Annotated in this window: 52 protein-coding genes (2 of these 52 cut by a window edge); 27 read left to right on the forward strand and 25 right to left on the reverse strand. The window is 65.5% G+C overall.

Annotated features, from left to right (window positions below):
* A protein-coding gene (gene recO, locus L0M17_RS10100) for a DNA repair protein RecO (RefSeq protein WP_241053832.1) crosses the window boundary here: on the forward strand, positions 1-226 show its end. Its footprint begins 572 nt before the window's first position; only the last 226 of its 798 coding nucleotides appear in the window; its start codon lies beyond the left edge, outside the window; its stop codon occupies positions 224-226.
* A 2-nt stretch (positions 227-228) separates the two neighbouring features.
* Positions 229-1,026: an isoprenyl transferase gene (locus tag L0M17_RS10105; RefSeq protein ID WP_241053833.1), complete on the forward strand. Its 798-nt coding sequence runs from the start codon at positions 229-231 to the stop codon at positions 1,024-1,026.
* A gap of 54 nt (positions 1,027-1,080) precedes the next feature.
* On the opposite strand, the gene L0M17_RS10110 is transcribed toward L0M17_RS10105, so the two are convergent.
* Entirely contained in the window at positions 1,081-1,986 is a 906-nt protein-coding gene (locus L0M17_RS10110) for an alpha/beta fold hydrolase (RefSeq protein WP_241053834.1), read from the reverse strand.
* A gap of 74 nt (positions 1,987-2,060) precedes the next feature.
* Between L0M17_RS10110 and L0M17_RS10115 the strand changes: the two genes are divergently transcribed.
* A complete protein-coding gene (locus L0M17_RS10115) occupies positions 2,061-3,152 on the forward strand; it encodes a quinone-dependent dihydroorotate dehydrogenase (RefSeq protein ID WP_241053835.1) in 1,092 nt (363 codons plus the stop codon).
* Here L0M17_RS10115 and L0M17_RS10120 read toward each other — a convergent pair.
* Positions 3,127-3,714: a DUF3043 domain-containing protein gene (locus L0M17_RS10120; protein WP_241053837.1), complete on the reverse strand. Its 588-nt coding sequence runs from the start codon at positions 3,712-3,714 to the stop codon at positions 3,127-3,129. The two genes, L0M17_RS10115 and L0M17_RS10120, sit on opposite strands and share 26 nt — an antisense overlap.
* Before the next feature lie 95 nt (positions 3,715-3,809).
* Between L0M17_RS10120 and L0M17_RS10125 the strand changes: the two genes are divergently transcribed.
* The 6 genes from L0M17_RS10125 (at position 3,810) to L0M17_RS10150 (ending at position 9,781) form a co-directional block, all read left to right on the forward strand.
* On the forward strand, positions 3,810-5,213 hold the full coding sequence (locus tag L0M17_RS10125; RefSeq protein ID WP_241053838.1) for a dipeptidase: 1,404 nt from the start codon (positions 3,810-3,812) through the stop codon (positions 5,211-5,213).
* 57 nt (positions 5,214-5,270) lie between these two features.
* On the forward strand, positions 5,271-5,636 hold the full coding sequence (locus tag L0M17_RS10130) for a HesB/IscA family protein (protein WP_043120530.1): 366 nt from the start codon (positions 5,271-5,273) through the stop codon (positions 5,634-5,636).
* Between the two features lie 214 nt (positions 5,637-5,850).
* Positions 5,851-6,708 (forward strand): aa3-type cytochrome oxidase subunit II, encoded by an 858-nt coding sequence (ctaC, locus tag L0M17_RS10135; protein ID WP_241053839.1) that lies wholly within the window; start codon positions 5,851-5,853, stop codon positions 6,706-6,708.
* Between the two features lie 10 nt (positions 6,709-6,718).
* On the forward strand, positions 6,719-8,437 hold the full coding sequence (ctaD, locus tag L0M17_RS10140; protein WP_241053840.1) for an aa3-type cytochrome oxidase subunit I: 1,719 nt from the start codon (positions 6,719-6,721) through the stop codon (positions 8,435-8,437).
* Positions 8,437-8,838 (forward strand): cytochrome c oxidase subunit 4, encoded by a 402-nt coding sequence (locus L0M17_RS10145; protein WP_241053841.1) that lies wholly within the window; start codon positions 8,437-8,439, stop codon positions 8,836-8,838. Before ctaD ends, L0M17_RS10145 begins: the two co-directional genes overlap by 1 nt.
* A gap of 208 nt (positions 8,839-9,046) precedes the next feature.
* Positions 9,047-9,781, forward strand: a complete 735-nt coding sequence (locus L0M17_RS10150; RefSeq protein WP_255732708.1) for a GntR family transcriptional regulator — start codon at positions 9,047-9,049, stop codon at positions 9,779-9,781.
* Between the two features lie 177 nt (positions 9,782-9,958).
* Here L0M17_RS10150 and qcrB read toward each other — a convergent pair whose 3' ends face one another.
* The 4 genes from qcrB to ctaE form a co-directional block, all read right to left on the reverse strand.
* A complete protein-coding gene (gene qcrB / locus L0M17_RS10155) occupies positions 9,959-11,632 on the reverse strand; it encodes a cytochrome bc1 complex cytochrome b subunit (RefSeq protein ID WP_241053843.1) in 1,674 nt (557 codons plus the stop codon).
* Positions 11,629-12,684, reverse strand: coding sequence for a cytochrome bc1 complex Rieske iron-sulfur subunit (qcrA, locus tag L0M17_RS10160; RefSeq protein WP_241053844.1), 1,056 nt, complete (start codon positions 12,682-12,684; stop codon positions 11,629-11,631). The genes qcrB and qcrA overlap by 4 nt, the downstream gene beginning before the upstream one ends.
* Positions 12,685-12,777: 93 nt before the next feature.
* Complete coding sequence (gene qcrC / locus L0M17_RS10165) at positions 12,778-13,563, reverse strand: cytochrome bc1 complex diheme cytochrome c subunit (protein ID WP_241053845.1); 786 nt, start codon at positions 13,561-13,563, stop codon at positions 12,778-12,780.
* Positions 13,564-13,641: 78 nt separating this feature from the next.
* Positions 13,642-14,307, reverse strand: a complete 666-nt coding sequence (gene ctaE, locus L0M17_RS10170; RefSeq protein ID WP_241053847.1) for an aa3-type cytochrome oxidase subunit III — start codon at positions 14,305-14,307, stop codon at positions 13,642-13,644.
* Between the two features lie 146 nt (positions 14,308-14,453).
* Between ctaE and trpD the strand changes: the two genes are divergently transcribed.
* Positions 14,454-15,512, forward strand: coding sequence for an anthranilate phosphoribosyltransferase (gene trpD / locus L0M17_RS10175; protein WP_241053848.1), 1,059 nt, complete (start codon positions 14,454-14,456; stop codon positions 15,510-15,512).
* 14 nt (positions 15,513-15,526) lie between these two features.
* Here trpD and L0M17_RS10180 read toward each other — a convergent pair whose 3' ends face one another.
* Together L0M17_RS10180 and L0M17_RS10185 are read right to left on the reverse strand one after the other, a co-directional pair.
* Positions 15,527-15,805 (reverse strand): Lrp/AsnC family transcriptional regulator, encoded by a 279-nt coding sequence (locus L0M17_RS10180; protein ID WP_241053849.1) that lies wholly within the window; start codon positions 15,803-15,805, stop codon positions 15,527-15,529.
* A gap of 52 nt (positions 15,806-15,857) precedes the next feature.
* On the reverse strand, positions 15,858-16,256 hold the full coding sequence (locus tag L0M17_RS10185) for a DUF3054 domain-containing protein (protein WP_241053850.1): 399 nt from the start codon (positions 16,254-16,256) through the stop codon (positions 15,858-15,860).
* A gap of 133 nt (positions 16,257-16,389) precedes the next feature.
* Here L0M17_RS10185 and L0M17_RS10190 point away from each other — a divergent pair, with 133 nt between their 5' ends.
* From L0M17_RS10190 to L0M17_RS10205, 4 genes are all read left to right on the forward strand, one after another.
* Positions 16,390-16,866 (forward strand): VOC family protein, encoded by a 477-nt coding sequence (locus L0M17_RS10190; protein WP_241053851.1) that lies wholly within the window; start codon positions 16,390-16,392, stop codon positions 16,864-16,866.
* Positions 16,867-16,983: 117 nt separating this feature from the next.
* A complete protein-coding gene (locus tag L0M17_RS10195) occupies positions 16,984-17,349 on the forward strand; it encodes a YciI family protein (protein ID WP_241053852.1) in 366 nt (121 codons plus the stop codon).
* Positions 17,346-18,563 (forward strand): RNA polymerase sigma factor, encoded by a 1,218-nt coding sequence (locus L0M17_RS10200; RefSeq protein ID WP_443729161.1) that lies wholly within the window; start codon positions 17,346-17,348, stop codon positions 18,561-18,563. Before L0M17_RS10195 ends, L0M17_RS10200 begins: the two co-directional genes overlap by 4 nt.
* A gap of 307 nt (positions 18,564-18,870) precedes the next feature.
* Positions 18,871-19,743: a sigma-70 family RNA polymerase sigma factor gene (locus L0M17_RS10205; RefSeq protein WP_241053854.1), complete on the forward strand. Its 873-nt coding sequence runs from the start codon at positions 18,871-18,873 to the stop codon at positions 19,741-19,743.
* 144 nt (positions 19,744-19,887) lie between these two features.
* On the opposite strand, the gene L0M17_RS10210 is transcribed toward L0M17_RS10205, so the two are convergent.
* A complete protein-coding gene (locus tag L0M17_RS10210) occupies positions 19,888-20,973 on the reverse strand; it encodes an NADH:flavin oxidoreductase/NADH oxidase (RefSeq protein ID WP_241053855.1) in 1,086 nt (361 codons plus the stop codon).
* 652 nt (positions 20,974-21,625) lie between these two features.
* On the opposite strand from L0M17_RS10210, the gene L0M17_RS10215 reads away from it, so the two are divergent.
* A complete protein-coding gene (locus tag L0M17_RS10215) occupies positions 21,626-23,752 on the forward strand; it encodes a bifunctional polysaccharide deacetylase/glycosyltransferase family 2 protein (RefSeq protein ID WP_241053856.1) in 2,127 nt (708 codons plus the stop codon).
* Between the two features lie 73 nt (positions 23,753-23,825).
* Here L0M17_RS10215 and L0M17_RS10220 read toward each other — a convergent pair whose 3' ends face one another.
* The 4 genes from L0M17_RS10220 to L0M17_RS10235 form a co-directional block, all read right to left on the reverse strand.
* The gene (locus L0M17_RS10220; RefSeq protein WP_241053857.1) at positions 23,826-25,112 is read right to left on the reverse strand and encodes an ABC transporter permease; all 1,287 of its coding nucleotides are present in this window, start codon (positions 25,110-25,112) and stop codon (positions 23,826-23,828) included.
* Positions 25,109-25,807: an ABC transporter ATP-binding protein gene (locus L0M17_RS10225; RefSeq protein WP_241053858.1), complete on the reverse strand. Its 699-nt coding sequence runs from the start codon at positions 25,805-25,807 to the stop codon at positions 25,109-25,111. Before L0M17_RS10225 ends, L0M17_RS10220 begins: the two co-directional genes overlap by 4 nt.
* A gap of 75 nt (positions 25,808-25,882) precedes the next feature.
* Positions 25,883-26,482: a TetR/AcrR family transcriptional regulator gene (locus tag L0M17_RS10230; RefSeq protein ID WP_241053859.1), complete on the reverse strand. Its 600-nt coding sequence runs from the start codon at positions 26,480-26,482 to the stop codon at positions 25,883-25,885.
* A gap of 195 nt (positions 26,483-26,677) precedes the next feature.
* Entirely contained in the window at positions 26,678-28,249 is a 1,572-nt protein-coding gene (locus tag L0M17_RS10235; protein ID WP_241053861.1) for a PKD domain-containing protein, read from the reverse strand.
* Between the two features lie 1,052 nt (positions 28,250-29,301).
* Between L0M17_RS10235 and L0M17_RS10240 the strand changes: the two genes are divergently transcribed.
* Positions 29,302-30,033: an alkaline phosphatase family protein gene (locus L0M17_RS10240; protein WP_241053862.1), complete on the forward strand. Its 732-nt coding sequence runs from the start codon at positions 29,302-29,304 to the stop codon at positions 30,031-30,033.
* A gap of 407 nt (positions 30,034-30,440) precedes the next feature.
* Here L0M17_RS10240 and L0M17_RS10245 read toward each other — a convergent pair whose 3' ends face one another.
* The 4 genes from L0M17_RS10245 to L0M17_RS10260 all read right to left on the reverse strand — a co-directional run bounded on the left by L0M17_RS10245 (position 30,441) and on the right by L0M17_RS10260 (position 34,087).
* Entirely contained in the window at positions 30,441-30,830 is a 390-nt protein-coding gene (locus L0M17_RS10245) for a hypothetical protein (protein ID WP_241053863.1), read from the reverse strand.
* Positions 30,831-31,135: 305 nt separating this feature from the next.
* Positions 31,136-32,656 carry a site-specific integrase gene (locus tag L0M17_RS10250; RefSeq protein ID WP_241053864.1) on the reverse strand — a complete coding sequence of 507 codons (1,521 nt, stop codon included), beginning with the start codon at positions 32,654-32,656 and terminating at the stop codon, positions 31,136-31,138.
* On the reverse strand, positions 32,646-32,984 hold the full coding sequence (locus L0M17_RS10255; RefSeq protein WP_241053865.1) for a helix-turn-helix domain-containing protein: 339 nt from the start codon (positions 32,982-32,984) through the stop codon (positions 32,646-32,648). The genes L0M17_RS10250 and L0M17_RS10255 overlap by 11 nt, the downstream gene beginning before the upstream one ends.
* Positions 32,981-34,087: a tyrosine-type recombinase/integrase gene (locus L0M17_RS10260; RefSeq protein ID WP_308196852.1), complete on the reverse strand. Its 1,107-nt coding sequence runs from the start codon at positions 34,085-34,087 to the stop codon at positions 32,981-32,983. The genes L0M17_RS10255 and L0M17_RS10260 overlap by 4 nt, the downstream gene beginning before the upstream one ends.
* Positions 34,088-34,598: 511 nt before the next feature.
* On the opposite strand from L0M17_RS10260, the gene L0M17_RS10265 reads away from it, so the two are divergent.
* Positions 34,599-35,375 carry a site-specific integrase gene (locus tag L0M17_RS10265; protein WP_241053868.1) on the forward strand — a complete coding sequence of 259 codons (777 nt, stop codon included), beginning with the start codon at positions 34,599-34,601 and terminating at the stop codon, positions 35,373-35,375.
* A gap of 693 nt (positions 35,376-36,068) precedes the next feature.
* Entirely contained in the window at positions 36,069-36,941 is an 873-nt protein-coding gene (locus L0M17_RS10270) for an alpha/beta hydrolase (protein WP_241053869.1), read from the forward strand.
* Between the two features lie 100 nt (positions 36,942-37,041).
* Here L0M17_RS10270 and L0M17_RS10275 read toward each other — a convergent pair whose 3' ends face one another.
* Complete coding sequence (locus L0M17_RS10275; protein WP_241053870.1) at positions 37,042-38,991, reverse strand: PKD domain-containing protein; 1,950 nt, start codon at positions 38,989-38,991, stop codon at positions 37,042-37,044.
* 315 nt (positions 38,992-39,306) lie between these two features.
* Positions 39,307-40,041: a glycoside hydrolase family 16 protein gene (locus tag L0M17_RS10280; protein ID WP_241053871.1), complete on the reverse strand. Its 735-nt coding sequence runs from the start codon at positions 40,039-40,041 to the stop codon at positions 39,307-39,309.
* Positions 40,042-40,615: 574 nt separating this feature from the next.
* Here L0M17_RS10280 and L0M17_RS10285 point away from each other — a divergent pair.
* Positions 40,616-40,894 carry a hypothetical protein gene (locus L0M17_RS10285; RefSeq protein ID WP_241053872.1) on the forward strand — a complete coding sequence of 93 codons (279 nt, stop codon included), beginning with the start codon at positions 40,616-40,618 and terminating at the stop codon, positions 40,892-40,894.
* Between the two features lie 170 nt (positions 40,895-41,064).
* Here the strand turns inward: L0M17_RS10285 and L0M17_RS10290 are convergent, their stop codons facing one another.
* On the reverse strand, positions 41,065-43,458 hold the full coding sequence (locus L0M17_RS10290) for an ATP-binding cassette domain-containing protein (RefSeq protein WP_241056399.1): 2,394 nt from the start codon (positions 43,456-43,458) through the stop codon (positions 41,065-41,067).
* 205 nt (positions 43,459-43,663) lie between these two features.
* Between L0M17_RS10290 and L0M17_RS10295 the strand changes: the two genes are divergently transcribed.
* Positions 43,664-44,767: a Gfo/Idh/MocA family protein gene (locus L0M17_RS10295; RefSeq protein ID WP_241053873.1), complete on the forward strand. Its 1,104-nt coding sequence runs from the start codon at positions 43,664-43,666 to the stop codon at positions 44,765-44,767.
* Positions 44,768-44,811: 44 nt separating this feature from the next.
* Here L0M17_RS10295 and L0M17_RS10300 read toward each other — a convergent pair whose 3' ends face one another.
* Positions 44,812-46,131: an arylsulfotransferase family protein gene (locus L0M17_RS10300; protein ID WP_241053874.1), complete on the reverse strand. Its 1,320-nt coding sequence runs from the start codon at positions 46,129-46,131 to the stop codon at positions 44,812-44,814.
* 22 nt (positions 46,132-46,153) lie between these two features.
* Between L0M17_RS10300 and L0M17_RS22290 the strand changes: the two genes are divergently transcribed.
* The 3 genes from L0M17_RS22290 (at position 46,154) to L0M17_RS10310 (ending at position 47,987) form a co-directional block, all read left to right on the forward strand.
* Positions 46,154-46,279: a hypothetical protein gene (locus L0M17_RS22290; protein WP_255731847.1), complete on the forward strand. Its 126-nt coding sequence runs from the start codon at positions 46,154-46,156 to the stop codon at positions 46,277-46,279.
* Between the two features lie 168 nt (positions 46,280-46,447).
* Positions 46,448-47,329: a LysR substrate-binding domain-containing protein gene (locus L0M17_RS10305; RefSeq protein ID WP_241053875.1), complete on the forward strand. Its 882-nt coding sequence runs from the start codon at positions 46,448-46,450 to the stop codon at positions 47,327-47,329.
* A gap of 10 nt (positions 47,330-47,339) precedes the next feature.
* Complete coding sequence (locus tag L0M17_RS10310; RefSeq protein WP_241053876.1) at positions 47,340-47,987, forward strand: peptide deformylase; 648 nt, start codon at positions 47,340-47,342, stop codon at positions 47,985-47,987.
* Positions 47,988-47,997: 10 nt separating this feature from the next.
* Here L0M17_RS10310 and L0M17_RS10315 read toward each other — a convergent pair whose 3' ends face one another.
* Complete coding sequence (locus L0M17_RS10315; protein ID WP_241053877.1) at positions 47,998-50,052, reverse strand: S9 family peptidase; 2,055 nt, start codon at positions 50,050-50,052, stop codon at positions 47,998-48,000.
* Positions 50,053-50,095: 43 nt separating this feature from the next.
* On the opposite strand from L0M17_RS10315, the gene L0M17_RS10320 reads away from it, so the two are divergent.
* The 4 genes from L0M17_RS10320 to L0M17_RS10335 all read left to right on the forward strand — a co-directional run bounded on the left by L0M17_RS10320 (position 50,096) and on the right by L0M17_RS10335 (position 53,192).
* Complete coding sequence (locus L0M17_RS10320) at positions 50,096-50,944, forward strand: putative RNA methyltransferase (protein WP_241053879.1); 849 nt, start codon at positions 50,096-50,098, stop codon at positions 50,942-50,944.
* Between the two features lie 123 nt (positions 50,945-51,067).
* The gene (locus L0M17_RS10325) at positions 51,068-51,532 is read left to right on the forward strand and encodes an NfeD family protein (protein ID WP_241053880.1); all 465 of its coding nucleotides are present in this window, start codon (positions 51,068-51,070) and stop codon (positions 51,530-51,532) included.
* A gap of 43 nt (positions 51,533-51,575) precedes the next feature.
* Complete coding sequence (locus tag L0M17_RS10330; RefSeq protein WP_241053881.1) at positions 51,576-52,694, forward strand: SPFH domain-containing protein; 1,119 nt, start codon at positions 51,576-51,578, stop codon at positions 52,692-52,694.
* Between the two features lie 156 nt (positions 52,695-52,850).
* On the forward strand, positions 52,851-53,192 hold the full coding sequence (locus tag L0M17_RS10335; RefSeq protein ID WP_241053882.1) for an RNA polymerase-binding protein RbpA: 342 nt from the start codon (positions 52,851-52,853) through the stop codon (positions 53,190-53,192).
* 112 nt (positions 53,193-53,304) lie between these two features.
* Here L0M17_RS10335 and L0M17_RS10340 read toward each other — a convergent pair whose 3' ends face one another.
* The 3 genes from L0M17_RS10340 to L0M17_RS10350 all read right to left on the reverse strand — a co-directional run.
* Positions 53,305-54,039, reverse strand: coding sequence for a polyprenol monophosphomannose synthase (locus L0M17_RS10340; protein ID WP_241053883.1), 735 nt, complete (start codon positions 54,037-54,039; stop codon positions 53,305-53,307).
* Positions 54,040-54,431: 392 nt separating this feature from the next.
* A complete protein-coding gene (locus L0M17_RS10345) occupies positions 54,432-56,108 on the reverse strand; it encodes an amidohydrolase (protein WP_241053884.1) in 1,677 nt (558 codons plus the stop codon).
* 51 nt (positions 56,109-56,159) lie between these two features.
* Positions 56,160-57,671: the 3' portion of a DEAD/DEAH box helicase gene (locus tag L0M17_RS10350; RefSeq protein ID WP_241053886.1), read on the reverse strand. It continues 1,422 nt past the right edge of the window; 1,512 of the gene's 2,934 nt are visible here — the last part of the coding sequence; the start codon falls outside the window, past its right edge — the gene reads right to left on this strand; its stop codon occupies positions 56,160-56,162.

Raw genomic sequence — 57,671 nt, forward strand, 5'->3', positions numbered from 1 at the left:
GTCGCCGTCCCCGGCGCCTGAGACGGTACGGCTGCTCACCGCCCTCCTGTCGGGCGACTGGACGGTAGCGGATGTCTCCGCCCCAAGCTCCCGACGGGAGGCCTCGGGACTCGTCGCCGCCTACGTTCAGTGGCACCTCGAACGCGCCGTCCGCTCGCTCAAGCTCGTCGAGCGGGATGCCGAGCCGATTTCGTCCCCGACCCGACAGGAGACCAGCAGCACGTGAGAATGACCCGCCGCGAGTCGCACCCCACGGTAGCCCCTTATCCGCACCCGTCGGGGGCCCAAGCCCCGGCCATTCCCCAAGAGTTCGTCCCCCGCCACGTCGCGATCGTCATGGACGGGAACGGCCGCTGGGCGAACCAACGCGGACTGCCGCGCATCGAGGGCCACAAGGCGGGGGAGCCTGCGCTCCTGGACGTCGTGGCCGGCGCGATCGAGATCGGCATCGAATACGTTTCGGTGTATGCCTTCTCCACCGAGAACTGGCGGCGCTCACCGGAGGAGGTCAAGTTCCTCATGGGCTTCAACCGGGAGGTACTGCACCGGCAGCGCGACACGATGAATTCCTGGGGCGTGCGCGTGCGGTGGGCCGGCCGCCGGCCGAAGCTCTGGGGGTCGGTCATCCGCGAGCTCCAGGAGGCCGAGGAACTCACTCGCAACAACACCAAGTGCCACCTGACCATGTGCGTCAATTACGGGGGCCGAGCGGAGATCGCCGACGCCGCCGCAGCTATTGCGCGCGACGTCGCGGCAGGCACGCTCAACGCTCGCTCGGTCACGGAGAAGACCGTCCAGAGGTACCTCGACGAACCGGATCTGCCTGATGTCGACCTCTTCCTTCGCAGCTCAGGCGAGCAGCGGCTGAGCAATTTCATGCTGTGGCAGTCCGCGTATGCAGAGATGGTCTTCATGGACACCCTGTGGCCGGACGTCGACCGCCGCACGCTGTGGGAGGCCGTCGAGATCTACGCACGGCGGGACCGGCGGTATGGCGGAGCGGTTGACAGAGCTCCTGGCGCCTGAGCGTCAGTCCGGCCCCGCATCGACCACGCCGTCGAACCAGGCGCCCAGCCGCCCCTAGGCGTAGCGGCGGACAGCCGGAGCGGAAAGAAGCACGTCGTGGAGTCCACCCTCCACGAGCACTTCGTCAAGCCTGCGGCACACGGCGTTTGCGGCCCGCCTCATGGGGCCAACCGAGAGGACCGCGTCTCTAGAGCGCATGTGCTCGCGCCACACAAGCCCGGTGTCGCTCCGGGTGGAGGCGAGGAGAACAGCGGGAACCGATACGGCTGGACCGCCGAGCAGTTCTCGCTGGGCCGAGAGGATTCCATGGAGCCAGCCGGCCCGCACCGGGAAGGCAGTCCGCGGGCGCAGGTCCTCGCGCAGGTCCCATTCGCCGCCCGCCTCCCTGGCTATCGCCCGCCAGAAGTAGCCGCGCGAGGGGAGCGGTATGACTTGGTCGGGGCGCGCCGTCACACGCCCCGCCAAAGCAAATTCCAGCATCCTTCCCGCCACCCGGCCGCCGTGGGCCACGAGCCACGGACTGCTCAGGACGAGGGCAGCCAACCGCTCAGGACGGCGTTGGGCCTCGAGCGCTACCGCAAGGCCGCCTGTGGAATGGCCCATGAGAACCACCGGACCGGGCCCATCGGCCTCGAGCGCTTCGAGCGCTGCACCGATGCTCTCGAGGTAGTACTCGGCAGAGGGGAGATAGCCGGGGTTGCCGCCCGGCCTCAGGCTGCGTCCATGTTCAGGAAGGTCAAGGGCATAGAACCGCCAGCCACGCGACGTGACGAAGTCCGCGAGCTCGGTGTTGAAGTAGTAATCGCTCCAGCCATGGACGTACAGAAGCGCCGTGGTTCGGATGGCGGTTTGGGCGCTCCTGTCGACGAAGCGGACAAGCGTGCCCGCCGTCTTGGTGCCAGCGAACAGCTCACGCTGCTCGAAGCCGCTTCCCAGGAAGTCGGCGCTCCAGCCCTCCATCTCTCCTCCTCGATACATCTGAAGAATAGGCCACCGTTTTGTCGGGTGGAGCGCGGCTAGGGGAGACTAGGGGCATGCGCTTCTACCCCCTCTTCTTCCGTGCCGCATTCTCCTGGATGGATGCGGAGCGCGCCCACCGGATCGGGTTCGAAGCCATCCGCGCAATCCACAGGGTGGGGGCCGGACGAGTCATCGAGCGGTTCGCTCGTCCCGCAGAATCGCTGCGGACTCACGCGTTCGGGATCGACTTCCCTTCCCCGTTCGGACTGGCCGCGGGCTTCGACAAGGAGGGAAAGGGCATCCTAGGCCTCGCCGAGCTCGGCTTCGGGCACATCGAGGTAGGGACGATTACGGGACAGGCCCAGCCGGGCAACCCGAAGCCACGCCTCTTCCGTCTCATCCCGGACCGCGCGGTCGTGAACCGCATGGGCTTCAACAACGACGGCGCTGCAGCGGTTGCGCCGCGCATCGCCGCCGCTCGCCGCGCTCTAGAGCAGCGGTACGGGGCCCAGCGCCCGATCATCGGGATCAATATCGGCAAGACCAAGATCGTTCCCCTCGAGGAGGCGGTGGAGGACTACCGCAAAAGTGCGCGCGTCCTCGCGCCACACGCCGACTACCTCGTTGTCAACGTGAGCTCGCCGAACACTCCGGGCCTACGCCTGCTACAGAGTGTCGACACGCTGCGCCCTCTTCTCGAGGCGGTGCGTGAGGAATCCTTGGCCTCGGCGCATCACCGGGTCCCGCTTCTCGTCAAGATCGCCCCCGACCTTGCCGACGGCGACATCGACGACGTTGCTCAGCTCGCGCTCGATCTCGGGCTGGACGGGATCATCGCGACCAACACGACCATCGGCAGAGAGGGCCTCGTCAGCGATCAGGCTGCCGTCCAGGCCTGTGGCGAAGGGGGTCTTTCGGGGGCGCCCCTCAAGGCGCGCTCTCTCGAGGTGCTTCGCCGACTCTCCGCCGTCGTCGGAAATCAGCTGACCCTCGTGTCCGTCGGGGGCGTCGAGACCGCCTCCGACGTAAAGGAAAGGCTCGCCGCAGGGGCGAGCCTTGTCCAGGGCTACACTGCCTTCCTCTACGAAGGACCGTTCTGGGCCGCCTCGGTGAACCGTGAGCTCGCCAAGGCGGGAGCCGTCACGAGGGGTACTGCCCGCGCGTGACCTGAGGCTTCGGCAGCCGGAGCGGCCGGAACTGCAGGGCTCGCATAGAGCCGTACCACACGGTGCCGCGCTCGACTTCGCCGAACTTCACCGTGAGCCGCTTCTTGAGCTGACGGGAGAGCCAGAACGTGTCGAGGATGACGAGGATGAACACGATCCAGAACGCAGCCAGAATGTAGACCTGCGCAGCGCTGGCCTGCGGTACGACAAACGAGATCACAACGAATGCGAGCGCACCGAACATGAGGTACTCGCCGATATTGAACCGCGCGTCGACGATGTCGCGCGCAAAGCGCTTCTGCGGGCCTCGGTCTTTGAGGGGGAGATGGCGTTCGTCGCCGGTCTGGAGGGCGTGTCGCACGCGCATGCGCTCGTCGGCCGCAGCCTGACGCTCAGCCACGCGCGACGCCTTCCGGTCCGCGGGCACTAGGGGACGACGGCGCGCGGCCTCCTGGTCCTTGCGCCGCGGGGTCGGCGCACCCTTGCCGACGAGCGGGGCAGTCGGCATCTCCTCAGGCTGCCCGGCGCTGTCCGCGGCGGGCTCGTTCTTTCGTCCAAACACCTCTCAAGGATAGCCGCCGAGAGGGGTTCGAGCGGCGCGGGGAACCGACGTGGCCGACCGTTGATGCCCGTACCCCCGGCTTGTACTGTGAAGCCATGATTTCAGATTCCCCAGTCCTCGCGCCCGACGTCATCACGGAGCTCCGCGACGCAGTGGAACGCCGCTTCGACGCCACCCTCTCCGAGCTCATGGAACTCGCGTCCATCCCCGGTATTGCGTGGGAGGCCTTCGAGCCCGCAGAGCTCGAGCGGAGCGCTCGGGCCGTCGCCGATCTGGCAGCCGCAGCCGGGCTAGACGGGGTGGAAATCCTTCGGGCCGTACGGCCGAACGGAAAGCCCGGGGGACCGGCCGTCGTCGCCCATCGGGCCGCCGCGCCCGGGAAGCCGACGATCCTGCTCTACGCCCATCACGATGTCCAGCCCCCGGGCGACCTCTCGCTCTGGGACTCCGAGCCCTTCACCCCTGAGATTCGCGAGGGGAGGCTTTTCGGGCGAGGTGCTGCGGACGACAAGGCCGGCGTCATGGTCCATCTCGCGGCCTGGCGCGCCGTCTCGGAAGTCCTCAGCGACGCCGCCGGTGTAGGCGTCACGCTCTTCGTCGAAGGAGAGGAAGAAGCCGGGTCGCCGAGCTTCCGCAATTTCTTGGAGACCTATCGGGAGCGTCTCGCCGCCGACGTCATCGTCGTCGCCGACTCAAGCAACTGGTCCGTAGGGACACCCGCTCTTACGACGAGTCTGCGAGGGCTCGTGGATGGGGTGTTCGAAGTTCGCGTGCTGAGCCATGCCGTCCACTCGGGCGTGTTCGGCGGCCCTGTCCTCGACGCCCCGACCCTCCTCGCGCGCCTCATCGCGACGCTCCATGACGAGGAAGGCAACGTCGCCGTCCCCGGCCTCGTCGTCGCCCCTGACCCGGAGGTCGAGTACCCAGAAGAGCAGTACCGCATTGACGCCGGGGTGCTCGACCATGTTCGGCTGGCAGGGAGCGGGAGCATTGCCGCACGGCTCTGGAGCCGTCCCGCACTCTCCATCATCGGCATCGATGCGCCGGCCGTGGCAGTCTCCTCCAACACGATCCAGGCCACCGCTCGTGCGAAGTTCAGTCTGAGGATTGCGCCCGGGCAGGATCCCGACTCAGCAATGGACGCTATGCGTCGTCATCTGGAGGCACACGTTCCGTTCGGTGCGGAGCTCGAATTCACGGCGGGGGAGCGGGGCAACGCCTACCTTGCGGACACGGACTCGCCCGCAGCGCGGATCGCTCTCGAGGCGCTGCGCAGCGCGTGGGGCGTGGATCCTGTCGAAATGGGAATGGGAGGCTCCATTCCCTTTGTTGCAGATCTAAAGGAGGTGTTCCCTGCGGCCGAGGTCCTCATCACGGGGGTCGAGGATCCTGACAGCAGGGCGCACAGCGCCAACGAGTCGCTGCACGTCGAGGAGTTCAAACGCTGCATCGTCGCAGAGGCGCTGGTTCTGGCGGCACTCGGCGCAGGAAAGGGTTAGCGCCCGCAGCGGAGCCCGCCGTAGCATGGAAGCAAGGCCACAGAGGGAAGGTATGGAATGAGCACTGCAACCAACGAGACCACCGAGGCCATCGGTTCGCATGAAGTGACCCTGACTGAGGTCGCAGCGGGCAAGGTCCGCAGCCTGCTCGAGCAGGAAGGGCGCACGGACCTCCGTCTGCGCGTTGCCGTCCAGCCCGGCGGATGCTCCGGCCTCATCTACCAGCTCTACTTCGACGAGCGCCTCCTCGACGGTGACGCTGTCCGTGACTTCGACGGCGTCGAGGTGGTCGTCGACAAGATGAGCGTGCCCTATCTCGCGGGTGCGACCATCGACTTCGAGGACACCATCTCCAAGCAGGGATTCACCATCGACAACCCCAACGCGCAGGGTTCGTGCGCGTGCGGCGATTCGTTCCACTGACCTATTGCCGCCTGCATTTCGGCCGTGTCTTCCGACAGCTCTTCTCGAGCGTCGAAGGCACGGCCGACGTGCATGTGCAGGATGTGGGCGATTCCTTTGCGATAGCTGTAAGCTCTACACCGAGTAGTAAAACTATGCCGCCGGGGAGCGAGTTTCTGCGGGTATTACCGCGGACGGGAAAGCCCGGCCGAAGCATCAAGAGGAAGGGCCGTCTGTGAGGTCGCAGAACCGAACCAGCAGCCAGCGCACTCGGAATATCACGGTAGCTTCCGTTGCCGTTGCAGGAGCGCTCGCACTGTCTGGATGTACAAGTCAGGTACAGAACGGCTGGTTGCCGGGATCGCGGGACACGACAAGCAACACGGGCATGGTCACGGACCTCTGGGTCAACTCGTGGATCGCTGCCCTCACGGTCGGAGCTATCACTTGGGGCCTGATCCTCTGGTGCATCATCGCCTACCGGCGCCGGAAGGGCACCGTCGGCTTCCCCCGGCAGACGAGCTACAACCTGCCCCTCGAAATCTTCTACACGGCGATCCCCCTCTTCCTCGTGGTCGTGTTCTTCTACTTCACCGACCGTGACCAGCGCGCGATCGACAATCCGAACGCGAACCCGGACGTCACGGTCAACGTCGTGGGCAAGCAGTGGTCCTGGGACTTCAACTACAAGCAGGGCGGCATCGTCAAGGACAACGTCTACGAGGCGGGCACCCAGACCCACCTCAACGGGACGCCGGTTGACCTCAACACCCTGCCGACGCTCTACCTGCCGGTCGGCAAGACCGTCACGCTCGACCTCACCTCGCGTGACGTCATCCACTCGTTCTGGGTTCCCGCGTTCCTCCAGAAGCGCGACGTGGTCCCGGGCCACCCGAACACCATGTACTTCACCCCGGAGAAGGTGGGCACGTACGAGGGCAAGTGTGCCGAGCTCTGCGGCGAGTATCATTCCGAGATGCTGTTCCAGGTGAAGGTCGTCTCGGAGGCCGACTTCCAAGCTCACCTCTCCGGTCTGCCGAAGGGTCTGCTCGACACGACGTACGACCGCAACCCGGATCTGAATCAGAAGTAAGGGAATCATCGTGGCTACCTACACACAGACGCCCTCGGCCGGGGCACTCAATGCGCCGGTCGTGCCGCGGTCCAAGGGACGCATCATCGTCAACTGGATCACGTCGACCGACCACAAGACCATCGGGTACATGTACCTGATCGCCTCGTTCATCTTCTTCTGCCTCGGCGGTGTCATGGCGCTGCTGATCCGCGCAGAGCTCTTCGAGCCCGGTATGCAGATCCTGCAGACGAAGGAACAGTACAACCAGCTGTTCACGATGCACGGCACGGTCATGCTGCTCATGTTCGCGACGCCGCTCTTCGCTGGCTTCGCGAACGTCATCATGCCGCTTCAGATCGGTGCCCCCGACGTTGCATTCCCGCGCCTCAACGCGCTCGCCTTCTGGTTCTTCCTCTTCGGCTCCTCGATCGCCGTGGCAGGCTTCATCACGCCTCAGGGTGCTGCCTCATTCGGCTGGTTCGCCTACGCGCCGCTTTCGAATACAACCTTCACCCCGGGCATCGGCGGCGATCTATGGGTCTTCGGTCTAGCCCTCTCGGGCTTCGGCACGATTCTCGGAGCTGTCAACTTCATCACGACGATCATCTGTATGCGTGCCCCGGGCATGACCATGTGGCGCATGCCGATCTTCACGTGGAACACGCTCATCACCGCGATCCTCGTGCTCATGGCGTTCCCGCCGCTCGCTGCCGCCCTCTTCGGCCTCGGTGCCGACCGTCGCTTCGGTGCCCACATCTTCGACCCGGAAAACGGCGGTGCGATCCTCTGGCAGCACCTGTTCTGGTTCTTCGGACACCCTGAGGTGTACATCATCGCGCTGCCGTTCTTCGGCATCGTCTCGGAGATCTTCCCGGTCTTCAGCCGGAAGCCGATCTTCGGCTACAAGGGCCTCGTGTTCGCAACGATCTCGATCGCTGCCCTCTCCGTAACGGTGTGGGCCCACCACATGTACGTCACTGGCGCGGTGCTGCTGCCGTTCTTCTCCTTTATGACGATGCTCATCGCGGTACCGACCGGCGTGAAGTTCTTCAACTGGATCGGAACGATGTGGCGCGGGTCGATCACGTTCGAGACGCCAATGCTGTGGAGCCTTGGCTTCCTCATCACGTTCCTCTTCGGCGGCCTCACCGGCATCATCCTGGCCTCACCGCCGCTCGACTTCCACGTCTCCGACACGTACTTCGTGGTCGCTCACTTCCACTACGTCGTCTTCGGAACCGTCGTGTTCGCCATGTTTGCAGGCTTCTACTTCTGGTGGCCGAAGTGGACTGGCAAGATGCTCAACGAGCGTCTGGGCAAGATCCACTTCTGGCTCCTGCTCATCGGGTTCCACGGTACGTTCCTGATCCAGCACTGGCTGGGCGTCATGGGCATGCCTCGCCGGTACGCCGACTACCTGCCTCAGGACGGCTTCACCTGGATGAACCAGTTCTCCACGATCTCCTCGTTCGTCCTCGGTGCGTCGCTCATCCCGTTCTTCTGGAACGTCTACATCACGGCCCGCAGCGGGAAGCGCGTGACTGTCGACGATCCGTGGGGCTTCGGCGCCTCCCTCGAGTGGGCCACCTCGTGCCCGCCGCCCCGCCACAACTTCACCTCGCTCCCGCGCATCCGCTCGGAGCGTCCGGCGCTTGACCTCCACCACCCGGAGCTGTCGATGGCCGGTTCGATCCAGCACTCCCAGACGGCCGCGGCCGTGACCGCCGACCGGAAGGAAACGCACTAGTGAAGGTTGAATCCTGGCTCTTCGGAACTGGAATTTTCTTCTTCTTTCCAGTAGCCATCGTCTACGGGTGGCTGACCCACTGGTCCGAGTGGGTAGGCATCATGGGCATCTTCCTCTTGGGCGGACTGGCCGGCATGATCGGCTCATACCTCGGCGTGACCTCTCGCCGTGTCGGTGCTCGTCCTGAGGACCGCGAGGACGCAGAGGTGCACGAGGGTGCTGGCGAGCAGGGGCACTTCAGCCCCTGGAGCTGGTGGCCGATCGTGCTCGGAGCCTCGGCGGCGACCGCGCTTCTCGGTGTTGCTATCGGCTGGTGGATCACTCTCGTCGGCGCCGGCATCGGCATCGTCGCCCTCGTCGGCTGGGTGTTCGAGTACAGCCGCGGGGACCACGCCCACTGAGCACGCTTTGAGCCTCTGAGGGCCCCCTCTGAGGACTTGGTCGAAGGGCCCGGCATCCGGATCAGGATGCCGGGCCCTTCGCCGTCTGCGGGCGCTTTTCGAAGCCCAGGAGCGTGTAGCCTTCTTGGTGGTGCCAGGTCATCAGGAGGAACGGGTGGAAGACGCCGACAGCATCGCCGGAAGGCTCGACAGGTCCTCGAAGACGGCTATGTATGTCCAGCTCCGGGAGCTTCTGCGTGAGCACATACAGACGAAGCTGACTCCCGGTGCGCCGCTTCCCTCAGAGCGCGAGCTCGCGCACCGCTTCGGCCTAGCCCGGATGACGGTACGCCAAGCGATTGACGCCCTCGTCGCTGAGGGCGTCCTCGATCGGATCGTCGGTCTGGGCACCTTCGTCAGCCGCCCCAAACTCGACCTACAGATGAAGCTGACCTCGTACAGCGAAGAAATGCAGCGCCGCGGAATGGTGCCCGACGCGAAGGTTCTGAGCTTCGAAGAGATCGGAGCCTCGGCCCACTTGGCTAGAGAACTCCAAGTCGACGAAGGAACGGCTGTGGTTCGCTTCCGGCGTCTCCTGCTGGCAGACCAAGAGCCCATGAGCGTCGATGAAAACTACATTCTCGCCCATCGGGTGCCGGGCTTCACCGAGGGCCCACCTCCAACGTCCTTGTATCAGGTTCTCAGCGAACGCTACGGCCTTGTCATGGAGTGGGGGGAGGACATGATCGAGGCCACGGCGGCGTCCCCCTCGATCGCGCGACTGCTCAAGGTTGACATGGGCGCACCCCTACTCAAGATCCAACGGCACGCGTACGTCGCGAAGGCCATGGTCGACTACTCCGTCTCGTACTACCGCGCAGACCGCTACAAGCTCTGGGTGCCCCTCCAGCGGCCTGGCGTACGGACACCGCGTTCCTACTCCACCCAGCGCTTCACAGGCTGAGAGCGCCTCAGCAGCAGCCTCTCAGCAGCGTTCCAGTCGACTCGTGTGCGGCTCCCGCCCGGCGGCGTAAGCCAAGCGGTCTGCCCGGACAAGGTGACTGCGTCACAAGCGGAAGGACCCCGCAGCGATTGCTGCGGGGTCCTTCCGTGGTTGGCTGGTTTGCCCTAGGGCCTTTGCTCAGTGGCCAGAGCCCGTAGGAGCCGATTCGATGGCCTCGTGATGGCCGTGCGCGTGCGCTGCCTCAAGCTCGGCCGGCGAGACCGGCGCTACGCGGTCCTCGAAGAACCACTTCGAGAGCTTGGCACGGCGACGCTCGCTCCGATCCACTACGCCCTTCGCGTTCGGCTGGGCCGGAAGCGGAAGTGGCGCCTCGTACGCGACCAGCTTGTAGCGCTTGTACTCGTCGAGCGGAGCGTGTACCTCGATGAACTCGCCGTGGGGGAGACGGACGATTCGTCCAGTCTCGCGGCCATGGAGAGCAATCTCGCGATCCTTCCGCTGGAGACCCAGAGCGATCCGCTTGGTCACCGCGAACGCGATGATCGGGCCAACGAAGAACAGTGTACGGAGCCAGTACGTCACGTCGTTCAGCGACACATGGAAGTGCGTCGCGATGAGGTCGGAGCTCGCGGCCGCCCACATGACGCAGTAGAACGTGAAGCCAGCCATACCGATCGCGGTACGAGTCGGAGCGTTGCGCGGACGGTCGAGAACGTGGTGCTCGCGGTCGTCCTTGGTGATCCAGCGCTCAATCCAGGGGTACGTGAACAGCACCGTGAAGACGATGAGTGCAGGGACAAGGGCTGGCAGCAAGATGTTCAGCGACAGCGTCTGGTTGAAGATCACGAACTCGAAGTGCTGGCGGTAGCCGCCGATATCACCGATCACGCCCGGCATGAGTCGTAGAGCCCCGTCAACCCAGCCGATATACCAGTCCGGCTGGGTGCCAGCCGATACGGGGGAGGGGTCATACGGGCCGTAGTTCCAGATCGGGTTGATCGTGAAGGCTGCAGCCATGGCCGCGAGCACCCCGAAGACGATGAAGAAGAAGCCACCGGCTTTCGCCGCGTAGACAGGACCCAAAGGGTAGCCCACAACGTTGCGATCGTTCCGGCCGGGGCCGGGGTACTGAGTGTGCTTCTGCAGGACCACAAACATGAGGTGGAGGGCCACGAGACCCAGGATCATCGCTGGGATGAGCAGGATGTGGAGCACATACAGGCGTCCGACGATCGCAGTGCCCGGGAACTCCCCGCCGAAGAGGAACATCGAGATCCAGGTGCCGATGACCGGAATTGCCATGACAACGCCGTCGATGATGCGGAGGCCGTTGCCCGAGAGCAGATCATCCGGGAGCGAGTAGCCGGTGAAGCCAGCCGCCATGCCGAGGATGAGCAGCACGCCACCGATGACCCAGTTCATCTCACGCGGCTTGCGGAACGCCCCGGTGAAGAACACGCGGAGCATGTGCACCGACATCGCAGCGACGAACAGGAGCGCAGCCCAGTGGTGAAGCTGGCGCATGAATAGGCCGCCGCGGATCTCGAACGAGATGTGCAGAGACGACTCGTATGCGACAGACATGTCCATGCCGCGGAGCGGGACGTACGCACCCTGGTAGGTGGTTTCCGCCATGGACGGGTTGAAGAAGAAGGTCAGGAACGTACCTGACATCAGCAGGATGACGAAGCTGTAGAGCGCAACCTCGCCGAACATGAACGACCAGTGATCGGGGAAGACCTTCCGGCCGAACTCGCGCGTAACGGTTGAAAGGCCGGTGCGCTGATCGACGAATTCGGCGATTCGGCCAACCTTCGTCGGTGCTTGGTAAGAGGAAGGGGTGCTGCTCACGAGTACTCACGCTCCCAGTAGCTCGGTCCAACGGGTTCGTGGAAGTCCGAAGTGGCCACGAGATACCCGTCAGAATCAACTTCGATCGGCAGCTGCGGGAGCGGACGGCTCGCCGGGCCGAAGATCACCTGGCACTCGTGCGTGAGGTCGAAGGTCGACTGGTGGCACGGGCAGAGGAGGTGGTGGGTCTGCTGCTCGTACAGCGCCACGGGGCAGCCGACGTGCGTGCAGATCTTGGAATACGCAACGATGCCGTTGTAGTTCCAGCTCTCCCGACCGGGCGAGACATGGAGGTCTTCGGGGTTGAGGCGCATAAGCAGGACGACGGCCTTGGCCTTCTCGTTGTTCTTGTTCTCCTTCAGGTCATTCAGGCCTTCGGGAATCACATGGAACGCGGAGCCGATGGTGACGTCAGCAGCCTTGATTGGCGTGCCATCCGGGTCGCGGGTCAGGCGGACCTTCTTGCCCGTCTGCGCGTTGGGGGCCCACATGGTGTGACGGAGCATGTCCGTCGCGTTGGGGCCGAGATCGCCGAAGACGGCGAGGGCGGGCAGGGGAGCCAGCGCCAGAGCACCGATGATGGTGTTCCGGATGAGGGGGCGGCGCTTGATGCCCGTCTCCTCGATGATGTCGTCAACGATCTTGACTGCGGCCTGGCGGTCCTCCTCGCTGCGCAGCTCATGGCGCGCTTCCGAGACCTCGTGATCGGGCATGAGCGACTTCGCCCAATGCACGATGCCCGTACCAATCCCCAGCATCGCGAAAGCGGTGCTGAAACCCAGCAGAATGTTCTGCGTGCGAATCGTGTCAACGGTCGATGTTGGACCGAGATCGATGGCGAAGTACGAGACAAGGAACACCACTGTGCCGATCACCGAGATGATGAACAGTACGGTGACCTGGCGCTCTGCGCGCTTCGCGGCCTTGGGGTCGGTGTCGGACAGACGCAGGCGGTGCGGCGGGATCCCCGGATCCTCGAACACACCCCCGGCCTGACCAGCCGTAGCTACGGTGCCCCCATGCTGTGGGGCTCCGTCACTAGGGTTGCCCATATTTCCCCTCATCCTTCCTGTGCCCCGGGGCCCCGGGGACGATGTTCAGTTCAATCAGCCGCGTCGGCGGCCGAACGTGTTAGCGGTCCCTGATCAGGAGGTCCGGGACGTGAGCCAGATGGTGAAGGCGATGATGACGCCCAGACCAGCGACCCACATGAAGAGACCCTCCGAAACTGGGCCAAGGCCGCCGAGATCGGCGCCGCCGGGCGAACCCTGCCGCTCGATGGTCTGCAGGTACGTGATGATGTCGCGCTTGCCCTCAGGCGAGATGTTCGCGTCGCTGAACACCGGCATGTTCTGGGGGCCGGTCTCCATGGCCTCATAGATGTGCTGGGCCGTCACGCCGGCAAGCGGCGGAGCGAACTTTCCGCGCGTCAGGGCGCCACCGGCAGCGGCAGCGTTGTGGCACATCGCGCAGTTGACGCGGAAGAGCTCGCCACCATGGGTGGCGTCTCCCTGGCCGTCGAGCATGGCGGGATCCGGAAGCGACGGACCGGCACCGAGCGACGCGACGTAGGCAGCGAGCTGACGCGTCTGAGTGTCATTGAACTGAACGGGCTTCTGCTCCGCCTGAGGGCCGTTCGCCTCCATCGGCATACGGCCCGTGCCAACCTGGAAGTCGACGGCGGCAGCACCGACGCCGACCAGAGACGGGGCCGCGGGAGATCCCTGGGCCCCCATCCCATGGCACGTCGCACAGTTGGCCACGAAGAGCTTCTGGCCCGCGGTCACGTCGGCGGCCGAGAATCCAGTATCCGCTTTGGCCTGATTGGCGGAGCTCGCCACCGAGTAGAGGGCACCGGTCAGCAGGAGCCCCATGACCAGCAGTGCCACGACTGCTAGCGGATGCCGCCGCTTCTGCGAGAGTGACTTCACGTAATCGTTCCTATCCGTCTGTACCGCGGCCCCGAGGGCGCGCTGTCAAAGTTGTGCTGCCAGCCGAAGCGGCGTGTGCTACTTGAGGACGTAGATGACCAGGAAGAGCCCGATCCACACGACGTCGACGAAGTGCCAGTAGTACGAGACGACGATGGCCGACGTGGCTTCATAGTGCCCGAAGCGCTTCGCAGCAAACGCCCGCCCAATGATGAACAGGAAGGCGATGAGGCCGCCGATGACGTGAAGGCCGTGGAAGCCCGTCGTGATGTAGAAGGCCGAGCCGTAGGCGTTCGACGAGAGCGTGATGTGCTCGGAGACGAGCGTCGTGTATTCAGTGGCCTGGCCTGCGACGAAGAATGCACCCATGAGGAACGTCAGCACGAACCACTCGACCATGCCCCACTTGGCGAACTGGAACAGTCCCCCCGTGCGCCGCGGCTGGAGGCGCTCGGCGGCGAACACACCCATCTGGCACGTGAACGAGCTGGAGACCAGCACGATCGTGTTCACGAGCGCGTAGGGGAAGTCCAGATGGGACGTCTCCGTGGCCCAGAGGCCGAGGGTCCCAGCCCCACCGGTGGAAATCTGACCGGAGGCGCGGAGGGTGAAGTACATGGCAAAGAGGCCGGCGAAGAACATCAGCTCGCTCGAAAGCCACACCACGGTCCCGACGGAGACCATGTTGGGGCGGTTCAGCGTGGGATGTGCCGGGGTTGTCGGGGCATGAGTCGCTGTCGTCACAAGGACATTATGTCTACAAACAGCGGGTTCGCCCAACGCGAACCGCCTCTTCTGGGAACTTTTTCTACAAACCCTCGAAAATCCGCGGAACGCCAGGCGTCCGTCATCCGTTCGCCCGCGGACAAGTCGGTCGATAGCATCAGGGAGTGACCAGTCAGGACCAAGGAGCCAACTCCGCGCACAGTTGGCGGACCCTCATCGGATCCCTCGTGAGAGGCCAAGACCTCACGCAGGAGCAGACCGGTTGGGCGATGGACACCATCATGTCCGGCAATGCGACCGAGGCCCAGATCGCGGGATTCCTCGTCGGCCTTCGGGCCAAGGGCGAGACGGTCGAGGAGCTCACCGGCCTTGTGGACACGATGGTCGCTCGCGCTACGCCGATCTCCATCGAAGGCGAGAAGCTGGACATTGTCGGCACCGGCGGCGACCAGCAGAACACTGTGAACATCTCCAGCACGGCTGCGCTCGTCTTGGCCGGAGCCGGGGCGAGGGTCGTGAAGCATGGAAACCGGGCGGCGTCGTCGTCGGCGGGTTCCGCCGACGTTCTGGAGGCGCTCGGGGTGCGGCTCGACATGAGCGTGGAGCGAGTTGCTGCCTCAGCCGTCGAATGCGGCATCACGTTCTGCTTCGCCCAGGTATTCCATCCGTCGTTCCGGCACACCGCGGTGCCGCGGCGCGAACTCGCGATCCCGACGGCATTCAACATTCTCGGCCCGCTCACCAATCCGGCTCGTGTCCAGGCCTCGGCCGTAGGCTCAGCTGATCCTCGGATGGCGCCTCTCATTGCGGGCGTCCTGGCCAACCGGGGGAGCAGGGGCCTAGTCTTCCGCGGTGACGACGGACTGGACGAGCTCACGATCACGACGACCTCCCGTGTGTGGGAGGTCCGTGACGGGCGCGTCGAGGAGTCTCTGCTGGATCCTCTCGACCTCGGGATCTCCCGCGCCCCGCTCGACGCTCTCCGTGGCGGCGATGCCCAGCACAACGCAGCCGTTGTCCGCAGCGTTCTGGGCGGCGATAAGGGACCGGTGCGGGACGCCGTCGTCCTCAACGCCGCCGCCGGCCTCGTGGCGTTCGACCTCGCAAGCGAAGGCCCGCTGATCGAACGGCTCTTGGAGGCGAAGCTGCGCGCTGAAGATGCCATCGACTCTGGCGCCGCCGCCCAATCGCTTCAGACCTGGGTGGAATTCAGCCGGGGCTAGGCCCGAAACCCGAGCTATTCGAGGCCGATTGAGAAAGCGGCCTCGAGGTCATGCCGCGAATACGCGCGGAAGGCGATGTGCGTCGTCGTCTCCACGACGCCCTCCACCTTCGAGAGGTGGTCCGCGACGACGTCGGCCAAGTCCTCGTGCTGCTGGACGCGCGCGATGGCGATCAGATCCCACTCGCCCGTGACCGAGTACACCTCGCTAACGCCCGGAATCGCCGAGATCTTCTCCGCTGCCTCCGGGATCTTGTTCGACTCCGTGCGGATGAAGACGAATGCCGTGATCATGGTCCTCCGATCGACTCCTGTAGTGCTGGGAACCACCCTAGTGCCGGAGCGTTCAGCGGCGTCCGGCGACGCGGCCAAGCAACCGGGCGACCGCGCGCCATCCCACAATGAACAGGCCGAGGAAGCACAGCGCGACGACCAGGAACGTCACAGCGAGCCCCTGCCCGGTGACCGCGCGCAGCAGCATGCCGACGATGTAGGCCCCGAGCCACACACTCACCCCGGAAGGCCAGAGGGCCAGCGGACGCCGCCGCACTACCGGAAGCGCCCACCCGAGAGCCGCCCCGGCCAGGAAGGGCCACGCAGTCGAAAGCACGCCCAGAACGGGGTTTGCCTCGCCGTGGAACCCGCGGCCCATCGCGGCGAACACAAGGACGACGACGGCGTCCCCGACGAGGGCAAGCACGGTGGTTCGGACGCGGCTCGGCAGGGCGAGGGCTTCAGGGGTCATGAATAAAGGGTACTGGGGTCAGGTGTGAGAAGTGCCATTGAGGGAAGCGCAGCCTCTTCTCTCGGGACATCGAAAGCGGGAGAATCCGGACTGTCCGGGAGACTTATTGCACCTAACCAGCGAGGAGGCCCGCGTGCCGGAGATCGTCCCTTGCCTCTGGTTCGACACCCAGGCGGAAGAAGCGGCCGAGTTCTACGTCTCGGTGTTCCCGAACTCGAAGGTCACCTCAGTCGACCGGTACGGCGAAGCCGGGCCTCGACCAGCCGGAACCGTGCTGACAGCCGCCTTCGAACTCGACGGCAAGCCCTTCCTCGCTTTGAACGGCGGCCCTGAGTTCACGTTCGACGAAGCCGTGTCCATGCAGGTGTTCTGCGCCGATCAGCAGGAAGTGGACCATTACTGGGCCTCCCTGACGGCCGACGGCGGCCAGGAGAGCCAGTGCGGTTGGCTCAAGGACCGGTTCAGATTCTCGTGGCAGATCGTGCCGACGCGCCTGACGGAACTCCTGCATGACCCGGATCCAGCTCGGGCGCAGCGTGCGATGAGTGCCATGCTTCGAATGCGCAAGATCGTCATTGCCGAGATCGAGGATGCTGCCGACGGCGGCTGAGTCGACGAGAAGATTCTGCTGCTCGAGCGTCGAAATGCCGGGCTCCCACTCGTCTAGAAGGTGAGAGCCAATTTGGCTCCCATACATCAGGAGGCACAACTCAGGAGGCAGCAGGCCATGACTCAGTATCTGATCGCCATGTACCAGCCCGACGGCGTCGTTCCGCCGCCCGAGGTCCTCGGTCCCATCATGGAGAAGCTCGAAGCGTTCAATGCCGATCTCCGGGCGGCCAATGCCCTGGTCTTCGGCAACGGCCTGACAGATGCGGCTTCGGCCACGGTGCTTCGGCACAACGGGCGCGAAGTTGTGGTGACGGACGGGCCGTACGTCGAAGGCAAGGAACATCTCGGCGGCTTCGAGATCATCGATGTCCCGGATCTCGACGCAGCACTGACGTGGTCCCGCCGTCTCGCCGAGATCACGGGCCTTCCGATTGAGGTGAGAGCGTTCGCCGACGTGCGTGGGGTGGTCGAGCGGGCGTGAACCCAGCGGATGCCGTGGCGGCCGTTTTTCGCGAGGAATACGGTCGCGCGGTGTCCGTCGTCCTCCGCACGACGCAAGACCTAGGGCTGGCCGAAGAGGCTGTGCAGGAGGCCTTCACCGCGGCGGCCGAACGATGGCCATCGGAAGGAGTTCCAGAGCGGGCTGGGGCGTGGATCATCACGACGGCGAGGCGCCGCGCCGTCGACCGCTTCCGCAGGGAGACAGCGCGTGGCGGCAAAGAGGCGGAAGCGGCCCTTCTCCGCCAGTACGACGACGACGGCGACCCTGACGTCTTCGGTGACGATCGCCTGAAGCTCCTCTTCGTCTGCTGCCATCCCGCGCTCTCACTGCAGGCGCGGATCGCCTTGGCGCTCAAGGTGCTTGGAGGCCTGACAACGGCACAGATCGCTTCGGCCTTCCTAGTGAGCGAAACGACGATGGCCCAAAGGCTCTCGCGGGCGAAGGCGAAGATCCGGGACAGCCGGATTCCGTATCGGGTGCCCTCAGGGAGTGAGCTGCCGGAGCGGCTCGCCGCGGTCCTCTCGGTCGTCTACCTCATCTACAACGAGGGCTACTCGGCGGACTTGGGCACCCAAGCCGATCGCGCAGGACTCTGCAGGGAGGCCATCCGGCTATGCCGGACCATCTCGCATCTGCTCCCGGACGAGCCCGAAGGCGAGGGGCTGCTTGCACTCATGCTCCTCTCCGAGTCCCGGCTTCAGGCCAGATCCGGGCCACACGGCGCTCTGATCCCGCTTGCAGAACAGGATCGCTCGCTCTGGGACGATGCGCTCATCTCGGAGGGGCTCTCACTCGTAGGGCGATGTCTCCGGCGAGGGCGGTTGGGCCCCTACCAGCTTCAGGCGGCAATTCAAGCCGTGCACAGTACGGCGCCCTCGGCGAGCGCAACGGATTGGCAGCGCGTCGTCCGCCTGTACGACGCCCTGGCGCAGCTTGCGCCTGGCCCCGTCGTGGAGCTGAACAGGGCAGTCGCCCTTGCCGAAGTCACCGGCCCGGAAGCGGCCCTCGCCGTCGTCGACCGGCTCAAGCTCGGGGACTACCACGTCTTCCACGCGGTGCGGGCCGACCTGCTGCGGAGGCTGGGGCGCGCGGACCAAGCCGCGCACGAGTATGCCGACGCTGCGCGCCTAGCGCCGAGCCCGGGGGAGAGGGCCTTTCTTCAGGCCAGGATGAGAGACCTCGGGGCGTCGTGAAAGGGAGGACGAGCGGCCGCCAGCTTCACTGTCATGAGGGCATCGCTACAGCTTCTTCCCTCCCGCATCGACGCCCGGCAGCGCGTTGGGAAGGACGGCCCGCAAGTCTGGACAGAACGTTCTGTCTACCTGTACCGTCCGAAGAGTAGTTGAGGTCAGCACTGGTTCTGCCAGGCCCCGGATCTCCACAAGCGAAGAAGAAATCGGCTCAAGCAGCGGGCCGCGCCACAACCCCAGGAGGTGCCCTCCCAAACTCTGTGCGCTGAACAAGTCAGATTCCGACCCCAGCGAGGAGAAGACTCAGGAAATGGAAAGCGTTCACAGACTGCCCGCTGCAACGATGGCGCCGGTCTTGCCCGATGAATCGCACCGCGAAGAGCCACATCGCGACGATCACGAGAACCAGCAGGATTCCCTAGATCCGTGGCACGAGGACGTTCCGGAGGATCTCGAGACGACAGACTCCGATCGCGCCCCCGCGGACACGTTGGCCCGTGCGAGCGCGGCCGGGGACTTGGCGGTCGAGTACCTTGGCGTCGCGGACGCCTTGGCACGCCGTTTCCGCTGCCCTGGCCATGACCCGGAAGACCTTCGGCAAGTCGCGAGGCTCGGCCTCATGAAAGCGGCCAAGCGCTACCGTACGGGCCGCGGCCATGGCTTCGTGCCCTACGCTGTGCCCACGATCACGGGCGAACTCAAGCGCTACCTCCGCGATCAGTCGTGGATCGTGCGGCCGCCGCGGGGGATTCAGGAGCTGCGATTGAAGGTCAACGCGGCGCGCCCACGCCTAGCCCAGACCCTCGGCCACGAGCCCACGACCCTCGAGCTCAGCCGGGAGCTGAGCGTGAACGTCGAGGACGTGGCCGAGGCCCAGATCGCCGACGCCTCGATGGTGCCCGACACAATCGAGCACGCAGACTCTCCTGAGGACCCGCAGGGGCGCAGGCTGAGCGTGGTGGTGGCCACTGAAGATCCCGGCTTCGAGCACGTGGAGTCCTTGCATGCGCTCTCCGGCGCCCTCGAGGACGCCTCCGAGCAGGACCTTGAGCTTCTCAGGCTTCGCTTCGTCCAGGAACTGACTCAGGACGAGATCGCCCAGCACCTCGGCGTGAGCCAGATGCAGGTGTCCCGTCTCCTGCGCCGGCTCCTCGGCCGTCTTCGCCGCCGGATGGCGGCGTAGCCGACCCTAAGCGCGTCGGAATGCAGGGACGGCCTGCCCCAGCTTCGGCTGGGGCAGGCCGTCCCTGTTCTCATAAGCGCTTCTCTCGCTCCGGTGTCGCATCGGACGGTCGCATCGGACGCTCGAGCCTGACGTTCAGGCGGGTCAACGCCGCCACTTGGCACGCGTGTACTGCGGCGGCCAGTAGTCGACCTCCACGCCCAGTTCGTGCGCAGCGCGCAGGGCGAAGTGGGGGTCGCGAAGGAACTCCCGGCCGACCATTACCGCATCAGCCTCCCCGGACTCGACGATCTGCCCTGCATCCTGAGGCGTCGTGATCAGCCCGACGGCGTTCACAGGATGACCGGTGCCTTCCTTGACCTCGGTCGCAAAGCTCACCTGGTACTTCGGGCCTACGGGGATCCGGACGTTGGGCACAAGGCCGCCCGTCGAGATGTCAAACCAGTCGGCGCCTTCTTTTGCAGCCCACTTCGCGACCGTGATGGTGTCCTCAACGTTCCACCCCTCGTCTCCGGCCCAGTCTGTTGCGGAGAAGCGGACGAAGATCGGAATCGCTTCTCCTGCCACGCGCCGAACCTCCCGCACTGTTTCAAGAAGGAAGCGGGCTCGATTCTCGAGGCTCCCGCCATAGCCGTCATTGCGCTGGTTCGATAGCGGTGAGAGAAACTGGTGGAGGAGGTAGCCGTGCGCCGCGTGGAGTTCGATGATGTCGAACCCTGCCTCGACGGCACGCGCCGTCGCTCCTCCGAAGTCAGCGACGATTTCACCAATCTCGGCCTCGGTCAGCTCGCGCGGCACCGCGTATCCGTCGAACGCGACCGCCGACGGGGCCACCGCCTCCCAGCCCCCGTCCTCGACGGGCTGCGTCCCGTGGCCGCTCCATTCCCGGTACGTCGACGCTTTGCGGCCCGCGTGGTTGAGTTGAATGGCTGCCGTTGCACCCTGCGAGTGGATGAACTCGACGATGCCGCGCCAGGCTTCCTGTTGGTCCCCGTTCCACAGCCCTGTGTCCCAAGCCGAAATACGGCCCTCGGCGGAGACAGCCGTGGCTTCGGTCATCACCAGCCCCGCCCCTCCGCGGGCGAAGGAACCCAGATGGGCGAAATGCCAGGGCGTTGGCACACCGTCCACCTTCTCCACCGAATATTGGCACATAGGGGAGACCCAGAGCCGGTTGCGAATGCTGGTTCCTCTGAGAGTGATGGGGGAGAAGAGCGTATCGGCGCACATGCGCCTAGCCTCCCGCTAGGTGATTGCCGAGGTCAACTTGATTCCGCGTTACCTTTTTGAGATCTGCAAGTGCGATCGCCTACCATGGCTCTCCGATGGCGGCTTTTGACGAGAACACAGAGCACTTTCCGACCGCGAAGCAGGGGCCGGTCTTTGTCGACGCATCGGGAAGGCGGCTCCGGCGGATTCGAGCAATCGGTGCCGCCGCCCTGGCCTTGGTAGGTGGGTACGTTGCGCTCTTGGTCGTCGCACTCCTAGGTGGCCCCAATGTTGCGGCACCCTACCTTCCGCAGCCTGCCCTCCCCGCGGCTCCGTCTTCTCAGCCTGCAGCCCCCAACGCGGCTGCAGATTCAGCGCCCCCGCTGGCTCCGTCGTCGTCCGCTGCTGGAGTTCCCTCCACCGGTGTGTTCGCCGGGGCACCGGTCGCACAATATGCGCCCGCGGTCCAAGCCCCGGTGGCAAACGCCCTGCCGATGCAGGCCCAAGCGGCGCCACAAGCGTCCCCGGCGCCCACCCTTGCCGTGCCAGCCCCGGCAGCGCCAGCGCCACAGTCGACCGCGCGAGGGAAATCAGCCTCCGCCCCGGGACAGGCCTCCCGACCGACCTCCCCTTCGCACCCGTGAGCCGCCGACAGCGACCAAGCGCACCAAGCGTGCGCGCTCATTGGCTGGTTCTCTTCGCCGTTCTCGTCGCGGTCGCCGCGGCCCTCTGCGTGCAGGGATACCTGCACCACCTTTCGGGGATCGGAGACGATTCCGTAGCCTCCGGGGGCTCTGCAGGCCAAGTCCCAGCGGGAGTGTCACAGGGCGGGCCGGTCATCGACGCGCGGAGCGGAAGCCTTCGGACTGCGAGCCCGCCCGACAGAAGCATTGCCCTGACTTTCGACGACGGGCCCGATCCGGTCTGGACCCCAAAGATCCTCGACGTCCTCAAGAAGCACAATGTCCACGCCACCTTCTTCGTCGTCGGCTCCGCAGCCGTGGAGAACCCCGACCTCGTCCGACGCATCGTCGCGGAGGGCAACGAGGTCGGAGTCCACACCCTGACCCACGTTGACCTCGGCAGTGCCCCAGCATGGCGGCAGCAGCTCGAGATCCAGGGTGACCAGCAAGTCATTTCCGGCCTGACTGGACGGACCGCCTCACTCCTGCGGCCGCCCTACAGTTCCGAGAACGATGCGGTCACGGACGGCACGTGGAACTCCATACGGACGGCCGCTGGCGAGGGTTACCTCACCGTCCTGACGACCAAGGACAGCGAGGATTGGAAGCGTCCCGGCGTCGCGGCGATCGAACAGAATCTCGCGATGTCCGGTCCCAAGGGACAGGTTGTCCTCATGCACGACGGCGGCGGCGACCGAAGCCAGACCGTCGCGGCTCTCGATGGGCTCCTGTCCCGCTACGAGGAGCAGGGGTATCGGGTAACGACCCTCGGGGCTGCCATGGATATCTCCAGCATGCGCCCCGCAAGCGTGCAGGAACGGGTGAGCGGGGCTGCCTTCGTTGCCGGCATCCGCTTGAGCGACTGGCTCGTCGCCGTGATTTCCTGGGCGCTGGTCGCGAGCGGAATCGTGACCTTCCTCAGAGCGATCCTCGTCATCGCATTCGCCGCCCGGCATCGCCGCGAAACCGTGAGGCTCCAAGCGGCCGGCCGGGGCCGCCGTCGTTCGTCGATACCCGTGAGGCCACCGGTCACCGAACCGGTGACGGTGATCGTCCCGGCCTACAACGAATCAGCTGGAATTGTCGCGGCCGTAGGCTCCATAGCCGCGTCGGACCACCCTGTCGAGATCATCGTTGTGGACGACGGCTCGTCCGACGGGACGGCGGATCTCGTCGAAGCGCTGGCCCTGCCCGGCGTCGTCGTCATACGGAAGGAAAACGGCGGAAAGCCCTCGGCACTGAACGCGGGCCTGCGCGCCGCGAGCCATCAGCTGGTCGTCATGGTCGACGGAGATACCGTGTTCGAGCCGGACACCGTACGCAAGCTCATTCAGCCATTCGCCGACCCGCGCATCGGCGCAGTCTCGGGCAACACCAAAGTCGCCAACCGCGGCGGAATTCTCGGGGCTTGGCAGCACATCGAATACGTGGTCGGGTTCAATCTCGACCGTCGGCTCTTCGATGTAGCCGAGTGCATGCCGACCGTTCCGGGCGCCATCGGTGCGTTCCGGCGTGATGCGCTCGAACGCGTCGGGGGAGTGAGCGACGACACTCTTGCAGAAGACACGGACTTGACAATGGCGCTGTGCCGCGACGGCTGGCGGGTGGTCTATCAAGACGACGCTCGCGCCTGGACTGAGGCGCCAGCCAGTCTGGGTGCACTGTGGCGGCAACGGTATCGGTGGTGCTACGGGACGCTTCAGGCCATGTGGAAGCACCGGGGTGCGGTCGTGCAAGGGGGAGCAGCCGGAAAGCTCGGACGACGGGGCCTTGGCTACCTGCTCGTGCTCCAAGTGCTCCTTCCACTGTTCGCCCCGGTTGTCGATGTCTTCGCAATCTACGGTCTCGTCTTCCTCGATCCCGTCCGGATCGCCGCGCTCTGGCTGGTCTTCCTCGCCGTTCAACTCCTCATGGCGGCGTACGCCTTTCGGATCGACAAGGAATCCCTGCGTCCTCTGTGGACCCTTCCCCTCCAGCAGTTCGTCTACCGCCAGCTCATGTATCTCGTTGTCATCCAATCGGTCGTGACGGCTTTCGCCGGAGTGCATCTCCGCTGGCACCGGATGGAGCGCTATGGGAGCCTCAGCGTGCCGGCCGGAATGAAGGAGAAGGTCTAGAAAAACAGCAGACCCCCACGAAGCGTTCCTCGTGGGGGTCTGGCCATCCCTGCTCTGCAGGCTTCGCTCGGCTCTACTCGTACCGGAGCGCGTCGATGGGATTCTGCCGCGCTGCCCGCCAAGCCGGAAGGGTTCCGGCGACGAACGCGATGACCATTACGAGGATGATCACACCGGCGACCGAAGCCGGGGCGAAGCTGAGGACATGCAAACCTCCCAGGTCGCTGAGCGGCCCCCGGGCAAGGGCACGGCTGACGACCGTCCCGATCCCGATCGCAACCGCCGACCCAATGGCGCTGCCCAAGAAACCGATGAAGGCCGCCTCGGTGCTGAACAGGGCGAATACGGATCCGCTGCCCATTCCCATCGCCTTCATGAGCCCGATCTCGCGTGTACGCTCCTGGACCGACATGAGGAGTGTGTTGACAATCCCGAACCCTGCAGCGACGAGGGCGATCACGGCGAAGGCATCGAGGACTCCGATGATCGCGTTGATCACGGTCTTGACCGTCCCGATCCGATCGTCCAAGGTTTGGGCGGTATAGCCTTCAGCGGACAGCCGGCTCTTCATCGTGTTGATCTGGGCTTGACTCGAGGGGGCGAAGGTTGCGGTTGCGTCGGCAAAGGCATCCTTTGCGGCTGCTGGGGCTCCCGTTCCCTGGGCGTTCGCGAGTGCAGTCGAAAGCGCCTTGTTGATGAACCCTCCGGAAACGCCCAGCAAGGAGCTCTGTTCGATGCCGACGATCTGCGCGCCCACTTCATGCATCTTGCCAGCCGCATCGTCGATGCCGATGACGACACTTTGGCCGACCGCCTGATTGTTGTCGCTGAACCCGAGCGGTCCCACGTAGGTCACCGGCAGCACAATCTGTGCCTGAGCTGAGCTGTCGTCAAGGCTCGAGCCAGCCGCGAGTTCAGGCTGCGCTCCGGCGAGAGGCAGGACCGAGAGCTGGTACTTGTCGTGGCCGTTCCATTCGATATAGGCAGGGCTGACCCTCGTCACGGGAGTCACGGCGGTAATGCCGGGCACCGCGGAGATGGTGTTCAGGTCCGCTTGGCTGAGCGCTAATTCGGTCGCGCCGGGACGCCCGCCTGCGGCGAGGACTCGCGTATTGGGATCGTATTTCTGTGGCCCTGACCCTGGGGCGGTGTTCGTGTTGGTCTTCGAGACAGTGAACGTGTTGCTGGAGCCGACGGCGGCGACTTGGCTGTCGATGTAGTTGGAGATGCCGGTGCCGAGGCCGTTCGTGATGGTCAGGGTGAAGGCGCCCACGAAGATCGCGAGGATGGTCAGGGTGGTCCTGAGCTTGCTGCGAACGCTATTGGCGATTGCTGTCTTCAGGATTTCGAGCGGTTTCATGCCGCGTGCTCCTCGTCGGTGTTGATCAGCAGGCCGTCTCGAATGAAAATGCGGCGTTCGAAACGCTGGGCCAGCTCGTGGTCATGGGTGACGGTGATCAGCGTGATTCCGTCTTTCCGGTTCAGGTCGAAGAGGATGTCCTCGACGATCCGGCCGGTGGCGGTATCCAGATTTCCCGTGGGTTCGTCAGCGAAGAGCACCTGGGGATTGTTGACGAGGGCTCGCGCTATGACCACCCGCTGCTTCTGTCCGCCCGAGAGGTTGGCCGCCTTGTTCTTGGCCTTGTCTCCGAGCTGCAGCTGTTCGAGGACTTCGAGTGCGCGACGCCGCCGTTCGCGTGGCCCGACGCCGGCGATCTTCAAAGGCAGCGCGACATTCTCGAGGACCGAGGAGGCCGGGTTGAGGAAGAATTGCTGGAAGACGAATCCGAAAAGCGAATTCCGCAGCGCATTCAGCCTTCGTCCGCTCAGGTCTTGGGCTTCTGTCCCGTCCACGTGGATCTGGCCAGTGCCAGGGGTATCGAGCAGCGCGAGGAGATGCATGAGCGTCGATTTACCCGAACCGCTCTTGCCTACAATTGCTACAGATTCACCTCGCTGGACCTCGAGGCTCACTCCCTTGAGCGCATCGAAGCGGTCTGGGCCCCTCCCATAGGTTTTGGTCAGGTCGCGAGCGGCCAGAATTGGCACAGGCATGGTGTTCCTATCAATGACGTGGTGTACAAGAAACTCGGGGTGCAAGAGAGAGTCGGGGCGCGCCTGCCGCGTCGATCAAAACTCGGGCGGAAGGAGGCTGGCAGAGATACGAGCCGTGGCTGCAAGGATTTCGTCCTCGTCCGCCTCGATGTCTCTTGAAGCCATTCCGGTCATGTTGATCACAAGCAGCGCGAAGCGGGCGCGGAGTCTGTCCTCAACGCTCGCGTTCGGGGGAGTGAGGACCGCGAACAGGCGCCCCATGGCTGCTGCCATCCCTTCCCGCTGCCCGGAGTCCGATCTGATGTCCCTCACGAGACGGTAATTTGAACTGAGGAAGCGAAACATCCTCAGCCCCTGATGCTGCATGATCGCCGTCCAACGGGCGATCACCTGGCGCCGCAGGTCGGGCCCTGGCTCTTGGCTCCCCGCCCACATAACGAGATCCGCGACCTCGCTGCGCATCGTTTCCAACAGTGCGCGGACGATGTCCTCTTTGCTCTTGAAGTGGTAATAAAGAGCCGCCTTGGTGAAGCCGAGTTCTTCCGCGATCTGCCGCATCGACGTCGACTCATAGCCCTGCTCGCTGAAGAGGCGCAGCGCCACCGCCTGGATCCGCTCACGGGTCCCACTCGGGGGACTGGCCGCGTGATCACCGCCCCTGCTTGTCACCGTCACGTGGCGCCAACCTTCCTTCGAGGCCCGGCAACTAACTAACCGGCCGGTAAGCAAAATACTAACCGCCCGGTAAGGAGGTGGCGAAATCCGCTCCCTACGCCTGAGTCCGAACGCAAGAAGCGGAGCCCAGAGGTGCGCACTCTGAGCTCCGCTTCAGTCACCCCCAGCCGTTCAGCGTCACGGCTGGCCGTGTTTTTAGGGGTGGGTGATGGTGATCTGTCCGTTGATGTCGGTGATCTTGCCGCCTTGGTAGTTCTGGGCGGTGCCGCCGGGGACGGTGTAGACCTCGCTGGTGGGGTAGCCCAGGTAGCCGCGTTCGAACCCGGTGGACTGCCAGGCGGAGCGGATGGGCCCGTAGGACTCGTGGGTCCCGGATGCCGGGGAGGACACGATCGCCCCGCCCTGGTAGTTCTGGTACGAGCCGCCGTTGACCAGGCCGGTGACGACCTCGGTGGTCGGGTAGCCCAGGACCCCGCGCTCGAACCCGGTCGCCTGCCACTCGGCGCGGATCGCCCCGACGGACTCGTGGGTCCCCGACGCCGGGGAGGACACGATCGCCCCGCCCTGGTAGTTCTGGTACGAGCCGCCGTTGACCAGCCCGGTCACGACCCCGGTGCTCGGGTAGCCCAGGACCCCCCGCTCGAACCCGGTCGCCTGCCACTCGGTCCGGATCGGCCCGTAGGAGCCGTGCGTGCCGGCGGCCGGGGAGGACACGATCGCCCCGCCCTGGTAGTTCTGGTACGAGCCGCCGTTGACGAGGCCGGTGACGACCTCGGTGGTCGGGTAGGCCAGGACCCCGGACTCGAAGCCGAGCTGGGCCCACACCGAGCGGATCGCGCCCAGGGACTCGTGCGCCCCGCTGGCCGGGGACCAGATGATCGCCCCGCCGTCGTAGTTCTGGTACACCCCGCCGTTGCGCAGGCCCCCGACCTCGTCCGTGGACGGGTACCCCATCACCCCGTTCTCGAACCCGAGCGCGGCCCACTCCCCGCGGATCGCCCCGTGGGAGACGAACAGGCTCCCGGAGGGCGCGGAGATGATCGCCCCGTACTGGTAGTTGCGGTAGTAGCCCCCGTTGCGGATCGCGGTCACCGCGCTCGTGGCCGCCCCCAGGCCCCACTGGGCCGCCTTGGCGTCCATCTGCTGGGCCAGGGTCGCGGCCGTGACCGTCACCGTCGCGGTGGACTTGGCCGACCCGCCCGCGTTCGAGGCCGTCAGGGTCACCGTGTACGTCCCCGCCGCACTGTACGTGTGGGCCGGGTTCTGCGCGGTGGACGGCGCCGACCCGTCGCCGAAGTCCCACGACCACGACGTCGGCGAACCCGTCGAGGTGTCGTGGAAGGCCACGCTCAACGGCGCCGTGCCCGACGTCGGGGACGCCGTGAACGACGCCACCGGCGCCGCCGGAACACTCGCCGCAACACTCTTGACGATCAGATCGTCAATATACGTGTCCTCCATCTGGCCAACGTGCTCGGCGCCGTTCATCACACTCGTCACCGACGTGGCCGCGGTGTTCACCGTCGAGCTGGAGTAGACAGAGGCGCCGTCGAACCACACCTCAACCGTCGTCGTGGCCCCGTTCGGAATCACATGCATCGCCAATTGATGCCACGAGTTCAGGGCAACAACGGCGGTTCCTAAAGCAGTGTAGGTGTATGTTGTTCCGCCCGGCTGAAGCGAGCGTAGCCAGAGCTTGCCTGTCGTGTTGTCCCGGTAGACGTCGACGAAGCGGGTGGCGCCGGAGAAGAAACGGAAATAGGGCACATTATTGCCTGATGCCCCAGCTTGGGTGATGTTGAACCATCCGTCGGCGTAGACCTCCTTGGTCCCAGCGGGCAAGGGGGTGGAGAAATCGCCAACCGAAGTCGTATCTGAAGGCACGTGTACGTACACGGAGCATGCGCCGTCATGCGCCAGGGCCGACGAAACCGACACCGTCGCCGTACCCGTGGCCTGCACCTGGTACCCCGACAGGCTCCCGGACTCGAAGTTATCCGCTTTCACCACAGTGCCGGGAAAGCTGTCACTGGGGGCGCTCGTCCCCGGCTGGCACGTCACCGCATACGCCGGCACCGCCAGGAACGAGATGCCTCCCATCAAGGGCACCGCCAGAGTCACCGCAGCCCCCAGAACTCCAATTCGCTTCACCACACGCCTCCAACTCGCATTTGATCTACCGCACTCGAAAGGCCGGTCGGAGGCAGTGTGATCTGGAAGCTGCGGCCGCTTGCCGCCCTGACCCGTTCCTGACTGACAACCGCTGGCTCAGACGTTGTCGTCATTCCCCGCACCCCATTCCGCCCCGTGCCGCGAACCAGGCCTTGAGAGCAGGACCGCAGCTGCATTCGTAAGGGCAAATTTGACATAGGGCCGACGTTTCCGATATACGAACCGGTACTCGACTTTTGGGCTCGAGGGTCCCCGGGCTACCTGTGCCACTACTCGATGGGACGGAACAGGTGGGTCACCGATTGCTTGCCCCGCACCTCGGTGCCAAGCGCTTCGCCAGATGCGGGGCGGGTTGGTTTTGCAGATGTGGTCTGACATGCACCCTCACAGAGAGTTCCCAGCCGGCCAAGCCAGACTTTTCCAGCATGGATGGCCACAGTGGTCAAATGGCACGGATGAGAGTCGCCTCGGCGATGGTGTCGGCAGTGCTGGCCACCTGCCTCGTAGCGGCATGCTCGAGCACTGGCGCCGGAGCCCCTGTCACCTCCCCGGGGGGACAGGCCGCTCGGCCGTCGACGAATGCAGTGCAGTCACAAGCTTCTTCAGGACAGTCACAAGCTTCGGGAACTGTGCCTCGACCGGCGCATGTGGTGATCGTCGTCGAGGAGAACCACTCCTTCGGCAATATCATCGGCAACGCATCGGCCCCATACTTTAATTCGCTCGCGACTCAGGGTGCCCTCTTCACGGATTCCGCGGGCATCGCACATCCCAGCGAACCGAACTATCTCGCCCTTTTCTCCGGATCCACACAGGGAGTCAGCGATGATTCCTGCCCGCACACGTTCTCGGGCGACAATCTCGGAGCGCAGGTGGCGGCCGCGGGGGAGACATTCGCCGGATATTCCGAAGGGCTGCCCCAAGCCGGATACTCCGGCTGCACCTCGGGCGACTATGCCCGGAGGCATGCGCCCTGGACCGACTTCCCAAGCGTCCCGGCGTCGGCCAGCCTGCCGTTCAGCGAGTTTCCTCAGGACTACAAAAATCTGCCCACCGTCTCATTCGTGATCCCGAACGTCGCCGATGACATGCACGACGGGAGCATCAGCGCCGCAGACAGTTGGATGCGCGACAACCTTGACGGCTATGCGCAGTGGGCAAAGACGCACAACAGCCTGCTAGTCGTCACCTGGGACGAGGACGAGGATACCGCCAGCAATCACGTCGCGACCATCTTTGAAGGCGCGCAGGTGAACCCTGGACAGTACAGCGAGTCAATCAATCACTACAAGGTCTTGCGCACTATCGAGGCGGCGTACGGTCTGCCTGCACTAGGTCAGGCCGCGGATATGCAGCCCATAACAGACATCTGGAAATAACGAACACTCGGCAGGGGCCCGGCTTCTCCATGAGAGGACGGCGAGGAGCAGGGGAGTGGCGTCTGGCCAGCTACCTTGGCTGCTCTCTTGGCACCAAATCTTGCGGACTCAGATCTCAAACGGGAGGAACGGAAGGCCCATTCCGGCAGAACAAGCTTGCGGCGCTGCTCGGCTGGGATCGCACGAGACTGTCTCATCACTGGTCACGAATGGAAGACCTAGGCCTGCTTGAGCGGCCGCGTCGCAGCCTGCGAGACGACAGGACCATCGGACATCGGGGACCATCAGGCATCGGGGGACACAATCTGCATCCACTACCGCAGCCACCAACCTATTACTGGCACCCCTGCGTATCAGGTTTGGGCGTAATCAACACACATGACAGGGGCTCGCCTTGAGCCTGAACTTCAGGACGCTGCCAGCCGTGAGCGTTTCCGGACGGCGACGAGTCCGACTATCAGAAGCGATACCCCGGCCGCCAGGACCGGCAGCGAAAAGATGGCGAGAACGGTCGGGAGCCCATTCGGTCCGATGAAGTCGAAAGGGTCGTGCTCATCGGGGTGAAGGATCCACTCTGCGGTTGGTCCCAGTTCCGAAGGGTCATTCGAAAGGGCAAAGGCCTGGAACGTCTCGCCGGCCGAATAGGTCTGGTCGCAGGACGTGGAGTAGAACTGCTCTGTTCTTTGCCCATGCCAATCGAAGGCCACGCGCAGACTCTGGCTATTCCGGCACCCGTCGGGCGTGAGGCGATTCAGCGCGGTGACGGTCACGGGCACCGCCGTTCCCTGCGGCTGCATTGAGGAGGCTGTCAAGCCTGCCCCGCCCAAAGCACCGAGCAGGGTCAGGATCGCACCCCAGAGGATCAGGCGGGCTCCTGGCCAAGTACGAGCCGGGGATGGATGGTAGGAAGGCGTTCGACTCATCCTTGCCACCACGATATGACCGCATTCGAAAGGGGATAGTGCAGGGGCGGAAGATCTTGGTTCCCCCCTCTGGCGCCCGACCTCGCTGTCGGGGAGCAGATGTTGTCGCCGACCGGATTGCTGCTCGCTTTGCCCATGCGTCCCCCTCCGCGTTCGTTGAGACCGGAGACTACCTCCTTCTAGGGCCGAGTGACAGGCCGCTTGAGATCCGCGTATCGAGCCCAGTTCTCTCCGGCTGCGTTGGCGTGGAGGAAGGCGACTTGGTAGCTGTAGCCGAGGGCGTCGGCGACCACGGACGGGGGCATCTGGGTGACGAGGTCGTCCAGTGCCCGGTTCCGGGCTCCCTGCAGGTCGATGCCGAGGGAGCGGAGCCTGTCCATGATGGTGTTCGGGTGCAGGTGGTGGCCGGCGCGCGCTCCGGGGAAGAGCCAAGGGCTCTCGGTGACACCGGTCCTCAGGTTGGGCCTGCACTCGAGGTGATCGAGGAGCAGGTCGCCGAACGGTGCCGGGACGGGGACGGGGCGGACTCCGAAGGTGATGTAGGTCTGGCCCGTCGCGGGATCGACGGTGATCGCGTCGGCGCGCAGCGCTGCGACGCGGACGAGGGGCTGGGCATAGAGCAGCAGGAGGATGCCTGCGACGCGGTAGGGGCGGGATTCGCTGGTTCCCGTGAGGAGCTCACGGAGCCAGGCGAGCCGCCGGTCCTGGGCGAGGGTCGGCCGTGATTGGGCCGTGTAGTAACCGATGTCGACGCTGGTGTTGAGCCGGGTCTTGCGGGCGAAGACGAAGAAGGTGCGGATCAGCTTGCGGGTGGTGGGGCCGCTGGCTCTCCACTCGTCCGCGTCCTGCTGGGTGCAGCTCGCGGCGTTGCGGTGGTGGGTCTCCCAGAGCCATTGGAGGAATTTGGCGGTCTCGGTGATCTCCTGCTTGGCGGAGTGGACCGGTCCTCTGGCCGGGCTCTCCGGGGTGGCGGTGGACCGGATGCGCCTGAGGTGGTGCCATCTGGCGAAGTGCTCCACTGGTCTGGCGACTTCGGGTGCCAGGGGGCGGAGCTTGTCCTCGATCCAGGCCTCGAACCGGGCAAGGTACGGGTCCTGGTAGGGGAGCAGGCCATGGTGGACTAGGAGGGCGCGGAGGTGGTCGACGGCGCGCGCCGCGGTCGGGATGTGGGTGTCGAGGCCTCCGTGGGTCAGGGACGTGGTCCCCGCCGCGAGCGAGGCCAGGAGAGTCTGGACCTTGGGGGAGCGCTTCCAGGTGATGATGCTCTCCGGGCGCTCGGCCTGGCAGAGGACGTCGACGAGCCGTCCCATCGCCGCGGGATCCGCCGGTTCGGCGAGGAGCAGGGCGGTGAGGTCGTCTCGGAGGGAGCAGCGGGCGCAGGTGCCGTGCCGGTAGGGCTCGGCCTCGGTCCCGCAGCGGGTGCAGTGGAAGTCGTGGGGGATGCCAGCGCAATGGGCGCAGCGGGGCCCGTCCTCGAGGTGGGGCGGGCCGGGGAGGAGGCGGTGCTGGCCGCAGCCGGGGCAGGTTCCGTGGGTCCGGGTGGCGGTGGTGAAGCAGGGGCCGCAGACCTTCCCCTCCGGCCACCACACCCTGGCCCTGCCGGCGTTGCGGCCGCAGCGAGCACAGAGAGTAGTGCCGGTGGTGCGGGGCCGTCCGCGGGTGGTCGTGCGCGGGTTCAGGCCTGCCGGCTCAGTGGTCATCGTCGATGATGCGGGCGCGGCGTGGGCGGGCGGCGCGGTTGAGGTCGACGACGTTGGGGGATGAGGCGGTTCCGGTCCTTCGGGCCTTCACGTCCGCTGCGGTGACGGTGATGAGGTCCTCGGGGCCGCAGGAGAAGATGTCGCAGATCGCGGCGATCAGCTGCAGGGCGACACGTTCGGGCTTCTGGTTCACGAGCCGGTAGACCTGGGGGCGGGAGAGGACGATCCCGCGCTCGGCGAGCAGCGGGATGAGGTCGGTGGTGTTGTGCAGACCGCGGGCGGCCATCAGCTCCGCGAGCCGCCACCGGTACTCGACCTGCCGCTTCACCACTCGCCCTCCGGATGCCCGAGGGCCTCGTCCAGGGTCCGCTCGAGCCCTTCCCGTAGGGTCTTCGTGCGGAAGTCGTCGCTGACGAACTGGTAGATGCCGGTGGTGGAGGCGTGCTCGTGCCCCATCTGAAACTGCACGAACCTAGGATCCCATCCATCCTCCAGAAGATGGGTCGCATAAGACCTCCGCAGCGAGTGCAGGTCCAGCCCGTCTGCCGGGATTCCGAGCTCGGCGACGTAGCGGCGCAGCCGCCGCAGGAGGGTGGATTCGCTGATCAGCCCTCCGCGTTCGCTGGGGAACAGGTCGAGGGTGTCGAGGGTGCCGCGGCCGTTGGCCAGCCAGTCCTCGAAGATGCCGGGGGTCCAGTCGAAGACGGTCAGGACGCTGCGGGGCTTGGGAGGGGAGGCCCGCCGGGACTTGCCGAAGCGGACCTTGCACACCCCGAACTTCCCGAACCGGCGGGCGTGCGGATTGGTGGCGAAGTCGACCACCTGAAGGTGCCGGACCTCGTTGAACCGCAGCCCGTAGGAGTAGGCGGCCTTGAGCATGACCGCGTCGCGGTAGGCTGCCTGCCAGCCCTTGTTCCCGGAGGCGGCGGCGCGCTCGACCTCGTCGTCCGCGTGGTCGAAGAGCAGCTGCAGCTCCCGACGGGTGAACGGGCGCTTCGCGGGCCGGCCCTCGAACTCCTGAACATGGGCGGCGGTGTTCCACTCGAAGAACACCTGGGCAGGGTGGGTGCCGAAGAGCTTCTCGCAGTGCCGGTCCCAGCCGTAGTCCGGGTTGGCGACGTACGAGGTGAAGGCCCTCAGGGCGGACTGCTGGGCCCGGACCGAGGAGTGGGCGAGGTGCTTGATCGAGCGCAGGTCGCCGAAGTACTCCTCGACGTGGGCCGGCGTCCAGTTCCACGGGAACTCGTTCATGTGCTCGACGAAACGGCTCACGTAGCGGATCCGCTGGGCGATCGTGTCGAACTGGAGGTTGCGCGAGAGCTGCTGGTTGCGCCACCCGTCCAGCATCTCCTTGAAGGTGTGCTGCTCGGGATGCAGCAGCGGGACCGAGCCCGCCACAGACAGCACCCGACCCGACCGGTCCACACCCAATTCCTGCCTCCAGACGCCGCTCAACAAACGAATCAATGATTCATCAGACGCAACATCAGGGCAAATCCCCACGTCAGAGGCCGGTTCTCTGGACAAGCAAGCTCCCGGCCAGTCCTCGTGCGGAAGCCGAGCCCGGCCTGAAATCAGGGCCGGGATCAGCCCCAGATCCGCACAACTCCGGGCACCAGGGGCCGTCCCGCGTCAGTGCTGGGCGAGGAGGCAGTGTGATTCATCAGATGAGATACGCAGAGTACTGCTTGACATAATGCTGATTATCGGCGATTAACTAACGGGAGTTGCACTTGGTGCGTTCCGGGCTCGGTTCCGCGGCTCCTCACCGATCCCGGCGTCGGGCTGTTCCGGGCCGACGAGCGGGTCTTCAGCGAGATGCTGGACCGCTGGCGGGCGCAGATGCTGGCCCGAGGGCTCGCCACAGACACCATCAAGGGCCGCCGACGCATCGAACCGAGACCTGATCCGCCGCTACATCCGCTGGCACCACCAACGCCGGATGAACCAGATGGACGAAGTCGGCCACAGCACCTTCCTGCGCAGCAAGCAGACCGTCACAGTGGCCATCGACTTCCTGAACTGGCTCACCGAACGCCGCATCATCCTCGCAGAACTCCAGCAGGCACACCTCGACGCATGGCAGGCCGAAGGACCCACCACCCGGGGAATCGCCGACAGATTCCTCAAATGGGCCATCAAGACCCACACCGCCCCGCCCGGGCTGAAGATGGTCCCGCACCGCCGAGGGACCAGCCCCAGGCTCAGTGCCTCGGCCCAAGACGCAGCCCTCCAGCAGGTGGTCCACACCGAACAGCTGACCCCGAGGGACCGGGCCGCGGCCATCCTGGTCATCGTCTTCGGCCAGCAGATCGAACGCGTCGCCGCCCTCACTTGGAACGACGTCACGGCCGACCAGGAGCTGGTCACCGTCCAACTCGGCACGATCGAGATCGGCCTCCCCGATCCGCTCGATGCACCATGGCGTCAGCTCGCCTCCGAACTCGGCCACGGCCTCACCGCAGCCCACCCCAACAGCAACTGGGTCTTCCGCGGCACCTCCCCCGGCCGGCACATCAATCCCGGCCACCTTCGCCAAAGACTGCGGACCCTCTTCAGCGCCCGCGCCGCCCGTCTCGGGACACTCCACGAGCTCACCAAGCTCGCACCCGTGCCGATCATCGCGGAGATGCTCGGCTACTCCCCGGCCACCATCGAGCGCCACGCCACCGACTCCGCTGCTGCCTACGCCGAATACATCGCAGCAGTGCGGACATAGCCTCCAAATCCTGGAGGGCTAAGGAGCCACCATCCGACTCCACACCCCCACGACCCCCATCGAACGAACAACTCCCGTCTCATGAACACCCGCGCGTGCCAGTTGAAATCGGCGGGGAGAGGCCCTCAGGCGCTAGCACAGTTCATCCCTCCAGGCGGCAGGACGGCTACTACATCGGGTCGGGCCAGTTGCCGATGGCCAGAACCGCGCTCCCGTGCGGCTCTCCGGAGCCCACCGACGGTGCCGGACTGTGCGTGTTGGACTGCTGCACTGGAGTCGGGATGACTGCGACCAGTAACGCCAGAGCGACCCCTGCTATCGCCTCCCGCAACCGCAGGCGGCCTCTGCGAACGGACGCAGTCGGCACTGTAATGCCCCCTCTCCCGAGACTCCCAGCCGCCTCGCGACCATAATCCGCCCGGACCAGGAAAGTTTCAATGTCCCGTTGAGCGTGGACTCTGTTGCGTTAGCCCAGATGGTGGGAAAACAACCTCTATGGGGCATGCGAATTGGATAGGACGTGCTCTCGGCAGAAAAGCTGCGGAGGCGGCGTTCTTCATGTCTGCGGAGGCGTTGCGAGCATCGCTGCTGGTGTCGTCGCGTCCGGCGGCTCTGCTGATCCGATGGTCATTCCGCAGGGACGGCCGACGGCGAGCCGAGGCGTTTGCCCGACTCGCCTCGCAAGCAACGACCGTGCAACGAGATCTCCGCTACGGGCCGGAATCGGACATGCTGCTAGACCTCATTCGTCCCGAGGAGATCCAAGACCCAACGCCCTTAGTTCTCTGGATCCACGGCGGAGCCTTCGTGGGAGGCTCAAAAGAGGAGTTGACGGGCTACTTCCAAACCATTGCGGCGGAAGGCTACACCGTCGCAGCGCCGCGATATTCGCTTGCACCCAAGCACCACTACCCCACTCCCCTGCGCCAGATTGGACAGGCACTGGCCTTCCTCCAGGGAAACGCGTCGAGGCTAAACCTGGATCCGGAGCGGGTAGTGATCGCGGGTGACTCGGCAGGTGCGCACATCGCCGCACAGATCGCTGCGCTCGTCAGCACTCCGGGCTATGCCCAACGGGTTGGCGTACCGGTTCCCTTGGACCGCGGCCGACTGCTCGGCCTCATCCTCGCATGCGGCCCATATGACCTTTCGCTTGCCGACGACACGAGCACGCCAGCGGTGGCCGTTCTGATCAAGGCATCCCTTTGGGCCTACTCCGGGCGGCGGAGATTCATGGATGACGCATCCCTCGCCCCTTGGTCCATCACAGATTTTGTCACCCCCGAATTCCCGCCCACCCTCATCACAGTCGGGAATTCTGACCCCCTCCGCGCTCACTCTGAGAGGCTCGCAGCAGCCTTGACCGAAGTAGGTCTCAAACCCGAAACAGTATTCTGGCCCGACGCGGATCCCCCGCTCGGACACGAGTACCAGTTCCTGCTGGACACTGAGGCGGCCCAAGTATTCCTCGCCCGAATGCTGGCTTTCCTCGCAGAACAGACCCACAACGCCGACGCGCAGCTCCTTTCAAGAATGGGTGACAGCGAGGAGCAGGAAAAGACTTAGGAGTAAGACACCATAAAGCGATGGCCGCCTCCTTATGAAAAGGGGCGCCCATCGATTCAAGGCGTCCGAAAGCAGGCAAAGGTGGTGGCTCTCGGCCCGGTTAGGGGTGGGTGATGGTGATCTGTCCGTTGATGTCGGTGATCTTGCCGCCTTGGTAGTTCTGGGCGGTGCCGCCGGGGACGGTGTAGACCTCGCTGGTGGGGTAGCCCAGATAGCCGCGTTCGAACCCGGTGGACTGCCAGGCGGCGCGGATGGGGCCGTAGGACTCGTGGGTCCCGGCGGCCGGGGAGGACACGATCGCCCCGCCCTGGTAGTTCTGGTAGGAGCCGCCGTTGACCAGGCCGGTGACGACCTCGGTGCTCGGGTAGCCCAGGACCCCGCGCTCGAACCCGGTCGCCTGCCACTCGGTCCGGATCGCCCCGACGGACTCGTGGGTCCCGGCGGCCGGGGAGGACACGATCGCCCCGCCCTGGTAGTTCTGGTACGAGCCGCCGTTGACCAGCCCGGTCACGACCCCGGTGCTCGGGTAGCCCAGGACCCCGCGCTCGAACCCGGTCGCCTGCCACTCGGTCCGGATCGGCCCGTAGGAGCCGTGCGTGCCGGCGGCCGGGGAGGACACGATCGCCCCGCCCTGGTAGTTCTGGTACGAGCCGCCGTTGACCAGCCCGGTGACGACCTCGGTGGTCGGGTAGGCCAGGACCCCGGACTCGAAGCCGAGCTGGGCCCACACCGAGCGGATCGCGCCCAGGGACTCGTGCGCCCCGCTGGCCGGGGACCAGATGATCGCCCCGCCGTCGTAGTTCTGGTACACCCCGCCGCTGCGCAGGCCCCCGACCTCGTCCGTGGACGGGTACCCCATCACCCCGTTCTCGAACCCGAGCGCGGCCCACTCCCCGCGGATCGCCCCGTGGGAGACGAACAGGGACTTCGACGGGGCGGAGATGATCGCGCCGTACTGGTAGTTGCGGTAGTAGCCCCCGTTGCGGATCGCGGTCACCGCGCTCGTGGCCGCGCCCAGGCCCCACTGGGTCGCCTTGGCGTCCATCTGCTGGGCCAGGGTCGCGGCCGTGACCGTGACCGTCGCGGTGGACTTGGCCGACCCGCCCGCGTTCGAGGCCGTCAGGGTCACCGTGTACGTCCCCGCCGCACTGTACGTGTGGGCCGGGCTCTGCGCGGTGGACGGCGCCGACCCGTCGCCGAAGTCCCACGACCACGACGTCGGCGAACCGGTCGAGGTGTCGTGGAAGGCCACGCTCAACGGCGCCGTGCCCGACGTCGGGGACGCCGTGAACGACGCCACCGGCGCCGCCGGAACACTCGCCGCAACACTCTTGACGATCAGATCGTCAATATACGTGTCCTCCATCTGGGAGTAGTGTTCGGCGCCGTTCATCACACTCGTCACCGAGGTAGCGGTCGTATTCACCTGAGAACTCGAGTACGCCAGGTCATCGTCGAACCACACCTCAACCGTCGTCGTGGCCCCGTTCGGAATCACATGCATCGCCACGTGATGCCAGCTGTTCAAAGCAACAGCCGAATGGACGAGCGTGGACCCATACGATCCGTCAGGCGCTAGAACCCGGAGCCACAGTTGATTGTTGTCGTCGCTCCGGTAGAGGTCGACAAAGCGAGTGGTGCCCGAGAAGAAGCGAAAATAGGGGACGTCCCACCCAGAGGCCCCAGCTTGGGTGATGTCGAACCATCCGTCGGCATAGACCTCCTCCGTGCCCGAAGGCAGTTTGGTCGAGAAATTGGCGAGCGAAGTAGAATCAGTGGTGGCGTGCACGTACACGGAGCACGCGCCGTCGTGCGCCTGCGCCGAGGAGACCGACACCGTTCCCGTCCCATTGGTCTGCACTTGGTACCCAGACAGGCTCCCGGACTCGAAGTTATCCGCCGTCACCACCGTGCCGGGAAAGCTGTCACTGGGTGCGCTCGTCCCCGGCTGGCACGTCACCGCGTACGCCGGCACCGCCAGGAACGAGATGCCTCCCATCAAGGGCACCGCCAGAGTCACCGCAGCCCCCAGAACTCCAATTCGCTTCACCACACGCCTCCAACTCGCATTTGACCTACCGCACTCGAAAGGCCGGCCCGAGACCCAACACCGTCGCTGGCGAAATTCCGCACCAATCTTCTACGTGCCTTTGGACCACCGTGCGATCATTCACCTCACGTTAATGAGAGCCGTGTCCGAGGACACGGGTAATCGGTACGCGAAATGCGCCGGTCAGTGGCGATCCGGGGTCGGCAGGTGTACCTAGTGCGAGCTCCGGTTCACGTTCTTTGACACCGGAAGGCTGCACGCAAAGAACGAGGCCCATCGCCTCCGTGCCAACTGTCGGGCGTTCAGGCACTGTTCTCAATCCAAATGCTGGGTTTCAGGGGGCGCGGCGGGTGCGTAGAGGCGAACCCAATCGATGTTCATCTGGGCGGGAGCAGTGGGCGCGGCGGTGGGGAACCAGTCCAGTTGCAGGGTCAGGTGCATCGACTCGTGGGGGACGTGGGCCGTGTCGCGGAACCATGGAACCCCGTCGATGTACCCCGTAACGGCGGTGGGGGTCCACTCGACGGCGTAGTCGTGCCACTGGGTGGTGTCGAGGGCCTGGGTTGCCAGGGTCTGGAAGGTGGATCCCGTACAGGCATAGTGGAGGAAGAAGCTGATACTCGAGGTGTCTGTGGTGCCCTCTGCGAAGTCGACTTCGGTGCAGGTGGGGGAAGCGTTCGAGTCCGGCCAGAGCAGGACGACGGGGTGGTAGTTCGCATCGTGCGCGGAGGTCTTCATCCGCACTTCCCAGCGCCCGTACTTCTGGCGTCCGAAGTTGGCAGCGAGGCCGCCGGTGTCGCCATTGGCGTTCCCTGCGATGGTGAGCACGCCGTTGGCGATGGTGTCGGCGGCGGGGGTGCGCATGCCTTGGCCAGCGTTGCCGGGTGAGCTGTAGATTTGCCAGCGGGCCGGATCGGGGGTGCTGCCGGTGTTGAACTCATCGCCGTCGATAGCACTCCCCCAGCCCTGGGCGACGGCGGCTTGGGTTCCGTTCGGGGAAGGTGTGGAAGCTGGGGGCGCGGAGGCAGTGCCAGACGGGGCGGAGGCCAAGGTGTGACTGGGACTCGCAGCCGTCGGCGTCGATGCCGGGCTCAGTCCGGCCGCTTGACTCGGTTCCGCGCAGCCTGAGCCGAGCAACGCAACGCCCCCAACGGCCGCCGCAGCGACCCATCTCAAGGGTCTTCGGGAGTGTTCCTTCCCTGATTCCTCCACAGTTCCTCCCCTCTCAGGCACGTTCGACTCCAGTCTGCGGAACGATACGTGCACTCCCCTGCGTGGCTGAACCTCCGATCGCGACGGGTGGATCCCCGTCGTCTACTTCAAAGGTCGTAAGGCACGACCGAGCGGTAAAGCCGCCCGGCCGCAAATGAGTCCTCCAGACTCCAAATTCAAGTGATCGATCTGTCTCAGTCACACTGACGGCAGGTATCCGGGCGTGGACTGGCAAGTGGAACCGTCCGATGGAGTCAAATGAAGGCCCACCTCGATGCTCTGGCCGGACATTAGGTACTCAGACCCATACCTAAGTGGCCCTGTCCCGGCAATCGAGTAGCGATTACTCAAGACTCCCGATCGAGCGCCGCTCACACTGTAGTGACGAAGAATCGACGCCAAGGGGGCCCTGATGTACGCACACCGAGCGATAGTGATCGACGCTCTGGCCGTGCTCCGGAATTGCGGGCTGGCGGAAGGCCACGCGGGGCCCCCACGAGGCGTCGAGTCCCGGGACGAGCAGGCCCAGGCCGAAGCCGTCGGGCAGGCCATAGAGGCCATTGAGCGGCAGAAATGGGACGAATTCACGCACGCTCAGCGCCAGATCCTGCTCGTCGCTCAAGCCACGATCAGACATTATCCCCAGCAGGGGGCGGCGCTGGCACGGCGCGTGCACGAGCGTCACCACTAGAAGCCTGCCCCATCCCCATCTCTCCAGGCCAAGACTGTGGTTGGGGTGCAAGGAGCGTCCGGGAACCAATGAACAGCATCGGCTCCCGGACGCACGCACGCCTCTCAAGCACTTCCATCTTCCCCGCACGCCCGTGCCAAATCCATGACGGGGGGCGTTCGCCGGACAATTCATGCGCTGACATAGGCCGCGAGATGCTCGCCTGTAAGCGTCGACCGAGCCGTCACAAGATCTGTCGGCGTGCCCTCGAAAACGATTCGGCCGCCGTCGTGCCCAGCGCCTGGCCCGAGGTCGATGATCCAGTCTGCGTGGGCCATGACAGCCTGATGGTGCTCGATGACTATGACTGACTTGCCCGAATCCACCAGTCGATCAAGCAATCCGAGCAACTGCTCGACGTCCGCGAGGTGCAGCCCTGTCGTCGGCTCATCGAGGACGTAGACGTCGCCCTTCTCGGCCATCTGGCTGGCGAGCTTGAGGCGCTGCCGCTCGCCGCCCGAGAGCGTGGTGAGCGGCTGGCCGAGAGTCAGGTAGCCAAGGCCGACGTCGGCAAGCCGATCGAGAATCTTGTGAGCAGCCGGCGTCCGAGCATCCCCCTCGCCGAAGAACTCCTTGGCATCGGCCACCGACATGCCGAGTACCTCAGCGATGTTGTTTCCGCCGAGCGCGTACTCGAGGACCGACGCTTGGAATCGCTTCCCTTCGCACTCCTCACACGTCGATTCGACCGTGGCCATCACCCCGAGATCCGTGTAGATCACGCCGGCCCCGTTGCAGGCCGGGCACGCCCCTTCCGAGTTTGAGCTGAAAAGCGCCGGCTTCACGCCATTCGCTTTCGCGAAGGCCTTCCGGATTGGGTCGAGCAATCCCGTGTAGGTTGCCGGGTTACTGCGACGCGACCCACGGATCCCGCTTTGATCAATGACGACGACGCCGTCCCGCCCCGCTACCGACCCGTGGATCAGCGAACTCTTGCCGGAGCCGGCAACACCGGTGACGACGACGAGCACGCCCAGCGGGATGTCGACGTCAACCTCCCGGAGATTGTGCTCCGAGGCCCCACGCACCTCAAGCGCGCCCGACGACGAACGTACCGACTTCTTCAGGGTCGCCCGGTCGTCGAGATGGCGACCGGTGATCGTCTCGCTTCGGCGCAAGCCTTCGACCGTCCCTTCAAAGCAGACAGTTCCGCCGTTGGTACCCGCTCCCGGCCCGAGGTCGACCACGTGGTCGGCGATCGCGATGGCCTCCGGCTTGTGCTCGACCACGAGCACCGTGTTGCCCTTGTCCCGCAACTGCAGCAGAAGCTGATTCATCCGCTGGATGTCGTGGGGATGAAGCCCGATAGTCGGCTCGTCGAAGACGTACGTGATGTCGGTGAGCGACGACCCCAGGTGCCGGATCATCTTCGTGCGCTGGGCCTCTCCCCCAGACAGAGTGCCAGTCGGCCGATCGAGCGAGAGATAACCGAGGCCGATTTCGGCGAACGAGTCCAGGAGGTGCTGCAATCCCTTGAGGAGGGGGGCCACGGAAGGCTCGTCGAGCGCACGTACCCATTCAGCGAGATCGGTGATCTGCATCGAGCAGATATCCGCGATGTTCTTCCCCTTGATCTTCGAGGAGAGCGCTTCCTTGCTGAGGCGCGTACCGCCGCATTCGGGGCAAATCATGAACGTGATGGCCCTGTCTACAAAGGCCCGAATATGAGGCTGCATCGCCTCGGGGTCTTTCGAGAGCATCGACTTCTGGATCTTCGGGATGAGTCCCTCGTACGTCAGGTTGATTCCCTCGACCTTGATCTTGGTTGGCTCCTTGTAGAGCAAATCGTGCAGTTCACGCTTGGTGAATTTGCCGATCGGCTTCTCCATATCGAAGAATCCGCTGCCGCTGAAAATACGGCCGTACCAGCCGTCCATCGAGTAGCCCGGAATGGTGAGCGCGCCGCCGCTGAGAGACTTTTCGGCATCGTACAAGGCTGTCAGATCGAAATCAGTGACGGAGCCGGTGCCCTCGCACCTTGGGCACATGCCGCCAAGACGGTTGAAAGTGGCCTTCTCAGTCTTCGTCTTGCCCTCACCTCTCTCGACCGTGATGGCACCGCTGGCCTTTACCGAGGGGACGTTGAATGAGTAGGCATTGGGCGAACCGATGTGGGGCTCGCCGAGTCGGCTAAAGAGGATACGCAGCATGGCGTTGGCGTCGGTGGCGGTGCCGACGGTCGAACGCGGGTTCGAGCCCATCGGTTCCTGATCCACAATGATCGCCGTCGTCAGGCCTTCGAGCACGTCGACATCGGGCCTGGACAACGACGGCATGAAACCCTGCACGAAGGCGCTGTAGGTCTCATTGATCATCCGCTGCGACTCTGCGGCGATGGTCGCAAACACGAGGGAGCTCTTGCCTGAGCCGGACACCCCCGTGAAGACGGTCATCCGTCGCTTCGGGATTTCGACGCGCACGTCCTTGAGGTTGTTCTCGCGGGCCCCATGAACTCGGATCAAATCGTGGCTGTCGGCGACTGGCAGCCCGGACGGTTGGTCTTGGGTCCTCGAGGCCAAGCTCATTGCGCGTCTCCATTTCCAGAAGGGCTTACGGAGCCAGTCTAGGTGGGCACCATCGGACAGGCTTCTCGATTCCTGATCACTGGTCTGGTGATCACCGGTCTGGCGCGTCTCTTCTCGTGGCAACACTGGCAAGCCCGAGGCATCGTCGGCTGGCCGACGGATAGGGTCACGGGAGGAGATGTGGTCTGAGGCGAGGGGAATAACCATGTCGAAGGTGGACCGGCTTCGGGTCGGTGTCGTGGGCGCCGGTTGGCGTGGGCAGTACTTCGTGAAGCTCATCGCCCACTTCCCAGATCTCCTGGAGTGCGTCGGCGTCGTCGCCCGCCACGAACCTGCTCGAAGTGAGGTCGCCGAACGATGGCAAGTGCCAGTGTTCCCGACAGTACCCGAACTCTTGAGCACCGCACATCCGCACTTCGTCGTCACGAGCGTGAGCTGGGAGGCCAACCCTTCGATCGTCGATGAGCTCGTCGGCCATGGCATACCGGTCCTGTCCGAGACTCCCCCGGCCCCCGATCTGCCGCGGCTACGCGAGCTTTGGGAACGAGTGGGGGCTTCGGAGCTCGTTCAGGTCGCGGAGCAGTACGCGCTCATGCCCACCCACGCGGCGCGACTTGCCGCCATGGGCCAGGGTCTCATCGGGGAGGTTAGTTCGGTGCAGATCTCGTCAACTCACCTGTACCACGCTGCCAGCCTCATCCGTCGCTATTTGGGAGCGGGGTTCGAACGGGCTTCTGTGAGCGCACGTCGATTCACCGGACCCCTCGTCAACCCCAGCGATCGCTCAGGCTGGACTCACGATCCCATCCCCCATCAGGCCACGACGACTATCGCGACGCTCGAGTTCGAGGGCGGGCGCAGCGCCGTCTACGACTTCACTGACAACCAATCCAGGAATCACCTTCGCTCGCGGCGCCTCCTTCTGCGAGGCAGCCTCGGCGAGATCGACGACGACCGCGTGGTCCGGCTCGTCGATCCCGAGACGATCCTCGAATCGCGGATCGTGCGCCACCAGACCGGTTATGAACTCGATCACGAAGGTTTCGACACCGCCCATCTGAGCGTCGACGGGAAGGTCCTCTGGCGCAACCCGTTCCTCGGCCGGCGCTTCAACGACGAAGACGTCGCGATGTCCGCCGCACTCCTGTCCATGGCCGGCTGGGTTCGGGGTTCGGGCCCCGCCCCGTATCCCCTCGCCGAAGCGGCACAGGATCAGCTCGTCGGCCTTGCCATCGAACAGTCTGCAGACGAACAGCGGCTCGTCTGCACGTCACAGGAAGCGTGGGCGGCGTCGCTCCCCCACCGCTGAGCGGCCCGTTGAGAGGCCGCCCAGCAGCGTACGCGGTCGCAGTACTAGGTGTGGGCGACCGATGACGTGGCCAGGACCTTGCCCTGCGCATCCAAAGCCTGGACGGCCAGGTGCGGTGCGGCCGCAACTGCTACTGATGTCTCGAAGCCCGTCTTCTTCACCAGCGCGGCCTCCTTGAGCGACGACGGGTCGCTTCCGGTGAGGAAGCGCCAGCTTGCAATCTCGGTGGCGCCGTTCCAGCTCGCGTAGGCCTGCATCGTCGAGCCGTTGCCCTGGACGGCGACGACGTCGGGCAGGGTCGTGGGCGTGGCGGTCCAGACCGAGCGGTAGACGCGGTACGAGCCTCCACCGATGTTGGTCGCTTCGAAGACGGGGGTCCCGTTGGCGGTGAACTCCGTTGCCGCTGGATCCGACCCCCAGCCGACCATATAGTTGCCGTTCTCGAGGAACTGCACGTTGCCCATGGCGTTGCCCCTGTGGCCACCGCGGGCCAGCTGAAGCTTGACCGAAGCGGTGCGCTTCTGCTCGTCGACGTTGAGGATAAGCCCCCGCGACGTGCCGGTTGTGCCGTCTTTATAGTGGTTGTCGAACATGCTGATGACACCGTTGGCGCGTTGGCGGACGTCATGCTGCCACGCGAAGACCGCGTCAGCGGGAAGCGTGAAGTCGCTCCTCTTGCCGCCCATGCGCCACTGGATCGCGCCGGTCGAGTCGATGTGGTAGATCGTGTGCGTGTGCCGGAAGGAGACGAGGTACCCATCCGTTCGCAGAGAGACCGCGTTGACGTGGTAGGGATCGAAAGCCTTTGCAGCTGTCGAACCATCAGCTGTCGGGTCGTCCGTCGTCTTCAGATAGGACTCATCGAGCCCGACGTAGTCGGAGGCCTTCCAGTCGAAGAGCAGATTCCCGGTAGCGATGTCCACTTCCTGCACGTGGCAGTCGTACATGTAGCCGTTTATCTGCCCACCGGCGGGCGAGAGATCGAACCGAATCGTGGGGTACGAGGTCAAGAGTGCCGTGCCTTTGGGGGTCACGGTGAATTCGTGGAGGTCCGCCTTGAGTCCGTCACCCGCATTGACCTGCGCGATGGTCTGGTAGGAAGTGTCCTTGATGACGCCGAACCCTTCGCCGTGCCCTCCCATGCCTTGGCCACTCCAGTAGGTGAGGACGGGCTTGCCCTGATACGTCTGGACCCGGAGGTCCGTGACGCCTGCACCCGTCGGCTCCATCCAAACGGGACGCCCCTGGTTGTCCATGATGAGGCCATTGGAGCCGTGGCCCATGGGCCCGGCGAAGATGAGACCAGGTGCGGTGGTACCCGACGACCAGACATTGATGTGGGGGGTCGTGAGCTTGGTGCTCACGAAGGTCCGGTCGGATGGCGCGGTGGCCCCTGCCGTCGCCGAAGGAGACGGAGTCGCCGCAGAGGCGCTGGGCGGCAACGGGAAGATGCTCGAGCGGGCGACGGTTGCTCCAGCGGCTGCGCCGAAAACCGCCAATCCCGCGCCTTGAATGAAGTGACGACGACTGACCCTGACCATGCCTGTCATCGTATGAAGGGACCCTGTGGCGGCGGGAGTCTCAACCTGTAGTTTTACTGAGAGAGTACCGGGAGCAGGCCTAGGGCCGGCTCAAAATGTTTCTCCCGCAGAGGTCCTCCGAGGCCCATATGCTGTTGATATGACCGTTCGAGACTGGGAACTCCGGCACTTCCGCCTCATGGCCGCGCTCGCTGCAGGGGGAAGCATCGGCGCCGCCGCAAGGGAAACCGGCATGGCGCAGCCCAACGCCTCGCGATTGCTCGAGCACATGGAACGCTCGGCGGGCTTCGCCCTCGCGCGGCGCACGCCGCGCGGCACCCAGCTCACCGACCGCGGGCGGGTGGTCGCGGGCCTAGCAGCGGAGGTCCTTGAGGCCGCCGAGAGCGTGGTCCGGGCCGTCGAGGCCCTCGAACGAGCCCGTGGTGCCCTGCACGTGTGCGCGAGCATGACGGTCGCCGAACACCTCATGCCGCAATGGCTCGCCTGCGCGCAACAACAGCTCCCCGAGGTGAGTGTCACCCTCGACGTCGGGAACTCCGACGAAGTCTTCGAGCGGCTCCGTTCTGGCGCGGCGGAGCTCGGCTTTGTCGAGGGACCCACCGTCCAGACCGGCTTCCGGTATCTCGATGTGGCGCCGGACGAACTCGTGGTGATCGTGCGCCCAGATCATCCGTGGGCAACGGCGGGCGCTGTGGCACCCGAGGAGGTCGCATCCGCGGGGCTCGTGGTCCGAGAGCCTGGTTCGGGAACTCGCCAAACGGCTGATCGTGCGCTCGCACCCTACTCCGCGGGACCGCGCTTCGAAGTCGGCAGCAACGCAGCGCTGGCTGCGAGCGTCGCGGCAGGGCTCGGCCCCGGCGTGGTGAGCCGCCTCGCCGTCCAGCTTCCACTCCGGAGCGGCCGGCTCGTCGAGGTTCCGACGCCGGCCCTCAGGCTGAGGCGCATGCTGAGGGCCGTGTGGTCGGCGGCCATGCCTTTGCCGCGCTCCGGCGAGGAATTCCTGAGGCTCGTGAGCGCCTAGGCTTGGCATCATGAGCCCCGCACCCGAGAGCCGCTGGACCGCCTCGCGACTGGCAGAGACCGCAGCCGAGATCGTCGCTGGCCCAGAGCTTCCGCCGATCGTCCAGGCCGGCCATCCGGTCCTGCGCACGCAGGCCCTCCCGTTTGATGGTCAACTCGACGACGCCCTGCTTGACGCCCTGATCGAGGTCATGCGGCGCACAATGCATGCGGCCCCGGGCGTGGGGCTCGCCGCCCCGCAGATCGGCCTCCCGCTCAGCCTCGCCGTCCTCGAGGATATGTGGGCTACCGACGAGGACCTGGTGCGAGCCCGCGAACGTGCGCCGCTGCCCTTCTTCGCCATCTTGAATCCTGTTTACGTGCCCTTGGGAGAGGAGCGGGCTGAGTTCTTCGAGGGATGCCTCTCCGTCCGGGGCTACACGGCCGTGGTGAGCCGCCCCAAACGAGTCGAGGCACGCTGGACGAGCCCGCGCGGTGCCACCCGGAGAGCCGAGTTCTCCGGGTGGCAGGCCCGGATTGTGCAGCACGAGACCGACCACCTCTCGGGGACGCTCTACCTCGACAAGGCGGAGGTGAGGTCACTCTGCACCAACGAGGAGTATTCGGCCCGCTGGGCACATCCCACCCCGGAAGCGGCTGCCCGGGAGCTCGGCTTCTAGGCCCCTCGGCTCACCCCGCGATCGCCTCGGATTCCTCGGCAGCTTCCCGCGGGTTCGCTGCCGTTGGCAGGTAGCGGGCCCACCATCGGAGGATGTGCTCGAAACGCTGTCTGCGGTGATGCGGCGTCCCTGAACGGGAGAGCTCGTGGTTTTCTCCGGGGAACACGAGGAGCTCCGCTTCGACGCCGCGAAGCTTGAGCGCAGCGTAATAGCGCTGTGCCTGCTCGATGGGGCACCGCCAGTCCTCCTCGGAGTGCACCACGAGGCACGGCGTTTCGACCTGCCCGACGAACGCCATGGGACTTTGAGCGGCCATGTCCTTCGGGTCCCAGCCTGTGTATTCGCCCGGAAAGAACCAGCCGATGTCGGAGGAGCCGATGAAGCTGACGGGGTCCAGGAATCCTCGCTCGACGATGGCGGCCCGGAAGCGGTGGTCGTGGGCGATCGTCCAGGCCGTGAGGTAGCCACCGTAGGATCCGCCGAGGATCCCGAGGCGATCGGCGTCGAGGGTTGGGAACGAATCGAGTGCGGAGTCAAGGAACCCGAGGACGTCTTGGTAGTCCACTGTGCCCATGCGCCCCTTGATGGCTCGGCCGTGAGCCTCACCGTATCCTGCCGAGCCGCGGGGGTTGCACATGACGACGGCGTAGCCAGCCGAAGCGTAGACCTGTGCCTCGTCGAACCACGCTCCCGTGTATTGGGCAAATGGACCGCCGTGGATCATGAGCAGCACGGGATGGGGTCCCGCACCCTCCGGCTCGAGAACCCAGCCGTGGACGGGCGAGCCGTCGGCGCTTCTGCCGGTGAATTCATGGGGAACGAGTGGGCGCGTTTCCTCCCGGAGCCGGCCCGCGAAGTCGGTGAGCCGCTTGAGCGACCCGTCCCGCACCGCGGCTACCTCCCCCGGTGACGTCGCGTCGGCAAAGGAGACGACGACGGTGTCGCCCGCCGTGTCTACGCCCGTGACCACGGCGTCCCCTTCCTCAAGCACGGTACGCTCGCCGCTCGCACTGAACGCGACGAGCCGCACCGAGCCACGGTGGCGTCCCAGCACGAGCGCCCGTCCGTCAGACCCGACACGGAAGGCGCCCGGTGCCTCCCCGAAGTCGTCCTCCTCGGCATCGCTCAGGCGCACAGTGCTGCCGTCGTCGAAAGAATGCCAGAACAGGTGGGTGCTGCGCCCTACAAAGTCGGTCCCAGAATCGCCGAGCGAGGACGCAAGCACGAACAGTCCGGCGCCGTCGGTGGCTTCGCGCACCGCCTGAACCGAGGCAGCGTGGGGTGAGCCAAGCTCGACGACGGTGCTCTCGCCGCCCCCTGCCGGCGTGCGCACCACATGGGAACCGAGAGTGTCGACGGCGGCCGGGTCGAATTGCGAGACCGTGTAGATGAATTTGCCGTCGGCACTGAACGAGGCAAGTTCGTGGTCGAGCCCGCCCGACGTCAGCTGGCGCGCTTCCGGCACTCCGCTCCGTGCCTCGTCCTCGGCCTCGGATTCTGCCGCCTTGGCACGACCCCGCGAGGGGACGTAAGGCTCTTCCTCGACGTCCGGCGCGTCGACGACGAAGAGCTGGGTGCGCTGGTCACCGGTGTAGCCTCGCCCGTTCAACCGGTAGTTGAGGTCCGTGACGAGGCGGGGATCCTCCGCGCCTGGCCCGACGCCGTCGACGGTTCCGTAGCGGCCTGCCTCCGGTTCCCTCGAGAGAAACGCGATCATTTGAGAGTCCGGCGACCAGGCAAACTGTTCCACGCCGAGCAGGCGATCCGTGAGCGCACGAGGTTCGCCACCCTCGGCCTCCACGACGAAGAGCTGTGGGCGTCCGGCGGGGGCTGCCCGCAGGAAGGCGAGGTAGCGGCCGTCTGGGGAATACTGCGGGGCGGTATCGCAAAATCCCCGAGTGAGTCGACGTGGGGAGCCGCCGTCCAACGGGACCTCCCAGACCTGGCCCACCGAGGAGTCGGCTCTGAAGTCAGAGCGGGTAGCACTGACGGCGCACCGCGTCCCAGAGGGGTCAGCGGTAGGGGCGGACAGGGTCACGATGGCATCGAGCTCGCTGGGCTTCACGCCGTGAAGCCTAGTCCCGACCGCCGCAGCTAGCATGGAAGCCGTGCCCCTCGCCGCCCAAGAGCTCCTTCGCTGTCCCGTGTGTGCTGGCGCCTGGCGACCCGCCGCCGCCACGGACCGCTCGCTCGTGTGCACCTCGGGGCACCGCTTCGATGCGGCCCGGCAGGGCTACGTCAACTTCCTGACTGGCCGAGGGACCCGTTTCCGGCCAGACACCGCGGACATGGTCGCTGCCCGGGAGCGCTTCCTCGCATCGGGACATTACGCACCGATCGCAGAGGCCCTTGCCGATTCAGCGGCCCCAGCGCTTATGGACGACGCCGAGCGGCCCGGCGCAGCGCTCGACGCCGGCGCAGGCACTGGCTACTACCTCGCCGCATTGCTCGCCCGCGTTCCCGGTTCGCGCGCCGTCGCCCTCGACCTCTCCCGCCATGCGCTCGGGCGAGCGGCCAAGCTACCGGGAACGGCGGCAGTCGTGTGGGACCTCTGGCGGCCTCTCCCGCTGCCGGATGGTGTCATGGACGCGATCCTCGACGTCTTTGCACCGCGCAACTTCCCTGAGTTCGCGCGGGTCCTACGGCGGGGCGGCCTCGCATGCGTGGTCACGCCGGAGGCCGACCACCTCGCCGCGCTCCGCGACGTCCTCCCGATGCTCGACGTCCCCGCGGGGAAAGCCGACGACGTCGAGCGCGCGGCGGGCGCCCACTTCGACCGAGTCGGGGTCCGGGATGTGCGCTTCGGCCTCGAACTCGACGCTCAAGCCGCCGTCGACCTCGCTCTCATGGGGCCCGCCGGTCATCACGTGACCCGTGCAGACCTTCTCACCCGCCTCCGAGATGAGCCGCTTCGGGCCGAAGGGGCCGTTCAGGTCACCGTTCTCCGCCGGGTCTGAGGCGGATCTCCAGACGGCCGAAAAGTCCTTGGATTCCCGTGGCGAATATGTTATCCGCGAGGCCGTCTCCGTGGCGTTCTGCTGGGCTAGGGTAGTGGAAGGAGCGGGGGGACGGAGGGTTCGGTGGACTGGATCGCGCACAACGCATGGATGCTCTGGCTCGTCCTCGCCCTCGTTCTGGGCGGGATCGAGATGATCAGCCTGAGCCTCGTCTTCGCGATGCTCGGCGGGGGCGCCCTCGCGGCCTTCGTGGCCGCCGTCCTCGGCGGCCCCACCTGGCTTCAGGGGCTTGTCTTCGCCGCAGTCTCGGTCGGCATGATCGCATTCGTCCGTCCCGTGGCCATGCGTCATATGAAGCCGGGCATCGAAGATATCAGGACCAATGTCGACCGCCTCGTCGGTTCCCGCGCGATGGTGATGGAGGCAGTCGACAGCAGCAAGGGCCTCGTCAAGATCGGCGGCGACGTGTGGACGGCCCGGGCCGAGCGGGGCGAGTTCCTGCCCGGCGACGTTGTCCAAGTCGTAGCAATCGAAGGGGCAACCGCCGTCGTCGCGCCGGGCGGCGAGACCTCACCATACAGAAGCTGACAGCCTCTCCCTGGCCGCAGCCGACCACCGTAAAGGGGACACCATGGATGCCGGAGGAATTCTTCTTCTCGTCGTCGTCATCGCGCTCATCCTGTTCATCGCAACCGTCATCGGCCGCTCGGTTCGGATCATCCCGCAGGCGCGCGCCGGCGTCGTCGAACGCCTCGGCAAGTACCAGCGCACGCTCAATCCCGGGCTCACGCTGCTCATCCCCTTCGTCGATCGGCTGCTCCCGCTGCTCGATCTGCGCGAGCAGGTCGTCTCGTTCCCGCCACAGCCCGTCATCACGTCGGACAATCTGGTCGTCTCGATCGACACCGTGGTCTACTTCCAGGTGACTGACCCTCGGGCTGCCACCTATGAGATCGCCAACTACATCCAGGCAGTCGAGCAGCTCACCATCACGACGCTCCGCAACGTCGTCGGTGGGCTCAACCTCGAAGAGGCGCTGACTTCGCGCGACCAGATCAACGGCCAGCTTCGCGGAGTGCTCGACGAGGCTACCGGCCGGTGGGGCCTCCGGGTCTCACGCGTCGAGCTCAAGGCAATCGAGCCGCCGCACTCGATCCAGGACTCGATGGAGAAGCAGATGCGCGCCGAACGCGATCGGCGCGCTGCGATCCTCACCGCCGAGGGCACCAAGCAATCCGCGATCCTCACGGCCGAAGGCGAACGGCAGTCCCAGATCCTGAAGGCGGAAGGCCAAGCGAAGGCAGCAGTCCTCAAGGCCGACGGCGAATCCCAAGCCATCCAGAAGGTCTTCGAGGCGATCCACCGGGGGAATCCTGACGGCAAGCTCCTCGCTTACCAGTACCTGCAGACCCTGCCGAAGATCGCCGAAGGCGGGTCGAACAAGCTCTGGATCATCCCCAGCGAAGTCGGCGATGCGCTCAAGGGCATCGGAGGAGTCCTCGGCAACATGGGTGGCCAATCCGCGGCGACCGCACCGACCGAGGCGATCGGACGATCTGCGAACGGCGGCAACCAGATGTCTGCGGAATCCGACTCCGCGGGCTCGGGAGAGCAAGAGCCTGACCTGCTCGAGGCGGACGCCCGCGCTTTCGAGGAGGAGGCTGCACGTCCCTCCGAACTCGATGCCGAGGCCCAAGGCATCCTCGAGCACCACTCGCTTCGGCCCACGGACGAGGATCCGCGAGCGTAGATCTGCGCGCATAAGCCTCCCCTGCCTGCCCCGAACGCCCTTCCTTCAAGGCCTCGGCCTATAATGGGAATTCCGCCCGGGAACAGGCGAGAGTCTGCGGGCGTTGAGATATGAGTCGGTTCGACGGTCCGAACCGAAGAACGCGAGGGAGAAGATATGAGCGACCGCAGTCTGCGCGGCATGCGTCTGGGTGCACAGTCCATGGAGAGCGAAGCTGGCGTCGAGCCGGCCCCTCGCCAGCGCGTCGAGTACCGCTGTGAGGACGGCGAGCAGGTCTTCGTCACGTTCTCCTCCGAGGCAGAGATCCCTCCCGTCTGGACGTCCAAGACTGGGAAGGAAGCCTACCTCGTCGACGGCGAGCGCCCCTCCGAGAATTCCGAAAAGGCTGTTCGAACGCACTGGGACATGCTCTTGGAGCGCCGTAGCGTCCCCGAACTCGAGCAGATCCTCCAGGATCGCCTCACGCTGCTCCGCGAGAAGCGCGGCGAGCGGGTCTGAGTCCTAGAGAGCCGCAAAGGGCGGGAACCGTACGGTTCCCGCCCTTTTTTGGCCTCAGTGGGCTTGTGGCCTCAGCCGGGCCGGTGAAGCCCTGCAACTGTCTTAGGTGCCGCTATCGCTGACGACGGTGGGTGAGCTGGTGCCATCGATCTGAGAGACCCCACTTGGTGACGTTGAGCATGGCCTCGACGACGATGTTGCCGCTCATCTTCGATGCGCCCAGCTCACGCTCGACGAAGGTGACGGGTACTTCTGCGACCTTGAGCCCCATCCTCGCCACGCGCCATGCGAGGTCAACCTGAAAGCCGTAGCCGACCGACTCCACCCCGTCGAGATCGAGCTTCTCGAGTGTGGTGCGGCGGAAGGCGCGGTAGCCCGCCGTCATGTCCCTGATCTTGAGGCCGAGCATGAGCCGGGCGTAAGTGCTGCCGGTGCGCGAGATGAGCTGCCGGTAGGCAGGCCAGTTGACGACCGTTCCCCCCTGCACCCACCGCGAGCCGATCACGAGGTCCGCTCCCTGCTCGACTGCCTCGAGGAGGCGGGGCAGCTGCTCGGGCTGGTGCGAACCATCGGCATCCATTTCGACAACCACGTCATAGTCCCGCTCCAGCGCCCATTTGAAGCCCGCGAGGTAGGCGGCGCCGAGGCCTTCCTTGCCCTTGCGGTGCATCACGTGGACCTGCTGATCTTCAGAGGCGATGCGATCTGCGAGCTCACCCGTTCCGTCAGGGCTGTTGTCGTCCGCCACGAGGACGTCCGACGCCGGAACTGCCGAGCGCAAACGACCGAGCGTCTTGGGAAGGGACTCGAGTTCGTTGTACGTCGGGATGATCGTCAGAATACGCACGCAGAAGTCCCTTTCGAGGCTGGTTCATGGGTCCGCACCCCCGCGCGAGGGCACAGTCGCCCATTATATCCAGCTCGTCGGCAGGCCCACGCGCCTTCGGGCCAGTCGCGGGGCCGGCAGCTGGTCAGTCCCCCGACTGTTTTCTACTGACACGTGGGCCTGCCCCGAGGGCAGCGCCACCGCCCACCACGGGCGGCGACTGGGCCTTCCGCAAGCGGCGACCCGATGTCAATCGATCCTACGTGGCCCTTCCAGCGTGTCAACCGTCCTTTCACCTGCGAAGACTCGCGTTTCTCCTGCTCAGGAGCAGTTTCTTCGAACGTGAAATGGGCAGGGACTTTCGAATCTGTGACGCTGTCCCTCGAGGAGAACACGGGCTTGTCCCCTCGTGCTCAGGCTCCGAAGCTGTCGGCGCGGTAGAGTTCCTGCCCTCGGTGAACCGTCTCAAGGCAGCGAGGAGCGTTCTCCGTATCGAGAGCAGGCAGGAGCGGCGTCCTCGCCCTAGGATCGGTGCTCCAGGCCTGAACTCTCTCGTCCGCGACCTGGACCATCAGTTCATCGACCTCCCAGATCGCGAAGCTTGCAGGGGCGCCGGGCACCAGTTGGCCCATGAGCGGGTCGCGGTGGCGGATTGCGCGCCATCCCGCCCTCGTGTGGCCGATGAACGCAGCCCGCGCCGAAATCCGCTCCGACGGATTCGAGTGACGCAGGCACGCCGCGATGCTAGCCCAGGGGTCGAGGTCGCAGACCGGGCTGTCACTCCCGAAGCACAGCGGCACACCAGCTGCAGCGAAGCGAGCGAAGGGGTTCATGCGTGAGCTTCGTTCCCCGAGCCGACGCTCATACAGACCCCCTTCTCCGCCCCATGCAGCGTCGAAGAGCGGCTGGACGCTCACCATCACGGCGTAGGCCGAGAGTGCGGCGATAGCTTCAGGGGACGCCATCTCGACGTGCTCGAACCGATGCCCAGAGGCTCGGACCGCTGACGCGCCGGCAAGATCGCTCGCGAGGGCCAGACCGTCGAGCGCGATCTGCAACGCGCCATCGCCGATCACGTGGAAGCCTCCCTGGATTCCCAGCTCCGAGCACGCGGCGAGGTGCCGGCCCACTTGCTCGGCGCCGAGGTACGCGATTCCGCGCTGGCCGGGGCCGTCGTCGTAGTCGGCGGTCAGGAAGGCGGTGTGGGACCCAAGCGAGCCATCGATATTCAGGTCGCCCGCAAGCCCGAGCACCGGCACACCGAGTGAGTCGAGGATCCCACGCGCTTCGTCCGGAGACTGCGCCAGTTCTCCCCAGTAAGCGAAGATCTCAGGAAGGCCAGGCGCATCGGGCGAGGCTGCGTCGTCGGACGCTGCTCCCAAGAGAAGCTGAAGATCCTCTACCCCGCCGATCTGAGGGGCAGCCTGTTCGACGAGCGCAACGTAGCCGCGGCTTGCAGCGTGCTCGCGAGCCGCACGGTGCAGAGACCGGATCTCGTGCTCGTCGCTCGGCCGTGCCACTGCCCGCGCCGCCACAAGGGCACCGCGGGAGGCAAGCACGCCGTTCCAGCCGTCTGCCCGACCCGAATCAGTCCCATTGGAACCAGCACCATCGAGTCCCGCAGCGGTTGCCAGCGCTGGCGAAACGAGCGCGGAATGAACGTCGACGCGCGTCAGCAGGACTTTCCGGGAGCCGGCAGCCCGCTCGAGTTCTCCCGCCGTGGGCAGCACGGGATCGTCCCACTTGGACTCGTCCCAGCTGTGGCCGTGCAGGGTGCCGTCACACTCCGAGGCAGCCCGTTCGACGGCGCGGAGCAAGTCTGCGGCCGAGCGTACGCCGGAAAGGTCGAGTGAGCGAAGCGCCAGGCCCGTATCGGAAACGTGGACGTGGGAATCGACAAAGCCGGGGGTCACGACGGCTCCGTCAAGGTCGACGATCCGCATGCTCGAATCGGCGATCGAGGTCGCGGCCTGCTCGGAGCCCACCCAGGCGACCGTGCCGTCGTCGACCAACATCGCCGACGCGAGGGGGTCCGCAGTGGAGTACACGGAACCGTTGCGGTACAGGGTGAGCTCGCGCCCAGAGGACATGGGAATCCCTTTCGGTCAGTCTTTGGTGCGGCAGCACCGCGGGAAGGAAGGCTAGTCGGAGACGCCGGAGTACGCGACGACGCCGCGCTTGATGCTGTCGATCGCGGCGTGGCAGATGCGGCGGAGCCGCGGCTCTATGCCCGGTACGTCTGCAAGCTGATCGAGGAGGTCTACGACCTGCTTGACCCAGCGCACGAAATCGCCAGCTGCGAGTTCCGTTCCCGAGAGCACGTTCTGCAGGTCGCGCCCTCGCGCCCATTTGTACAGTGGCCAGACGAGACCGAAATCGGGCTCGCTGGTGCGGGGAAGCCGATGCTGTTCCTCGACGTCCTCGAGGCGCGACCATTCGCGAACCACCACGTCGACGGCGACATCGAGGGAGACGCTGGGCATCTTAGGCGGCAGCCCGGGCTCGTCACGCTTTGCCTGGTACACCAACGTGCTCACGAGGGCTGCGAGCTCGGCCTCGTCCACGTCGTCGAACGCCCCGGCTCGAAGCGCAAGCGCCGTCAGAAGATCCTTGTCGCCGTAGATCCGACGCAGCTTCTGGCCCTCGTCGGTGACCCGTACGTCACCGCCTGCCCGCTCGAGGCAGCCGTAGGATTCGAGCACTTCGCAGACCCTGTCGAAGGTCTTGGCGATCGTGTTCGTCCGTCCTCTGATCTGCTCCGTGATCCGGTCGGTCTCCTTGCGGAGCTTAGTCCAGCGATCCGCCCAGCGGGCGTGCTCTTCCCGCTCGGCGCACCCGTGGCACGGATGGGCCCGGAGCTGCCTGCGGAGTTCGACGATGCGTCGCTCGGTGTCCTCGTAGCCCTGCGCAAAGGCGAAGTCCCGGCGTGAGCGTCGCTTCCTGCCAGTCTCCAGCCCTTCTGAGCGCGACCGGTTGACGGCGTGGCGCATGGACGCCGCGAGGTCCCGCCGGTCCTTGGGGCGCTTCGGGTCGAAATGCTTCGGGATCCGGATCCTGGCGATCGGCTCGATCGGCCCTTCGAGGTCTTGGAAGCCAATGCGTCGCAGGTTGTGGTCGAACGTGAGCACGTGCGGGCGGGGTTCGCGTGCGTTCGTATCCGCTGAAACGACCACCGCGGAGCCGCCGAGGCGGCCGTGTGCGATCTCGACGACGTCGCCCGGCTGGAGGCGCGCGAGGGAGTCCACGACCATGTTTCGCCGCGCCCGGCCAGCCTCGCGCGACGCGTACTTCTCGGCCGCGGCGAGTTCCTCACGGAGCCGCTGGTACTCGCGGAAGTCGCCGAGATGGCACGTCATCGCCTTCTCGTAGCCCGCGAGCGACTCCTCACGCTCCCGCACCTGCCGCGCGAGCCCCACCACGGAGCGGTCCGCTTGGAACTGGGCGAAGGAGCTCTCCAAGATCTCGCGAGTCCGCTTCCGACCGAACTGGGCCACGAGATTGATGCTCATGTTGTAGGTGGGCCGGAAGCTTGAATTGAGCGGGTAGGTCCGCCGTGAGGCGAGGCCCGCGAGGGCGGCCGGGTCCAGCCCGGGACGCCACTGCACGACGGCGTGCCCTTCGACGTCGATCCCACGGCGCCCCGCTCGTCCAGT

It is taken from the genome of Sinomonas terrae, assembly GCF_022539255.1.
GTDB lineage: Bacteria > Actinomycetota > Actinomycetes > Actinomycetales > Micrococcaceae > Sinomonas > Sinomonas terrae.

Excerpts from the sequence above, each read along its gene's own strand:
- L0M17_RS10335 (WP_241053882.1), top strand. The coding sequence starts at position 52,851 with ATGAGCGACCGCAGTCTGCGCGGCATGCGTCTGGGTGCACAGTCCATG.
- L0M17_RS10305 (WP_241053875.1), top strand. The coding sequence starts at position 46,448 with ATGACCGTTCGAGACTGGGAACTCCGGCACTTCCGCCTCATGGCCGCG.
- L0M17_RS10290 (WP_241056399.1), bottom strand. The coding sequence starts at position 43,458 with ATGAGCTTGGCCTCGAGGACCCAAGACCAACCGTCCGGGCTGCCAGTC.
- L0M17_RS10115 (WP_241053835.1), top strand. The coding sequence starts at position 2,061 with ATGCGCTTCTACCCCCTCTTCTTCCGTGCCGCATTCTCCTGGATGGAT.
- L0M17_RS10265 (WP_241053868.1), top strand. The coding sequence starts at position 34,599 with ATGAACCAGATGGACGAAGTCGGCCACAGCACCTTCCTGCGCAGCAAG.
- L0M17_RS10295 (WP_241053873.1), top strand. The coding sequence starts at position 43,664 with ATGTCGAAGGTGGACCGGCTTCGGGTCGGTGTCGTGGGCGCCGGTTGG.
- qcrA (WP_241053844.1), bottom strand. The coding sequence starts at position 12,684 with ATGGGCAACCCTAGTGACGGAGCCCCACAGCATGGGGGCACCGTAGCT.
- L0M17_RS10310 (WP_241053876.1), top strand. The coding sequence starts at position 47,340 with ATGAGCCCCGCACCCGAGAGCCGCTGGACCGCCTCGCGACTGGCAGAG.
- L0M17_RS10285 (WP_241053872.1), top strand. The coding sequence starts at position 40,616 with ATGTACGCACACCGAGCGATAGTGATCGACGCTCTGGCCGTGCTCCGG.
- L0M17_RS10125 (WP_241053838.1), top strand. The coding sequence starts at position 3,810 with ATGATTTCAGATTCCCCAGTCCTCGCGCCCGACGTCATCACGGAGCTC.
- L0M17_RS10205 (WP_241053854.1), top strand. The coding sequence starts at position 18,871 with ATGGAAAGCGTTCACAGACTGCCCGCTGCAACGATGGCGCCGGTCTTG.
- L0M17_RS10220 (WP_241053857.1), bottom strand. The coding sequence starts at position 25,112 with ATGAAACCGCTCGAAATCCTGAAGACAGCAATCGCCAATAGCGTTCGC.
- L0M17_RS10110 (WP_241053834.1), bottom strand. The coding sequence starts at position 1,986 with ATGGAGGGCTGGAGCGCCGACTTCCTGGGAAGCGGCTTCGAGCAGCGT.
- L0M17_RS10210 (WP_241053855.1), bottom strand. The coding sequence starts at position 20,973 with ATGTGCGCCGATACGCTCTTCTCCCCCATCACTCTCAGAGGAACCAGC.
- L0M17_RS10345 (WP_241053884.1), bottom strand. The coding sequence starts at position 56,108 with ATGTCCTCTGGGCGCGAGCTCACCCTGTACCGCAACGGTTCCGTGTAC.
- L0M17_RS10195 (WP_241053852.1), top strand. The coding sequence starts at position 16,984 with ATGACTCAGTATCTGATCGCCATGTACCAGCCCGACGGCGTCGTTCCG.
- L0M17_RS10105 (WP_241053833.1), top strand. The coding sequence starts at position 229 with ATGACCCGCCGCGAGTCGCACCCCACGGTAGCCCCTTATCCGCACCCG.
- L0M17_RS10180 (WP_241053849.1), bottom strand. The coding sequence starts at position 15,805 with ATGATCACGGCATTCGTCTTCATCCGCACGGAGTCGAACAAGATCCCG.
- L0M17_RS10330 (WP_241053881.1), top strand. The coding sequence starts at position 51,576 with ATGGATGCCGGAGGAATTCTTCTTCTCGTCGTCGTCATCGCGCTCATC.
- L0M17_RS10130 (WP_043120530.1), top strand. The coding sequence starts at position 5,271 with ATGAGCACTGCAACCAACGAGACCACCGAGGCCATCGGTTCGCATGAA.
- L0M17_RS10225 (WP_241053858.1), bottom strand. The coding sequence starts at position 25,807 with ATGCCTGTGCCAATTCTGGCCGCTCGCGACCTGACCAAAACCTATGGG.
- L0M17_RS10250 (WP_241053864.1), bottom strand. The coding sequence starts at position 32,656 with ATGACCACTGAGCCGGCAGGCCTGAACCCGCGCACGACCACCCGCGGA.
- L0M17_RS10185 (WP_241053850.1), bottom strand. The coding sequence starts at position 16,256 with ATGACCCCTGAAGCCCTCGCCCTGCCGAGCCGCGTCCGAACCACCGTG.
- L0M17_RS10150 (WP_255732708.1), top strand. The coding sequence starts at position 9,047 with ATGTATGTCCAGCTCCGGGAGCTTCTGCGTGAGCACATACAGACGAAG.
- L0M17_RS10245 (WP_241053863.1), bottom strand. The coding sequence starts at position 30,830 with ATGCAGCCGCAGGGAACGGCGGTGCCCGTGACCGTCACCGCGCTGAAT.